The following is a 55,788-nucleotide window of genomic DNA, read 5'->3' as shown; positions in this document are numbered from 1 at the left end:
ACATTAGCGAGCTCTGTCCATCTCCTGTGTGCACAAGTGGACAGACTGGAGAACGGCGATGTGGTGGGTTTCGTTCCGGGAACCCTCCGATGCGCTGGGCGCAGGCATCGTGTCGCGGCAGTCCTGATCCGACAAAACCTCACGCAAAAGATGTGATCATGGCACCCGCATTCTCCGACGGCTCAGGCCTGCCCACTGACGTTCTGATCGTCGAGGACGACCCGATCATTGCAATCGATTTCGAGGATCGTCTCATCGGATTCGGTGTGAGATGCGTGCGGACCGTCGGCTCGGTGACGCAGGCGCTTGAGGCAATCGCAAAGTGCGCTCCCGATTTTGCGCTGCTCGATGTCGAGCTGATCCGCGAGACGAGCTTCGCGGTCGCCGCGCGGCTGGTCGCGCTGAAGATCCCGTTCGTCTTCGTCACCGGCTACGGCGCCGACGCGCGGATACCGCCCGAATTCACCAGCCAGCCGCGCTTGCAGAAGCCGTGCTCGAGCGATGCGCTGGAAGCGGCGCTTCAGGTAGGTGCTGTGGAATAGCGTCAGACCTGCCTGGGATCGAGCGTGGTCGACCACAGTGCGACATCGGCGCGGTCGCGCAAGGTCACCGTCATCTGGCCGGAGGCGCCGTCGATCTTGACATGACCGAAGAACTGCATGCCGGCCGACGGCGGCAGGTTCTGGCTGTCCTTGCCCGGCGCCTTCACGAAGCGCACCTCGGGCCCGAATGTGTTGTCGAGCGTGTTCGGACCGAACGTGCCGGCGTGCAGTGGCCCCGAGACGAATTCCCAGAACGGCTCGAACTCCTGGAATTGCGCCTTGTTCGGATCGTAATAATGCGCGGCGGCGTAATGCACGTCCGCGGTCAGCCACACCGTGTTGCTGACCGGCGCCATCTTGATGAAGCGGAGGATGTCGGCGATCTCGAACTCGCGGCCACGCACCGGGCCGTCGCCCTGCGCAATGGCTTCCGAGCCGCCCTTCGGCGTGTCCGAGACGATCAGGCTGATCGGCATGTCCGACGCGATCACCTTCCAAGTCGCGCGTGAATTGAGGAGGCCGCGCTTGAGCCAGGCGATCTGGTCGGGGCCGAGGAAGTAGCTGGCGGGGCCGTAAGCGGTTTCAAGATTGGCGCCGTTCGGGCCGCGATAGCTGCGCTCGTCGAGCACGAACACGTCGAGATGCGGGCCGTAGCTGATCTGGCGATAGACCCGGCCGGGCTCAACGATGCTTTCGCGCATCGGGTACATCTCGTGGAACGCACGGCCGGCGCGGGCCGCGAGCAGCGAGATGTCGCGCACCTTGTAGGCCGCCGGCAGCTCCTTCGAGAGCGACCAGTTGTTGGTCACCTCGTGGTCGTCCCACTGCACGAAGATCGGCACCTCGGCATTGAAGGCACGGAGATTGTCGTCGGTGAGATTGTATTTGTGCGCGGCGCGGTACTCGTCCAGCGTCTCGGCGACCTTGGCCTTCTCGGGAATCGTGACGTTCTTCCAGATCTTGCCGTCGGCGAGCTTCACCTCGGATGCGATGGGCCCGTCGGCGTAGATCGTGTCGCCGGAATGCAGGAAGAAATCCGGCCGGTGCTTGCGCATCGCCGAGAAGGTGAACATGCCGCCGTCGTCAGGGTTGATGCCCCAGCCCTGGCCTGCGACGTCGCCGCCCCAGACGAAGCTGACGTCGCGGCGGTCGGCCGGCGCGGTGCGGAAGCGGCCGGTTACCGGCTCTCCTTCGATCGCGCTATGCGAGAGGTCGCGGAAGCGGACGCGGTAGAAGATGTCCTGTCCGCCCGGCAGGTTCTCGATCAGCATCTTTGCGGTGAAGTCACTTTCGGGCAGCGCCGCGATCGGCGGCAGCGCGCGGGCGTCCTTGAAAGATTCGGTCGTCGCCACCTCGACCAGCATCTGCGCTGGACGGTCGGCGCGCGCCCACACCACGCCGCCGTCGACGGTGACGTCGCCCGACTGCACCCCGTGCGTGACCGCTGGCCGGTCGGCTGCGCGCGACAGATAGGGCATTGCGATGGCGCCGAGCGCGCCGGCGCCGGTGGTGAGGAAACGGCGGCGGGAGAATTTGACGTTCATGGCTGGCTCGCGGGCTGGCGCATCTTTCGCTGTCATTCCGGAGCGCGCAAAGCGCGAATCCGGAATCTCGAGATTCCCCGGTGCGCAATTGCGCACCTGTGGTCTGGTCCTTCGGACCATCCCGGAATGACGGCGGAAGCTATATTGAGACAATGTGACGCAGCAATAACGCGCGCAAGCTCTTAGGCGTTGCCGGCGGCCCTGAACTGCGCGCCCGCGCGTTGCAGGTTCTGCGGCAGGCTCATCAGCACTGCCTTGCGGTCGGCGACGGCGGCGTGGAACTGGTCGAGCGCGATGTTGAAGGCAGTGAGCCCGCCTTCCTCGATCGCGCCGTGATCGAAGCAGCGCAGCGTGTCGCGCAGGATCTCGTCGGCCTCGGCCTGCATCTGGTCGAGCTCTTCCGTCGTCTCGCTCTTGCGCGCGACGGCGATCATGTCGAGCAGGCGTTCGCGCAGATGGCTGTTGTTGTCGCGCTCGTCTTTCTTGAGGTAACCCGCGAACCAGGCACCGATCGAGCCCATGGCGGAGAGCGCCATCAGGCTCCACCAGATGTAATCACTGTATTTGTCGAGGAAGCTCTTCTCCTCGCCGTCGACGAAGGCGGCGGCGCCCGGATGCACGGGGATCACCGCGTCCTTGTCGGTATCGGGCGTTTCGATCTTGGCCGCCAGCGGGAATTCCGTCACCAGCTGCTGCCGCACGGCGAACAGCTGGCGCGTGAATGCCGCGATGGTGGTTTCGGACACGCCTTTGCGCGCCACGATGTGGTGCGAGAAGCTGATGGTCTTGACCTCGTCCTCGGGACGATCGGGCGAGCCGCCATAGGTGCCGGCGGGAATCTCGGAGGCTTCGTAGACCGGATGATTCTGCGCGATCGCGTCGGCGGAATCGATGGCAAGGAAGGTCGGCGTGCCGAAATCCTTGGTGGAGGCCGCAATGGCTTCAGCCGTGATCTTGCTGTTGACGGGACCGGCGGCGAGATAGACATCGGCCTTCTGGGCCTTGATCGCCTCGGCAGCTTCGTTGGCCGGAAACTGGATGATCTCGACCTTGGCGGGATCGACGCCATATTGCTGCAGGATCACCTTGAGCAGATTGACGTTGGCCTGGGTGCGGCCCACCACGCCGACGCGATGGCCGGCGAGTTGCGCGATCTTGGTGATCTTGGCGCCCTTCTTCTTGCCCTTGCCCTGGACCGACCACAGCACCACGACGTTCTTGCGCAGGGTCGCGACCGCCTGCGCGTTCTTCGGCACGTCGACGTCGCCGCGCACGATGGCAAGATCGACCTTGCCCTCCGCGAGCGCCTCGGCGCTGGCGGTGGCGCCGTCGGTCTGGACCGGGCGCAGCCGCACATAGCTCTTGTTCTGCGAGAACGCCTGCGTCAGCGTCTGCACGACCTTGACGTCGTCGCTGTTGGCGGGGCCCACCGCAACCTTCAGCGTCACCGGACGCATCGCGAAATAATAGCCGCCGACGAGCGTGCCGATGATGGCAAGCACCAGCGCGAGGGACACGAGCGCCGTCTTCCGCGCCGCCGATCGCGGCGAAGGCGGAGTGCGCGCTTCGGCCAGGTCCAGACCCCCGGTCATCGATCTCCCAAACAGGCGTTTCAGGCTCAGCTTCATCTCGGCCGGCGATTTAGGCGCGGAATTGTAGCAAATTTCTTGTCCGGCGGGGTTACATCTCCGTCATGGTTAGCGGATCGAGGAAATCCCCCCTGTGGACCCGAACCGTAAGCACGGTGTTAGGGTAAAGTTCCCCTGAAGCACGGAGGCGATCATGGCAGAACGGCTGGCGGCCCAAGCACGCAAGCAGGCACTGGGTGGTATCCCGGGCTGGAGCGAGGTCGGGGGACGCGACGCGATCGGGAAAACCTTCGTCTTCAAGGATTTCAACGAGGCCTTCGGCTTCATGACCCGCGCGGCGCTGGTCGCCGAGAAGATGGACCATCACCCCGAATGGCGCAACGTCTACAAGACCGTGGAGGTGGTGCTGTCGACCCATGATGCCGGCGGCGTCACGGCGCGCGACATCGAGCTCGCAAAGGCGATGAATGCCATCGCCAGGCTGACGGCTTAGCTGACACCAGGCTGACATCTTGCAGCGCCCGGCCGCATCCCCATCTTGTGATCAGCAGGACATGCGGCGATCCGCCGCTCCTGGCTGAACGGGGAGTTTTGGAGCATGGCTGCCGAGCACAGCGTCGGCTTCGAGCCGGCCGATCGGCTCGCGGAAGATCGTGAGAGCGTCCGCCGTCGCTTTTGGCGCAAGCTGAAGAGCGTCGCCGCGCAACTGCCGTTCGCCGAGGATCTCCTCGCGGCCTATTACTGTGCCTTCGACCGGCAGACGCCGCGCCATGTCCAGGCGTCCCTGCTGGGGGCGATCGCGTATTTCATCCTGCCGTTCGACTTCGTCCCCGATGTGATGCCCATGCTTGGCTTCACCGATGACGCCGCCGTGCTCGCCACCGCCATCCGCATGGTCGCCACCCATATCACGACCGAGCACCGCGAAGCCGCCCGCGCCGCGCTGAAGCGCGGCGTGGAGGAGGGCGAGGGGGCGCAGTAGGGGCGATTCAATCACACCCACCGCTGTCATTCCCCGCCTAGTGCGCAATTGCGCACGGGGGCGGGGAATCCAGTACGCTGCGGCCTCTCGATTCAATCACTGCCGTCTCGGAATACTGGATCGCCCGCCTTCGCGGGCGATGACACTGAGTGCATGGATGAGCGCTCGCTACTTCTTCTCCGCTCCCGCCCGCGCCTTCTCCGCGTCCCACGCCTGGAATTGCCTGAACAGCGTTTCCTTGTCCGCGTCGGACACGTTTGCAGCCGCAGGACTCTGCTTCAAAAACGCCTCGAAGCGCTGGCGTGTCACCGGCTCGACGCCGTGCTTGTCGAGCCATTGCTGCGCCACCGGCAGTCTGCTCCAGCCGGACAGCGGCGCCGCGAGCGAGACCTCCTTCCACTTGGGATGGAAGGGCGGGTTCTGCAGCGCGGGGAATTTCGTGAAGAACGCGTCCACGAACAGCTGGAGCTTGCGATAACGCTCGGTGTTGGGCGCCCAATTATAGGCCGCGAGCACCGCAGGCACCGCGATCGTGTCGACGCTCTCGCCCTCCTTGATCAGGTTCGGATAGTCCTTCGCGGTCAGCGTCGCCGGCAGATAGTCGCTCTGCAACGGCTTGGCGTAGTCCACCTTCGCGAGATGGAAGCGGCCGTCATTGCCGAAGGTCGAGACCGATTTGTACGGCTTGCCACCGACCACGATGACGGCGTCGATCTCGCCGGCCTTCAGCTTCTCCAGCGCGATGCGCTGCTCGACATAGACGAATTTCGCCTTGATCCCGAGCCGCTCGAACACGGTGAGGGCGGTGACGAAGGTGCCGCCGTTCGGCAGGTCGACGCTGACCGTCTTGCCTTCGAGGTCCTTCAGTGTCGCCACCGATTTCGGCGCGATCACCTGCATCTCTTCGTTGTAGAGCTTGGTCACATAGGTGAACTGCTTCTTGATGTCCTTGGCAAAGCCTTTGCGCTCGAGATAGTCGAGCGTGTCGGCGCGCACGACGCCGAGATCGACGCCTTGCAGGAACAGGATGTCGGCGACGCTCTGCACCGAGCCGCGTCCGACGATGGGCAGCACGCGGATCCTGTTGCCGTCGTCGAGCACCGAGGCGAGGTCGGCGCCGAACTGCACATAGGTGCCGCCGATCGTGCCCGTGATCAGCGTGACCGTGTTGGCGTTCAGCGCCTGCTTGGTCGAGCTCGAGCCGAACTGGAAGATGGCCTTCAGGCTGTCCGAGACCTTGGCCGGGTCGTATTCGGCCTGCTCGGCATGGGCCGTGAAGGCACAGATGGTCGTGATGGCGGCAAGCGCCATTTTCAGAACGTTACGCATGATGTCCCCTGAAGCGATCTAGTTCGAGAGCCGGGCGAGGCGCTGGCGCGCCTCCGCCGATCCGAGGCTGGCGGCGCGCTGGTACCAGTCGCGTGCGGCGACTGCGTCGGCAATGACGCTGCGCGCGTCGCTGGTGCCGAGCACCGCGGGATCGTAGGTCTGCGCCAGCAGCAGCGCGGCCGTTGCGTCCTTCGCATTGGCTGCGCGTTCGAGCAGCAGGCGCGCCGCTGCGATGTCGCCGACGCCGATCAGGCTTCTGGCGCGCGTCATCAGTCCCGCCAGCGTGTCGGCGTCGAGCGTCCTGGCAGGCTCGGGCGGTGCAAGCTGTGCCGCGACGGGCGCCGGCGCTGGCACTTGGACTTGGTTTGGGACTTGGCTTTGGACTTGGCTTTGGGCTTGCAGCGCAGTCTGGTAGGCGCTCGCAATCGCTTCGCGGCTTGGCGTCGAAGGCACCGGAAGCTCTTGCTTGTCGGCGCTCGCCAGCATCGTGTTGGTCACGCTGGCCGGATCCTTGAGCGGGACCTGGCGTACGGCCGGCAGATTGGCCTGTGCTGCGCCCGTTGCGCTGCCGGCATAGTCGGCGAGGAGGCTGCGCAGGTCGGACTGAAACAGCACGGCCGCAATCGCCGCGGCGGATATCGCAAGCCCGGCAGCGACAAGAGGCGCGACCCTGGTTTTGGGGCGCAGTGCCTGCGGCGCATATTCCCGTGGGTTCGGTGGTCCGAGCGGGTCGGACAGAAACAGTGGAATTGGATCGTCCTGCGCAAGCTCCGCGCGCCTGGCACGGGCGCGGATATAGGATGCGACGGGCGGATGTGATGCAGATCGATCGGAGTCGGGCGCGTGCGACTCCTTCGACGGACGGTAGGCCGTCGTCTCCATGGTGTGATGCTCCCCATTACTGACGCAACGCAGGGGCAGTCCCGGCTTCAGTCTTCTTGTTGTTGTCCAGAAGCGCCCCGCAAACTGGAACCGGTAAATCGCCGTCCGATTCAGCCCAAAAAACGACGGCGGTTTGCGCGAATCTGGAGATATTTGGGTTTGATTACGGCGGCGCGGCGGAATGCACCGCAATTTTGCTCGCGATGGTTGACGGGGATTTTACTAGGTGGCGGCGGGCACTTTGCTGGTCCCACACTCACTGTCATTCCCCGCGAAGGCGGGGAATCCAGTACGCCGCGGCCCATCGATTCAATCACTACCGTCGCGGAATACTGGATCGCCCGCCTTCGCGGGCGATGACAGTTGAGTGTGTGGCGATGGCGTCGCGACACCATCCGCCGTTACATCCTCACGGATGCAGGATCACCTTGCCCATGGCCTGGCGCCCCGCGAGCACCTTCAGCGCATCGGCGGTCTGCGCCAGCGGGAAGGTGCGATCGACATGCGATGAAATCTTTCCTTCCGCGGTCCACTTCACGAGCTTCTCGAGATTGGCGCGGTTCTTCGCGGGGTTGAGCCGGGTCCAGGCGCCCCAGAACACGCCGCGGATGTCGCAGCCTTTCAAGAGCGCGAGGTTCAGCGGCATTTTCGGAATGTCGCCGGCGGCAAAGCCGATCACGAGGAAGCGGCCCTCCCAGGCGATCGAGCGCAGCGCCTGCTCGGCATACGCACCGCCAACCGGATCGAAGATGATGTCGACGCCCTTGCCGTCCGTGAGCTTGCGCAGGCCTTCCTTCAGATCTTCCTTGCCGTAGTTCAGCGTCAGCTCGGCGCCATGCGCCTTCGCGAACGCGAGCTTCTCGTCCGACGAGGCGCAGGCGATCACCTTCAGGCCCATCAGCTTGCCGAGCTCGCAGGCGGCAAGGCCAGTGCCGCCGGCGGCGCCGAGCACCGCGAGCGTCTCGCCCGGCTTGGGGCTGGCGCGATCTTCCAGCGCATGCAGCGCGGTGCCGTAGATGATGATGATGCCGGCCGCGCGGTCGTAGTCGAGATTGTCGGGGATCTTGACGATCGAGGCCGCGGGCAGCGCGATCTTCTCGCGCGCGCCGTTGTGGCCGCAGGAGGCGACGACGCGGTCGCCGACCTTCAGGTCCGTCACGCCGGGGCCGATGCTCTCGATCACGCCGGCAACTTCCGCGGCGGGCGAGAACGGGAACGGCGGCTTGACCTGGTACTTGCCCTGAATCATCAGGATGTCGAAGAAGTTCAGCGCTGCGGCCTTGATCGCGATCACGGCTTCGCCGGGGCCCGCCACCGGATCCGGCACGTCGGCAAGCACGAGATCGTCGGGCTGGCAATATTGCGAGCAGAGGATGGCTTTCATGGCGGCACCTTGGGGCGTTTCGAGTGGATTTGGTTGGGTCGTTTCTGCCGGATTTAGGCAGTGGCGACAATCCGGATTCTTTGTCCAAAGCGATGCACAGACCTATCCTCACGTCATTGCGAGCGCAGCGAAGCAATCCAGACTATTTCCGCAGGACGGACTCCGGATTGCTTCGCTGCGCTCGCAATGACGCGGTGTGTGGAAACAGCGAGGATTCAAACGATGTTTGAAACGGGCCTGCTCAAGAACAAGCGCATCCTCGTCACCGGTGGCGGCTCGGGCCTTGGCGCGGCGATGGGGCGGCGCTTCCTCGCACTCGGCGCCGAGCTTGTGATCTGCGGCCGCAAGCTCGACCGGCTCGAGGCAACGGCGGGCGAGATGCGCGAAGAGACCGGCGGCAAGATCACGACCATCGCCTGCGATATCCGCGACGGTGCGGCCGTCGACAGCATGATGGATGCGATCTGGCGCGAGGCGCCGCTCGACGTCCTCGTCAACAATGCCGCCGCCACCTTCATCGCGCAGAGCGAGCAGCTCTCCTTCCGCGCCGCGGACGCGATCCTGGCGCCGACGCTGCATGGCGCGATGTATTGCACGCTCGCCGCTGGCAGGCGCTGGATCGAGGGCAGCCACGGGGGTGTCGTGCTCTCGATTCTCTCGACCTCGACCATCACCGGCCGCGCCTTCACTGTTCCCTCGGCGATGGCGAAGTCCGCAGTGCTGGCGATGACCAGGAGCCTTGCGGTCGAATGGGGTCCGAAGGGCATCCGCACCGTCGCGATCGCGCCGGGGCCGTTCCCGACCGCCGGCGCATCGGGGCAGCTCCGCCCGGAGGGCCGCGACGAAGGCTGGACCGCGCGCAACCCGCTTGGCCGCACCGGGGAACACGGCGAGCTCGCCGATCTCGCCAGCTTCCTCGTCTCCGACCGTGCCGCCTACATCAATGGCGAGATGGTGGTGATCGACGGCGGCGCGCATTTGCGCAGTTCCGGCGCCGAGGACCTGCTCGGCTGGACCGACGCGCAATGGGCCGCCCAGCGCACCGCGCGATCCGGAACCTGATCGTCGCCCTTCTGCTAACTGCCTTCCCAAATTGAACTTTCCCGGTTATCCCTGCTGCGGGGACAAAGCGCGGCCGAGCCATCTTCCAGTCACAATATTGAGGGAACCACTCCAGCATGTGGCGGGTGCTATTTTTGGCTTTGATGACGGGCGTGGCAGCGTGGGGAATCACCGATTCCGCGCGGGCACAGACAGCGCAACCGGCGCCGAAGAACGCACCGAAAGCGGCTGCGCCCGCGGCCAATACGACGGCAAAGACCGCGGCAAAGCCCGAGAGCAAACCGGTGGCCCCGGCCGCTGCGGTTGCGGGTGGTGCGGAGCCGACCCTGATCGGACAGTTCGGCACCTGGGGCGCCTATTCGGCGACGCCCAACGGCAAGAAGGTCTGTTTCGCGCTGGCAAAGCCGTCGTCGTCGAAGACCAACCCGCCGAATCGGCCGCGCGATCCCGCCTATGCCTTCGTCTCGACCCGGCCGGCGGAGAAGGTGAACAACGAAGTCTCGGTCATGATCGGCTACGCGCTGAAGCCGGGGGCGGAATCGTCGGTCGAAGTCGGCGGCGCCGCTTTCGCCATGTACACCCAGGGCGACGGCCTCTGGATCAAGAACGCGGCCGAGGAGGAGCGGATGGTCGAAGCCATGCGCAAATCCGCCGATCTCGTGGTCAAGGGCGTCTCGGCCAAGGGCACGGAGACGACCGACACGTTTTCGCTGAAAGGCCTCGCCCAGGCGCTCGACAAGATCGCGCAGGATTGTCGGCGTTAAGGCTGCGGGCGAGAAGGTCGCAATCGGCGGTTCCGGTTGCTATATAGGGCAGGTTCCAGATTTTCTTCCGTCATTCCGGGGCGATGCGCAGCATCGAACCCGGAATCTCGAGGTTCCGGGTTCAGCTCTTCGAGCTGCCCCGGAACGACCAAGCCATTAGGTCCATTCAATGCAAACCTCGACCGAGCCGCACAACGCAACATTGGTGGAGAAGACTCCACTCGAAACCTATGTGCCGCCGGCAAGACCGTCGCTGATCGGCCTGTCGCGCACCGAGCTTGCCGATCGCCTCGGCGACATCGGGGTCGCCCCGGCGCAGCGCAAGATGCGCGTGCAGCAGCTGTGGCACTGGCTCTATTTCCGTGGTGCCCAGAGCTTCGACGACATGACCTCGATCTCGAAAGGCATTCGCGCCGATCTCGCCCAGCATTTCACCGTCGACCGGCCGGAAGTCGTGGCCGAGCAGATCTCCAACGACGGCACCCGCAAATGGCTGCTGCGGCTGCCGAGCGGCGACAATGTGGAGAAGGCGCATGAGGTCGAGTGCGTCTATATCCCCGAGACCGATCGCGGCACGCTCTGCGTCTCCTCGCAGGTCGGCTGCACGCTGAACTGCTCGTTCTGTCACACCGGCACGCAGCGCCTGGTGCGCAACCTCACCGCCGGCGAGATCGTGGGACAGGTGATGGTCGCGCGCGATCGCCTGAACGATTGGGCCGATCGCGAGGACGGCACGCGCCGCGTCACCAACATCGTGATGATGGGCATGGGCGAGCCGCTCTACAATTTCGATGCGGTGCGCGATGCGCTGCTGATCGTCGGCGACAATGAAGGCATCGGCATCTCCCGCCGCCGCATCACGCTGTCGACCTCGGGCGTGGTGCCGAACATCGTGCGCGCGGGCGAGGAGATCGGCGTCATGCTCGCGATCTCGCTGCATGCGGTGCGCGACGAGCTGCGCAACGAGCTGGTGCCGCTCAACCGCAAATATCCGATCAAGGAGCTCTTGCAGGCCTGCCGCGACTATCCCGGCGCCTCGAACGCGCGCCGCATCACCTTCGAATATGTGATGCTCAAGGGCGTCAACGATTCGCTCGACGATGCCAAGCTGCTGGTGAAGATGCTCAAGGGCATCCCCGCAAAAATCAATCTCATCCCGTTCAATCCCTGGCCCGGCACCGCCTATGAATGCTCGGACTGGGACCAGATCGAGAAATTCTCCGAATACATTTTCAACGCCGGCTATTCCTCGCCGGTGCGCACCCCGCGCGGCCGCGACATCCTCGCCGCCTGCGGCCAGCTCAAGTCGGAGACCGAAAAGCTCTCGGCCAGGGAACGCCAGGCGCTGCGCGCCATGGCGATGACGGATTAGTTTCTCATGCCCACGCTCTCGCCTCCTCGTCATTGCGAGCGAAGCGAAGCAATCCAGAGTGTCGCCGCGGAAGCAGTCTGGATTGCTTCGTCGCAAGCGCTCCTCGCAATGACGGGAGAGGTGGTTTTGACGCCATGTCCCTGATCGGCCGACTCATCGTCATCTTCATCGGCTTTCTCGCCGCCTGCTTTGTCGGCGGCATGATCGTGGTCGTCGCGCTGCTGTTTCCGGAATTCGCCGATCTCGGCGCCGGTCCCGTCGATCAGGGTGCGATCGATATCCTGCTCGGCTTCGGCTTCATCTTCGTCTCGGGCTTCGCGCTGGTGCCGGCGGCGGTGATCGTCGCGATCACCGAAGCGCTCTACATCCGCAGCGCACTCGCTTACGCCGTCGGCGGCGGCCTTGTCGGGCTCGCCTGCTATCTCGGCCTCGTTCCCTTCCACTCCGACACGCTGCAGTTCGAGGGGATCGTGCGGCGTCACCTGGAAATCATGACCGGCGCCGGCATAGTCGCCGGCGTGGTCTACTGGCTGATCGCCGGCCGCAACGCCGGCGCCTGGCGCAACCCGCCGCCCCCGCGCCAGCCGCCTCCGCCATTGCCGGCGAATTCGCGGCCGGATGCGAGGTGATTGTCTTACCCTCCCCTGGAGGGGGAGGGTCGATCGCGCATAGCGCGAGCGGGGTGGGGTGACAGACTATCGGCGACGTCGGAGTGGGTGGCTTCACCCCACCTCGGTTCGCATTTCGCTTCGCTACATGCGAACCGATCCTCCCCCTCCAGGGGAGGATGGGCACCTTCCTTGGGGTTCCCATCTCCTTCCCACTCCGCTAAACCGCGCGCCATGAACCGGACTGGACTCTTCATCGCCCTGGCACTGTGGCTCGTGATCGGCGTCGTCTTCGGCCTCTATCCCGAGCTCGATCTCAAGCTGGCATCGCTGTTCTTCGATCCCGAGACCAAAACCTTTCCGCTCAAGCTGAACGACTGGGCCGGCTTCGCGCGCGACGCTGCGATGTGGATCGCCTGGGCGTTTGTGCTACCTTCGCTGGTGGCGCTTGTGGTCAAGATGATCCGGCCCGACCGGCCATTGATGGTATCGGGGCGCGCGATCGTGTTCCTGCTGGTGACGATCATCCTGTCGGCCGGCATTCTCACCAATCTCACCTTCAAGACCTATTGGGGCCGGCCGCGTCCGGTGGTGGTGACGGAGTTCGCCGGCGACCAGCAATTCGTGCCGTGGTGGGATCCGCGCGGTGGCTGCGCGCGCAACTGCTCGTTCTTCTCGGGCGAGGGCGCGACCGCGTTCTGGACGCTGGCCCCTGCCGCGCTGGCCCCGCCGGCCTGGCGGCCGCTCGCCTATGCCGGCGCGGTGGTGTTCGGCCTCGTGACGTCAGGGCTGCGCATGGCGTTCGGCGGGCACTTCTTTACCGATGTCTCGATCGCCGGCCTCGTCACCTTCGTCGTGATCTGGTTCGCCTACGCGCTGATCTACCGCTGGCCGCGGACCCGGTTTTCGGACGAGGCGGTGGACGCCGCCCTGACCCGGCTGAACATGCCCGCCTACCGGCTCCGCCAGCGCCTGTTCGGCCGCAAGACCGACCCCGCGCCGGTCGATTTGAGCCATTAAATGCGTGCCGAGCCCTGCGAAATTTGATATTCGCGCGGTCAACATCAGCCCCTTGAGACCCGATTGGAAGCCCCATGACCACGATCCTGAAAAGCCTGCCCAAGGGTGAGAAAGTCGGCATCGCTTTTTCGGGCGGTCTCGACACCAGCGCGGCGCTGCTCTGGATGAAGCAGAAGGGCGCGCGCTGCTACGCCTACACCGCCAATCTCGGCCAGCCGGATGAGGCCGACTACAACGAGATCCCGCGCAAGGCGATGGAGTTCGGCGCCGAGAAGGCGCGCCTCGTCGATTGCCGCACGCAGCTGGTCCATGAAGGCATCGCCGCGATCCAGTCCGGCGCCTTCCACATCTCCACCGGCGGCATCACCTATTTCAACACCACGCCGCTGGGGCGCGCCGTTACCGGCACGATGCTGGTCGCGGCCATGAAGGAGGACGGCGTCAACATCTGGGGCGACGGCTCGACCTTCAAGGGCAACGACATCGAGCGCTTCTACCGCTACGGCCTGCTCACCAATCCCGGTCTGAAGATCTACAAGCCCTGGCTCGACCAGCAGTTCATCGACGAGCTCGGCGGCCGCGCCGAGATGTCGGCGTTCATGACCGCGCAGGGCTTCGCCTACAAGATGAGCGCCGAGAAGGCGTATTCGACCGACAGCAATCTACTCGGAGCGACTCACGAGGCCAAGGATCTCGAAAGCCTCGACAGCGGCATCAAGATCGTCAACCCGATCATGGGCGTGCCGTTCTGGCGCGACGATTGCGCCGTCAGGGCCGAGAAGGTCGTGGTGCGGTTCGAGGAAGGCCAGCCGGTTGCGCTGAACGGCCAGACCTTCTCTGATCCGGTCGCGCTGTTCCTCGAAGCCAACGCGATCGGCGGCCGCCACGGCCTCGGCATGAGCGACCAGATCGAGAACCGCATCATCGAGGCCAAGAGCCGCGGCATCTACGAGGCGCCCGGCATGGCGCTGCTGCACATCGCCTATGAGCGCCTCGTCACCGGCATCCACAACGAGGATACCATCGAGCAGTACCGCATCAGCGGCATGCGGCTGGGACGCCTGCTCTATCAGGGCCGCTGGTTCGATTCGCAGGCCCTTATGCTGCGCGAGACCGCGCAGCGCTGGGTCGCGCGCGCCGTCACCGGCGAGGTCACGCTCGAGCTGCGCCGCGGCAACGACTATTCGCTCCTCAACACCGAGAGCCCCAACCTCACCTATGCGCCGGAACGGCTCAGCATGGAAAAGGTGGAAGACGCCGCCTTCACGCCGGCCGACCGCATCGGCCAGCTCACGATGCGCAACCTCGACATCGCGGATACGCGCACGAAGCTCGGTCTCTATTCGAAGACCGGTTTGCTGTCGGGTAGCGAGGGCTCGCAGATATTCAAGCTCGAGAGCGACAAGGGGTGAGGCTCTCGTAGCCCGGATGAGCGAAGCGATATCCGGGACTTTCTCGCCACATGGATAGACCCCGGATGTCGCTTCGCTCATCCGGGCTACAAGCGATAGCTTCGTTCGTCATTGCGAGCGAAGCGAAGCAATCCAGAATCTCTCCGCGGAGACAGTCTGGATTGCTTCGTCGCTTCGCTCCTCGCAATGACAAAGAAATGGCCGGGATCGCTCCCGGCCATTTGCGTTTGTGCTTCGCCTCAGCGCGGCGGCGCGGTGCCGGGCGGGGGCGGCGGCAGCGAGGCCTGCCCGCCGTTGAGCAGCGGCGTGATGCGGCGGATTGTGACGCGCCGGTTGATCAGGCTCGGTCCCTGCGTCTGCTCCTTCAGATACTGCTCGCCGTAGCCCTGTGACGTCAGGTTCTCCGCCGGCACATTGAACTGCTGCGTCAGCAATTCGGCCGCGGACTGCGCACGGCGGTCCGACAGCGACAGATTGTCGACCTCGTTGCCGACCGCGTCGGTGTGGCCCTCGATCAGGAACACCTCGCGCGGGTTGCGCTGGATCGCCTGGTTGAGGCCGTCGGCGATCACCTGCAGCCGGGCCGCCTGGTCCGGCGGGATGGTCCACGATCCCGTCTCGAAGTTGATCGTATTGACATCGATGCTCGGCATCTGCATGCGAACATTCGGGCTGTAGCGGATCTCGTCGAGCGAGTAGCGCCGATCGATCCGCTGCACCGGCGGGGCCTGCATGGTCGCATAGATCACGTCCGGCGACGCCTCCTCCGCGTCGACGATGTAGCGATCGTAGGGAATGTTCACGACCGGCGGCGGCACGTCGACATAGAAGCCGCCGACCGACCGCGGATCGCGGTAGCTGTTGTCGATGATGACGATCTCGCGCCCGCCGGGGTCCCTGCGGATTCGTCGCAGCAGCGAGCCGTCCGGACCGACCACGGTAATCACCTCGCTGCCATCGGGACGGATCACGACGGTGCGGGTTTCGCCGCCGATCGTGTCGGTGCGGATGTCGCGGGCGCCGTAGCGGAAGCGATAGAGATCGTTGCCGCGGACATAGGCCTGCCCGCCCGGATCGCGGATGATGATGCGGTCCGGCTCGTTGTAGATGGTGCGGCCGCCCTCGACGACCTCGCGCCGCTGGTTGTGGAGATCGGCAATGGTCGCGCCGATCACGGCACCGGCCACCACGCCCGCGCCGATCGCGAGCGGAGTCAGGTCACGCTGCGGCGGGCGGGGCGGAGGCGGCAAGGGTGCAGCGACCGTCGGCGCGGCCTGGAAGGCCGGCGCAACCGTCGGCGGACGGTATTGGGCCCGGTTGGGCGGTGGCGTAGCGGCCGCGGAGCCGGGGACGACCGTCGGGGCTGCAGCGCCAGCGGGCGCCGCGGGCCGGGGCGGCAGGGCGCCGGCCTGGGGCGGCGCAGCCGGAGTTCCGGCTGCGGGGGCGCCGGCCGGAGGCGTTCCGCCCTGTTGGCCGGGAGTTGGCGTCGCCGTCGGGGCTGGGGCCGTGCCGGGAGCCGGGGTCGCTGATCCCGGACGTCCGGCCGGCGGCGTCGCAGTGCCACTGGGGGCCGGCGTTGCCGTTGGAGCGGGGGTCGCGCCGGGAGCTGGCGTGGCCGATCCCGGACGTCCGGCCGGCGGCGTCGCAGTGCCACCAGGGGCCGGCGTTGCCGTTGGAGCAGGCGCAGCACCGGGGGCCGGCGCTCCCGCCGCCGGAGGCGAGCCGGGACGTGCGCCGGGCGGAGGTGCGCCGGGGCGACCGGCCGGCGGTGCGCCGGGCGTGCTGCCCGGAGCCGGCGTCGCCGTGGGCGCAGGTGTCGTGGTCGGCGTGGGTGTCGCCGTCGGAGCGGGAGTGGCTGCCGGCGCTGGCGAGCCCGGGCGGGCCGCAGGTGCACCGGCTGAAGGGGCCGTGGGCGTCGCCGTCGGCGCAGGCGTGGGCCGCACCGCGGGCGCCGCTGCAGGAGGCGGCGGAGGTGTTGGAGTTGGGTGCGCGGCAGCGGGAGGCTGTGCTGGCGGCGTCGGCCGTGCCGCAGGCGGGGCCGGAGGCGGCGGCGTCGGGGCATGCTGCTGCGGGGCCGCGGCCGGAGGCGGTGCTGTCGGTGTTGGAGCCGGCCGTGTCGCGGGCGGCGCCGGAGGCGGCGGTGTCGGAGCGTGCTGCTGCGGGGCCGCAGCCGGAGGCGGTGCAGCAGGTTTCGGTGCGGCAGGCGGCGGGGGTGGCGGCGGCGGAGCCGGGCGGGCCGCAGGGGGCGGCGGCGGAGGCGGCGCTGCAGGGCGCGGCGGTGCGGCTGCCGGCGGCGGCGCAGCGGGCGGGTGGGGCGGTGCAGCGGCGGGTGGTGGCGGTGCAGCCGGACGCGGGGGCGCAGCAGGCGGCGCGGCCGCGGGCGGGCCCTTCGGCGGCTGCTTCGGTTTTCCGTCAGGGCCGGTCTCTTGCGACTGAGCCGGCTGGGCCTGCGCGACCACGAGCGGCGAAGCGCTCTGCGCATGCGATGCGGTGTTGGCCAATTGCATCGCGGTGAGAGCCGTCGTCGCAAGCAGCACGAAACGAAGGTTGGTCATGGTGGTGAACTTCCCCGGAAGGTTCTTTGACGAAGTGGTTGGGATGAGCAGCTACGCGTTAGGCCGCATTGTGGCGGGCGAAGCGGTCGCGGCCCGATTTATTTCTGCACGCAAATCATCTCACTATGGCGACGTTCATTGCGCATTCAGACGCTCCTTGCAATCGCCTCACATGTGGTGCGTCGCCTCACATGTGCTGCCGCGGCGGTGTTGCGTCCGTCGCAGGATTGGGCGTGAGCGGACCGTTCGGCCCGCGCGATGGAATCTCTTCAGGCACGTGGCCCGGCAATTCGTCGGGTCGTGGTGATTCGCCGGGCTCGTGCACCGGCGGCGTGATGTCGGGCTGCGGATTGCCGGGCGGAATTCCCGGCGGCGGCTCCGTGGGAGTCCCCGGTGTTGCCGGTGGAATCTCGGGCGGTTCGATCGGCATCGGCATCATCGAGATCGTTGTCCAGAGAACGATAACGACGATGCCGTGCCGATGTTCCCTCTCGCATCGAGTCGAAGCGCCCTATTCGGGCAGATGGCAGACGGCCTCGATGTTGTGGCCATCGGGATCGAGCACGAAGGCGCCATAATAGTTCGGGTGATAATGCGGCCGGATGCCCGGCGGACCGTTGTCGCGGCCGCCCGCCGCGATCGCTGCCTTGTAGAATGCGTCGACCGTGGCGCGGTCCTTTGCCGCGATCGCGACATGCACCGGCTTGTTCATCGCGCCTTCGCCGCCGATCCAGAAGTCCGGCTTGCCGTCGGCGCCGAATCCGGCCGCCGCAGCGTGACCGGTCTGCTCCGCCGTGACCTCCATGATCAGGCCGTAGCCGAGCGGCGCCAGCGCGTTGGCGTAGAACTGTTTCGCGCGCTCATAGTCGGAGACAGAGAAACCGAGATGGTCGATCATCGTAACCTCCGTTGTTCGTCCGTCAGCGTGACAGGAATGTATTGCTTCGCGTCTTGCGCGCGACCGCAAAGCCGCGCGCGACCATGTCGGCAATACAGTCCTGCTGCCAGTCGTTTTGTGACAGATGCTCGATCACGACCGCGCGCGGCCACAGCGATTGCTGTGCGTCGCGGAAGAAGCCGATCAGCACGCGGTCCTCGAAACCCTCGACATCGATCTTGAGCGAATCGACCTGCGCGATGCCGGCCTCGTCGAGAATGCGCATCAAGCGCAGTGACGGCACCTTGATGGCGTCGGCGCTCGCCGCGCCGGTCACGACATGCGTGGCGCCGAGATTGCCGCCGCCGCTCTCGATCATCAGCTCGCCGTCGCTGTCGCCGGCCGCGGCCTGAACCAGGCGCACCTGCGTCGCTTTCGATGCGGCATGGTTGAAGGCGAGCCGTCCGAAGGTCAGAGGATGCGGCTCGATCGCGACCACCTTGCCTTGGGGGCCGACCTGCCGCGCCATCACCAGCGCAAACGTGCCGACATTGGCGCCGACGTCGACGAAGGTGCCGCCCACTGGGGTGTGCTGGCGCAGGAAGTCGAGCTCGTCGAGATTGTAGTCGGGATTGAACAGCGCGCCGCGCTCGGTCGCGCTGCCCTGATGATAGAAGCGGAACGAGGCGCCCTGATACTGCACATCGATCGGGCCGCCGCGCAGCAGATTGACCAGCCGCGACAGCCAGGGCCGGAACGCACCGCGCTTCAGCCCCGATCGCGTCGCAAGGCTGATAATCGCGGCCTGCGCCGCGTTCGGCGCAAACGCGCCGAACGGCGCGGTTGATGGAGCTTTGTCGGGCGTCAAGCAGCAGGTCCTCGTAGCAAGCGGCGCATGCATAGCCGGTTTTGCCGAGGGCCACAATTTCGGTGTCGTCCCGGATCTGCGCGCCTTGGGCGCGCTTGTCCGGGACGACGACCAAAAATTTCGCTCGCTTGCAAGCGCGACAGCGCCTCACGCCGCCTTCTTCGGCGCTTTCCGCTGCCTCAGGAATCGCCCGAGCAGCCTGCGTTTGCCCTTGCGCGGGATCAGGTCGACGTCGCTGACGAGCTTGGCGCCGCCCTTGCGGCGCTCCAGCACGATCTTGCGGCTGTGAAAGGCTTCCAGCTCGGCGCGATGCGCGACGCTGACGATGGTCGCCTTCGGCAGCTCGTCGGTGACCATCTTCATCATCTTGTCCTGGCTCTTCTCGTCGAGCGCCGAGGTCGCTTCATCGAGCACGACAATGTCGGGCTTGTGCAGCAGCAGCCGGGCGAAGGCGAGGCGCTGCTTCTCGCCGCCCGACAGCGTCTGGTCCCAGGGGCCTTCCTCCTCGATCTTCTCCTTGAGATGCTCGAGTCCGACCTTGTGCAGGGCTTCCCCGATCTCCTCGACGGTCCAATCCTCTGCGGCCCCGGGATAGGCGACGGCGCGGCGCAGCGATCCCGTGGGTACGTAGGGCCGCTGCGGCAGCATGAACAGCCGCCGGTCGGGATGGAAGTTGATGCTGCCGTCGCCCCATGGCCATAGCCCCGCAATGGCGCGCACCAGCGTGCTCTTGCCGGTGCCGGATTCGCCGGCGACGAGCAGCCGCTCGCCGGGCTCGATCACCACCTCGGTCTCGCCGACCACAGCGGTTCCGTCATCGAGCGTCACCGAGAGATCATGCAGCTCCAGCATCGCCTCGCTGCGCGTCTCGCCGCGCTGGATGCGGCCGAGGCCGTCGCCCTGCTCGGCGCGCTCGAGGCCGTCGAGCGACATCATCAGCGAGGCGATGCGGCGCGCGCAGGCGTTCCAGTCGGCGAGCCGCGGATAATTGTCGACCAGCCAGCCGAATGCGCTCTGCACGATGGTGAAGGCGGAGGCCGCCTGCATCACCTGCCCCAGCGTCATGCTGCCGTCGAGGAATTTCGGTGCGCAGAGCAGGAGCGGCACGACCGGTGCAACGAGGCTTGATCCTTGCGACACCAGCGTGGTGCGCATGTGTTGGCCGGCCAGCCGTGCCCATTGCCGCAGGACGCTGGCGAAGTTGCGGTCGAGGCCGTCGCGCTCCTCCTCTTCGCCACCGAGCAGCGCGATGCTTTCGCCGTTCTCGCGCACGCGTGTCAGGGTGTAGCGGAAATCGGCCTCGGCCTGGTTCTTGTCCTCCGAGACCTGCACGAAGCGCCGGCCGATCACCGTGATCGAGCCGGAGGCGATCGCGGCATAGAGAATCGCGGCGATCACCAGGAAGCCGGGAATGGTCACCGAGGAGCCGCCGAGCGTGACGGTGAGCGCGCCGCCGATGGTCCAGAGCACGACGATGAAGGTCGCGGCCGACAGCAGCGCCGAGGTGACGCCGGCGAGGAAATCGACCGGCGCGTCGGTCGCAATGCGTAAGTCTTCCGCGATCCGGTATTCCGGATTCTCGTGGTCGCCGCCGACGAGGTTGAGCTGGTAGTAGCGCCCGTTGGTGAGCCAGCGCGTCAGCACGCTGCCCGTGAGCCAGGCCCGCCAGCGCCGCTGGATGCTCATGCGCGCGAACACCTGCGCGACGCCGAGCACGATGCTGCCGATCGCGAGCGGGAAGAACAGTGCGGTGAGATGGAAGACGCTCGTCGCGTCGCGCTGCTCGATGGCATCGAAGATCGCGCGATTCCAGACATTGATGCCGTATTGGAAGCAGACGGTGAGGACGATCAGCACGCCGAGGCCGATCGAGAACGGCCAGGCGAGGCGGTCGCCGCTGCGGCCCCAGAAGCCGCGCGCGCTGATCCAGAACCGCGTCAGCAGATAGTCCTTGCGGGCCTGCTCGGCCTCTTCGGGCGAAAGCTCGGGATCGGGTTCGAGCACCTCGGGCGGCGGCGGAGCGACCTCGTCGCCGTTCTCGCCTTCGATCTCGACAATGGGTGGCGTCTTGCCCTGGTCGCGCTTCCCGGCTGGCTTTTGCATGGCCGGATAACGCGAGAAAAATCAGCCGGTTCCCATTAGTTCCCGAATGGCCTATTCGGCGGCGCCGTCGCGCACCCGCCGCGGCCGCGCAGCCCGGTGCAGCACGCGCGACAGCTCTTCGACCGAATAGGGCTTTTGCACGAGATCGAAGCCGAGGCTGCCTTCCTGGGACAGGGCCTGGCTGTAGCCGGTGGTCAGCACGACCGGCACCTTGATGCCGCGATCGCGGACAGCCCGCGCGAGATCGAGCCCGGTCATCCCGGGCATCACGATGTCGGAGAACACGACGTCGAAACGATCCACGTCCACGACAAGCTCGGCAAGCGCATCGGCGGCATTGTCGACCAGCGTGATGCTGTAGCCGAGCGCAGTGAGTCCGTCGGCGGCGAAATTGGCGAGCTCGATATTGTCCTCAACCAGCAGCACCGATATGCCGCTGCCGGCCACCGCAGGCGCTGTGTTCGGCGCCTGCTGCTGCGGCAAGAGGTCCGCGGGCACGCGCGGGAGATAGAGCGAGAAGGTGCTGCCCTGGCCGACTTCGCTCGTGACCGTCACCTCGCCGCCGGATTGCCGGGCGAAACCGAACACCTGGGACAGGCCAAGACCGGTGCCGTGGCCGACCTGCTTGGTGGTGAAGAACGGCTCGAAGATCCGCCCGAGCCGCGCGGCCGGAATGCCGACGCCGGTGTCGCTGACGGTCACGCCGACGAAGCCAAGGTTTCTCGGGATATGACTGCTCGCGACGTGCGCCAGCGTGTCAGGAATCGTGGTCGCTGCCTTGACCGTGAAGCTGATCCTGCCCCTGCCCTGCATGGCATCGCGCGCATTGGTCGCCATGTTGATCAGCGCGGTCTCGAACTGGCTGGCATCGGCATTGACGAGGCACGGCTCCGCCGGCAGCCGCATCGCGATCTCGATGGCCGGTCCGAGCAGCGTGGCGAGCATGTCGTGCAGCGACTGCAACCGCTCGCCGACGTCGAACACTTCCGGCTTCAGGGTCTGACGCCGCGCAAAGGCGAGCAGCTGCGAGGTCAGCCTGGCCGCGCGCGCCACCGCGTCCGCAATCGCCGTGATGTAGCGCTGCCGTCGCTCTTCGCTCAGCTGCGGGCGGTTCAACAGATCGACCGAGGCGCGGATCACGGTCAGGAGGTTGTTGAAGTCGTGGGCGACGCCGCCGGTGAGCTGGCCGAGCGCCTCCAGACGCTGGCTGTGCTTGAGGGCCTCCTCGGCTTCGCGCCGCTTTGCGGCTTCCATCTGCAGATGCTGGGTGCGCCGGAACGCGAATGCGAGCAGCAGAAACAGCAGCGCGGTGGCGGGAACGCCGAATACCAGATGCTGGCCCATGGTCGCGAACCAGCGCGCGCGGATCGCCGAGGTCTCGAACCCGGCGCTGACATAGATCGGATATTCGGCGACGCGCCTGTAGCCGATGCGGCGCTCGATCCCGTCCGACGGCCAGGCGATGGTCATGAGCCCGCGCGTGGGGTGCGCGGCGATCTCGCGGCCGACCGGTCCGCCCGGATCGAGGCGGAGGTCACGGTCGAGCCGCGGGAAATGCGCCAGCACCACGCCGTCGGTGCGACCCATCGCGAAGAAGCTGCCGGGATCCGACCCGATCCTGGCGTAGAAGCTCTCGAAATATTCCGGCAGCACGGAGGCCTGGATCACGCCGATGAAGCTGCCGTCGTCGGTATCGCGGCGGCGGCTCATGCCGAAAAAGCGCGCGCCCTGATAGGGCGGACGCGGCGTCAGCGGCATGCCGATGAACGTGCCGATGGTCTGGTCGACATGGGCGTAGAAATAGTCGCGGTCCGTAAAGCTCAGCTGCGGCGGCGGCGAAACCAGGCTGTTGACCAGTGCTTTTCCATCCGCGTCGAAGATCCAGGCCGATTTGAGCTGCGGCAGCGAATCGGTCAGCCGCTTCAGCCGGCGATGCAGCGCCGCCTCGCGCGCGCGGATGACGTCGTCGGGAAGGCCGCGCACGACCTCGTTGAGCTCGGACAGGCTGCGGTCGATGGTCTCGAACACCTTGAGCGCATGCTCATGCGCGACATCGAGTGTGCGCTCGATCTCGCGGTCGGCGATGTCCTTGGTCGAGGTGTAGGAGATCGTGGCGGCGATCGCGAACAGCGCAATCGGCAGCGCCAGGGATGCAACCATCATCCACTGCAAAAGCCTCAGCGAATTGCGTTGCGCTCCCTGCACGGCCGCTCCGGTCCCTGACCGGAGAGCTTACTTGAACTTCCCGCCGGGAAGGAAGCGGCTTGTCGCTATAATCTTTGGTTGTATTTCGCCGAATCGCCCGCCACGCGCGTTGCGGCAAATTCTACTCAAACTGACGTCGATCGTGGCATGCCCCGGCCGCGGTGGCCGGGGGCGATGGCATGAACGATGCTAGATCTGCCGCTCGACCATCTTGAGCTTGAGCTCGGCGATGGCCTCGGCCGGGTTGAGGCCCTTCGGGCACGCCTTGGCGCAGTTCATGATGGTGTGGCAGCGGTAGAGCCGGAACGGGTCCTCGAGATTGTCGAGACGCTCGCCGGTGGCCTCGTCGCGCGAATCGGAGACCCAGCGGTTGGCCTGGAGCAGCGCGGCGGGACCGAGATAGCGTTCGCTGTTCCACCAATAGCTCGGGCAGGAAGTCGAGCAGCAGGCGCACAGGATGCACTCGTAGAGGCCGTCGAGCTTCTCGCGGTCCTCGTGGCTCTGGCGCCATTCCTTCTGCGGCGTCGGCGAGGTCGTCTTCAGCCACGGCTCGACCGAGGCGTACTGGGCGTAGAAATTGGTCAGATCGGGGACGAGGTCCTTCACCACCGGCTGGTGCGGCAGCGGGTTGATCTTCACCGCGCCGTCCTTGACGTCGTGCATCGAGCGCGTGCAGGCCAGCGTGTTCTGGCCGTCGATGTTCATGGCGCAGGAGCCGCAGACGCCTTCGCGGCAGGAGCGACGGAAGGTCAGCGACGGATCGATGTGGTTCTTGATCCAGATCAGGCCGTCCAGCACCATCGGACCGCAATCATTGGTGTCGACGTAGTAAGTGTCGACGCTCGGATTCTTGCCGTCGTCCGGATTCCAGCGATAGACCTTGAACTCGCGGAGCTCGGTCGCGCCCGCGGGCTTCGGCCAGGTCTTGCCGCCGGTGATCTTGGAGTTCTTCGGAAGTGCGAATTCAACCATTGCTCTAACCTTTCGTCATTCCGGGGCGATGCGCAGCATCGAACCCGGAATCTCGAGATTCCGGGTCTGGTCCTTCGGACCATCCCGGAATGACGGCTAATGTTCGATCAGTACACGCGCGCCTTGGGCGGGATGTACTGCACGTCGTTGGTCATGGTGTAGCTGTGCACCGGGCGGTAGTCGATCGCGACCTTGCCGGCATCGTCCAGCCAGGCCAGCGTGTGCTTCATCCAGTTCTTGTCGTCGCGCTCGGCGTAGTCCTCGCGGGCATGGGCTCCGCGGCTCTCGGTGCGGTTGGCGGCCGAGTTCATCGTCACCACCGCCTGCGAGATCAGATTGTCGAACTCCAGCGTCTCGACGAGGTCCGAATTCCACACCAGCGAGCGGTCGGACACGGCGATGTCGGTGATGCCGGAGTGCACCTTCTGGATCAGGTTCTGACCTTCGCTCAGCACCTCGCCGGTGCGGAACACGGCGCAGTTGTTCTGCATCACATGCTGCATGCCTTCGCGCAGCTTCGCAGTCGGCGTGCCACCGGAGGCGTTGCGGTAATGGTCGAGGCGGCCGAGCGACATTTCCGCCGAGTTCGCCGGCAGCTCGGGCTGCTTGGCGTTGGGCGTGAGCTTCTCGGCGCAGCGCAGCGCAGCGGCGCGGCCGAACACCACGAGATCGATCAGCGAATTGGAGCCGAGACGGTTGGCCCCGTGCACGGAGACGCAGGCCGCCTCGCCCAGCGCCATCAGGCCGGGGACGACTGCGTTGTCGTCGCCGTCCTTCTTGGTCAGGACCTCGCCGTGATAGTTCGTCGGGATGCCGCCCATGTTGTAATGCGTGGTCGGCACGATCGGGATCGGCTCGCGCGTCACGTCGACATTGGCGAAGACCTTTGCCGATTCGGAGATGCCCGGCAGGCGCTCGGCGAGCACCGCGGGATCGAGATGGTCGAGATGCAGGAAGATGTGGTCCTTCTTCTTGCCGACGCCGCGGCCCTCACGGATCTCGATGGTCATCGCGCGCGAGACGACGTCACGCGAGGCGAGGTCCTTGGCCGAGGGTGCGTAGCGCTCCATGAAGCGCTCGCCTTCGGAGTTGACGAGATAGCCGCCTTCGCCGCGGGCGCCTTCGGTGACGAGACAGCCCGCGCCGTAGATGCCGGTCGGGTGGAACTGCACGAACTCCATGTCCTGGAGCGGCAGGCCGGCGCGCAGCACCATGCCGCCGCCGTCGCCGGTGCAGGTATGGGCCGAGGTGCAGGAGGCGTAGGCGCGGCCGTAGCCGCCGGTCGCCAGGATCGTGGTCTGGGCGCGGAAGCGATGCAGCGTGCCGTCGTCGAGCTTCAGTGCGATGACGCCGCGGCAGGCGCCCTGGTCGTCCATGATCAGGTCGATGGCGAAGAACTCGATGAAGAACTCCGCCGCATGGCGCAGCGACTGGCCGTACATTGTGTGCAGCATCGCATGGCCGGTGCGGTCGGCGGCGGCGCAGGTGCGCTGCGCCTGGCCCTTGCCGAAGTCCAGGGTCATGCCGCCGAACGGACGCTGGTAGATCTTGCCGTCCTCGGTGCGCGAGAACGGCACGCCCCAATGCTCGAGTTCGTAGACCGCGTCGGGCGCGTTGCGCACCATGTATTCGATCGCGTCCTGGTCGCCGAGCCAGTCCGACCCCTTCACGGTGTCGTACATGTGCCAGCGCCAGTCGTCCTGGTGCATGTTGCCGAGCGCGGCCGAGATGCCGCCCTGGGCTGCGACGGTGTGCGAGCGGGTCGGAAACACCTTGGTGATGCAGGCGGTGCGAAGACCGGCCTCGCTGCAGCCGACCACGGCGCGCAGGCCCGCGCCGCCGGCGCCGACCACGACGACGTCATAGGTGTGGTCTTCGATCGGATAGGCTTTGCCGTTGGTGGCGGGAGCGCCGTTGCCCTTGCCATTCGTCTCGTTGGCCATGGGTTACACTCCGGCTGACAGTTGGAGAATCGCGTAGATCGAGGCGAGCGCGACCGCGACCGAGAAGAAATTGTTGAGCATGATCGATACGAGCTTCAGCTTCTCGTTGTGGACGTAGTCCTCGATCACGACCTGCATGCCGATCTTCATGTGCCAGGCGCTGGCGACGATGAAGAGCACCATGATGATGGCGACCGGCAGCGAGCCGAGGATCTGCTTGGCGCCGGCCTGGTTGCGGCCGAGCGTCATCATGATGACGACGACCACCGGGATCATCAGCAGCGTCATCGCCACCGCCGTGAGGCGCTGGCGCCAGAAGTCGGATGTGCCGGAATGCGCGGCGCCGAGATTGCGGACGCGGCCGAGCGGGGTGCGCATGCTGCGCTTGGGCGTATCGGTCGCGCTCATCGTCCGCCTCCGGTCGCATAGGCAATGATCCAGATCAGCACCGTCAACGCGATGCCGCCGATCAGGGCGCCCCAGGTCAGCGCTTCGCGCTCATTGGCCTTGAAGCCGTAGCCGAGGTCCCAGACGAAATGCCGGATGCCGCTCAGCATATGGTGCATCAGCGCCCAGGTGTAGCCGAACACGATCAGCCGGCCGATGATGCTGCCGGTGAAGGCCTGGACGTGGGCATAGGCGGCGGGGCCGGAGGCCGCTGCAATCAGCCACCAGGCCAGCAGCAGGGTTCCGACGTAAAGGGCGATACCGGTGGCGCGATGGACGATGGACAGCGCCATCGTCAACGTCCAGCGGTAGACTTGCATGTGTGGTGAAAGCGGTCGTTCGATCCGTGCGGTCATGGGCTTTGATGTTGTATGGCGGCCCCTTGAGGGCGCGCGCGGGGATCGCGAAAGGTCGGCTCTATTTACGGAGTCGATTTCGCCTGCGCAATCACCAAATCGCCATAAATCGAACCAGGGTTCAGCTCTACAGCCTTGATGAAACAAGGCCAATCAGTGGCTTGGTATACCAGCGCGTCGGTCCGCCAGCAAACAGTTGACGATTGATTCATTCTTTCAGGAGGCGGCCGGGGCGCATTGAAATCACTATTGGAACGCCTCTAAACCATCGCGGCCTCGCCGAAGTTCGAACCAGTCAGTTCATGGCGCTCGAGGCCGCTCGCTTCGTCATCGGAACCCCTGCGAGCGCCATTTGCCGGATCAATTCCGCCGCGACGGTGGATATGCACGTCCTGCATTCCACCCCGCCACAGAGATCACCGGCTGAGCGGATCGCTTCCGCGCCACCGCGCGATCAGGAAATCGATGAAGGCGCGAATCTTCGTCGAGCCGAGCCGCGACGGCTGATACAGCGCGTGCAGCGGCGCCGGCGCCGGCTCATGCGCGCGCAGCAGACGTCGCAGGCGTCCTTCCGCCAGCTGCCGCTCCACCTGCCATGACGGCACGCGGACGATGCCAGCGCCGTTCTCCGCGGCCGCGGCGAGCGCATCGAGGCTGTTGACCCAGAGTCGTCCCGCGATGCGGATTCGCGTTCCGCCGTTCGCCTCGCGGCCGAACCTCCAGGTTGCTGCTCCCGGCGCGTCGGAAAACACCAGGCAATCATGCTGCGCCAGATCGGCAGGCGTATGCGGTTCGCCGCGGCGTGCGAGATAATCGGGCGAGGCGCAGTGAATCATCTGCACCTCCGCGAGCTTTCGCATCACCAGCTGCGAATCCGGCATGCGCCCGACCCGAAGCGCCAGGTGAACGTCCTCATCGATCAAATCGACGTTGCGATCGACCAGCAGCAGGTCCACGGAGAGCGATGGGTAGGCGCGCAGGAAATCGCCGAGCAGCGGCGCAATCAGCAGGCGTCCCATCAATGTCGGCGCGCTGACGCGCAGCCGCCCCGACGGCTCGCGGCGATTGCCCGCCAGCCCCTCTTCGATCTCCTTGAGCTCGCCCAGGATCGATTTGGCGCGCTCGTAGAGCATGCGCCCATCCTCCGTGAGCGCGAGCTGTCGTGTCGTCCGCATCAAGAGGCGCGTGCCGAAGTGGCGCTCGAGCGCGGAAATCTGCCGGCTCACTGATGTCAGCGAGCTCGGCAATGAGCGCGCCGCCGCCGACAGGCTGCCGGCGTCCACGGCCCGCACGAAGGTCGCCATCGCTGCAAGCTGGTCCATCGCCATCCTTCCGTAATTCGCAAGGGAGCATGCCGCTTGCAAGAGATAGCGCCGAAAAACGGAAGGGTCTACGTTGCGGTGGCTCCAAGCAGTCCGGGACTTACCATGCCCACCCATGTCAGCCTGACGTCCATCGCCCACCGGCGGACCGCGCGCGGCCTCCACGACGTCCTGTCGGGCGACCTGCTTCCGTTGCTGGTCTTCGCGCTGGTTGGCGTCACCATCGACGGCCTCGCGGCGCTTGGTGCCTATGGTCGGCAAGGCCTGGGCTTCGCGGGCCTGCTTCTGGTCATCGCCGCGCCCGTCCTCGCCGCTGCTGCAGCGTTATGCGTCGCGCATCCGCGAGAGCTGCCGACGGATCGCCGCGGATGAGCGGCCTCGAGGTCCTCGACGTCGTCGAGCTCGCGCTGCTGCTGATTGCAACCGGCGCGCTCTCGGGATTTCTGGCCGGCGTGTTCGGCATCGGCGGCGGCGCGATTCTCGTGCCGGTGTTCTACGAATGCTTCCGCATCGCCGGCGTGCCGCTGGAGGTGCGGATGCCGCTGTGCGTCGGCACCTCGCTCGCCGTGATCATCCCGACCTCGATCCGCTCGTTCCAGGCGCATTACAAGCGCGGCGCGGTCGATATGACCATCCTGCGCATCTGGTGGCTGCCGATCGTGATCGGCGTCGTCGCCGGCAGCGTGATCGCGCGCTTCGCGCCGGAGCGGCTGTTCAAGATCGTGTTCGTTTGCGTCGCCTGGTCGGCGGCGGTGCGGCTGATCTTCGCGCGCGAGACTTGGAAGTTCGGCGACGACCTGCCGAGGGGCGCGGTGATGATCGCCTATGGCTTCGTGGTCGGCATCCTCTCGACGCTGATGGGCATCGGCGGCGGCCTGTTCTCGAACCTGCTGATGACCTTCTATGGCCGCCCGATCCATCAGGCGGTCGCGACCTCGTCGGCGCTCGCGGTGCTGATCTCGATCCCCGGCGCGCTTGGCTACATCTATGCGGGATGGCCTGCGGCCGCAAACTATCCGTCGATCGCCGCGCTGCAAGCCCCATTCGCGCTCGGCTACGTCTCGCTGATCGGCGCCATGCTCGTGATGCCGATGAGTCTCGTCACCGCGCCGCTGGGTGTGAAGGCCGCGCATGCGATGTCGAAGCGGACTCTGGAGGCCGCGTTCGGGTGTTATCTGTTTATCGTCGGAAGCCGGTTTGTCCTGAGTCTGGTGGGCGGGCAGTGACAGGTTTGGGGCACGCGCGCCCTACACTCTCAGTGTCATTCCCCCTCAGTGTCATTCCCCGCGAAGGCGGGGAATCCAGTACGCCGCAGCCTCTCGGTTCTATCGCAAGCGTCTCTGGAATACTGGATGCCCCGCCTGCGCGGGGCATGACAGCGAGGGTGTGGCGAGGTTTTGCCTAAAGTCCGCCCCCTCACTTCTTCGCGTAAATATCCTTGTACATATCGCGCAAAATATTCTTCTGCACCTTGCCCATCGTATTCCGCGGCAGCTCGTCGACGACGAACACGCGCTTGGGCATCTTGAACTTGGCGAGCCGGCCGTCGAGCGCCTTCAGCACCGCAGCTTCAGTGACATCGGCGCCCTTGTTGCAGACCAGCACCGCCGTGACGCCCTCGCCGAAATCGGCATGTGGCACGCCGATCACGGCGGATTCGACCACGCCCGGCATGGCGTCGATCTCGCTCTCGATTTCCTTGGGGTACACATTGAAGCCGCCGGAGATCACGAGATCCTTGCCGCGGCCGAGAATGTGGACGTAGCCTTTGTCGTCGATCTTGCCGAGGTCGCCGGTGATGAAGAAGCCGTCGGGACGGAATTCGGACCTGGTCTTCTCCGGCATGCGCCAGTAGCCCTTGAAGACGTTCGGGCCCTTGACCTCGATCATGCCGATTTCTTCGCGCGGCAATTCCTTGCCGGTTTCGGGCTCGGTGACGCGAACCGAAACGCCGGGGAGGGGAAAGCCGACCGCGCCGGGCACGCGCTCGCCGTCGTAAGGATTCGACGTGTTCATGTTGGTTTCGGTCATGCCGTAGCGCTCGAGCACCGCATGGCCCGTGCGCGCCGACCATTCGCGATGGGTGTCGGCGAGCAGCGGCGCCGAGCCCGAGATGAACAGCCGCATGTGCTTTGTGGTCTCGTGCGACAGCGCCGGATTCTGCAGCAGGCGGGTGTAGAAGGTCGGCACGCCCATCAGCACCGTCGCGCGCGCCATCAGCTTGATGATCAGGTCCGGATCGAGCTTCGGCAGGAAGATCATCGACGCGCGGGCGAACAGCGTCACGTTGGTCGCCACGAACAGGCCGTGCGTATGGTAGATCGGCAGCGCGTGGATCAGCACGTCCTTGTCGGTGAAGCGCCAGTAGCCGACGAGCGAGAGCGAGTTCGACGCGAGATTGTCATGTGTGAGCATCGCGCCCTTGGAGCGGCCGGTGGTGCCCGAGGTGTAGAGGATCGCGGCGAGATCGTCGTTTGCGCGCGGTACGGTCGTGAACTCGCTGCTCGCCTTGTCGGCGGCGTCGGTCAGCGAGCCCTTGCCGTCGGGCCCGAGCGTCTCGACCTTGGCCTTCACCTTGGCGGCGATCGGGGCGAGCCCTTCCGCCTTGGAGGGATCGCAGACCACCAGCAACGGCTCGGCATCGCCGATGAAGTAGTCGAGCTCGTTCAGCGTATAGGCGGTGTTGAGCGGCAGATAGACCGCGCCGGCCCGCACTGTGCCGAGATACAGCACGATGTTGGCGACGGATTTCTCGACCTGCACCGCGACGCGGTCACCCGGCTTCACGCCGCGCGCGACCAGCACGTTCGCCATCTGCCCGGCCCGCGCGATCAGATCGCCATAGCTGATATGGGCGCCGTCCTGCGTTTCGATCGCGAGGCGCTTGGGATCGTCGAGGCCGTCGAACAGGCGGGAAAACAGGTTGGCGTTGGCTGCGTGGTTCATGCAAGATTTCCTCGACCGCAAAACTGACAAGGCCGGTCAAAACCGAGGGCTGGATTAGCAAAAACCGCCCCAATGAAGCAACGGAGACAGTTTGCATGTCAAAAAACGGGAAACGCGTGGCTTGGGTCACGGGCGGTGGCAGCGGGATCGGGGAGGCCGGCGCCGAGGCGCTTGCGGCTGACGGCTGGACAGTGGTGGTCTCAGGCCGTCGCAAGGATGCCCTGGATGCCGTGGTCGCCAGGATCACGGCGGCGGGCGGGACGGCCGAGGCCGTTGCACTGGACGTGTCTGACGCCACTGAAGCCCAGAAGGTGGCCGATCAGATCGTCGCAAAGCACGGCCGCATCGATCTCCTGGTCAACAATGCCGGCATCAATGTTCCCAAGCGGAGCTGGAAGGACATGGAGCAGGAGGGCTGGGACAGACTGGTCCAGGTCAATCTCAACGGCGTGCTCTATTGCATGCGCGCGGTGCTGCCGACAATGCGCAAGCAGCAGGACGGCTCGATCATCAACGTCTCCTCCTGGGCCGGCCGCCACGTCTCGAAGATGCCGGGCCCGGCTTACACCACCACCAAGCATGCGGTGCTGGCGCTGACCCATTCCTTCAACATGGACGAATGCGTCAACGGCCTGCGCGCCTGCTGCTTGATGCCGGGCGAGGTCGCAACTCCGATCCTGAAGCTGCGCCCGGTGGTGCCGAGCGAAGAGGAGCAGGCCAGGATGTTGCAGCCCGAAGACCTCGGCCGCACCATCGCCTTCATTGCATCCATGCCGCCCCGCGTCTGCATCAACGAGCTCTTGATCAGCCCGACGCATAATCGCGGGTTTATCCAGACGCCGAACAACAGGGATTGAGTTGCTCCGCTCGCGCAATATCCACCGGTGTCGTCCCGGCCTTCGCCGGGACGACAGCGGAGTTTGCAACTCTCCCCCACACGAACATCCCCCCGCATAGTTTCACCCATCACAAAGAATTTTTCCCGAAACCGCATCGCAAACCCTCCCGTAGTTCGGTCCAACGACGGCGCTGCTGCTTCACGCCAAAGGGTCGCAAGCGCCGTTGTTGCCCAACTCAAACACCGGCCATGCCGGTCACCATTCAATCGGGAGATTCTCCATGTCAAAGCGTATTGCCTATCTCGCTGCCGCCGCCTTCAGTGCCCTCGCCATCACCGCGACCGTCGTCGCGCCTGTGCGTGCCGAGGAAAAGACCGTCATGGTCGGCGGCGCCGCGATGTTCCCGTCCAAGAACATCGTCCAGAACGCCGTCAACTCGAAGGATCACACCACGCTGGTGGCGGCGGTGAAGGCCGCGGGCCTCGTGCCGACGCTGGAAAGCAAGGGCCCGTTCACGGTGTTCGCGCCGACCAACGCCGCCTTCGGCAAGCTGCCGGCCGGCACCGTCGACAATCTGGTCAAGCCCGAGAACAAAGCGACGCTGACCAAGATCCTCACCTACCATGTCGTGCCCGGCAAGCTCGAGGCCTCCGACCTCTCCGACGGCAAGAAGCTGAAGACCGCCGAAGGCGAGGAACTGACGGTGAAGAAGATGGACGGCAAGACCTGGATCATCGATGCCAAGGGCGGCACCTCGATGGTGACGATCACCAACGTCAACCAGTCGAACGGCGTCATCCATGTGGTCGACACCGTGCTGATGCCGGCGACGTAACACCGCGCGCCCCTGTTTCATCCCCCGAACAGGGTGCTTCGAGACGGCGAGCCGGGGGTGTCCGGCTCGCTTTTTTGTGACCACCATAGCCCGCGGGCATCGATTCGATGGCCAACGGGGCGTAACGAAACCGGAATGTCCCGCGTATAATTGCTGTCACACGATCGCAGGACGGAACCGCCATGGCGAGCCTCACAGTCACCGACGAGCAGGTCAGGGCCACCCCGGCCAAGGTCATCCAGCCAGCCTGGGTCCGCGTCATGCACTGGATCAACGCGCTCGCCATGATCCTGATGATCCTGTCGGGCTGGCAGATCTACAACGCCTCGCCGCTGTTCGGCTTCAGCTTCCCGCGCGAGTACACGCTCGGCGGCTGGCTCGGCGGCGGCCTGCTCTGGCACTTTGCGGCGATGTGGCTGTTGATGATCAACGGCCTCGCCTATCTCGTCACCGGCTTCGCCACCGGCCGCTTCCGCAAGAAGCTGCTGCCGATCACGCCGTCCGGCGTGCTCCACGATGTCAGGGCTGCCCTGACCTTCAAGCTCGGCCACGACGATCTCACCGTCTACAATTACGTGCAGCGCCTGCTCTATGCCGGCATCATCGTGGTCGGCGTGCTGATCGTGCTCTCCGGCCTCGGCATGTGGAAGCCCGTCCAGCTCTATTACCTCGTGATGCTGTTCGGCGACTACCCGACCGCGCGCTACGTGCACTTCTTCTGTATGGCCGCGATCTGCGCCTTCCTCGTCATTCACGTCCTGCTCGCGCTGCTGGTGCCGAAGAGCCTGCGCGCGATGATCATTGGCCGCTGATTAGGAGAATTATCATGGCCAAGCGTTCATTCCTGATCCCCGGCGTCGACAAGCGGCTGCTGATCAAGGACTCCATCAAGACGATGCCGGATGTCACCCGCCGCCGCTTCATCGCGGGCGGTGCCAGCCTCGGCGCGCTGACGCTGCTCACCGGCTGCGACGTGGTCGATTCGTCCTCGGCCGAGGAGATGCTGAAGAGCGTCTCGAAGTTCAACGACGCCGTGCAGTCCTTCATCTTCAATCCGGACGCGCTGGCGCCGACCTTCCCCGAGAGCGCGATCACGAAGCCGTTCCCGTTCAATGCCTATTACGATCTCGACGACGCGCCTGACGTCTCGGCTGCAGACTGGAAGCTCGAAGTGCGCGGCCTCGTCGACAACAAGAAGCCCTGGACGCTGGACGAGCTCTACAAGCTTCCGCAGGTCACGCAAGTGACGCGCCACATCTGCGTCGAAGGCTGGAGCGCGATCGGCAGCTGGACCGGCACGCCCTTGCGCGATTTCCTAAAACTGATCGGCGCCGACACGCGCGCGAAATATGTCTGGTTCCAGTGCGCCGACAAGGACGGCTACAACTCGCCGCTCGACATGCGCAGCGCGCTGCATCCGCAGACCCAGATGACGTTCAAATACGCGAACGAGATTTTGCCGCGCGCCTACGGTTTCCCGATGAAGATCCGCGTGCCGACAAAGCTCGGCTTCAAGAACCCGAAATACGTGGTCTCGATGGAAGTCACCAACGACTACAAGGGCGGCTACTGGGAAGACCAGGGGTATAATTCGTTTAGTGGGAGCTGATGGCTTCGTCATTCCGGGGCTCGCGAAGCGAGAACCCGGAATCCATCGAGCCGCGGCGTTGACGGATGAATGGATTCCGGGCTCGCGCTACGCGCGCCCCGGAATGACGCCTAGGCCGGCCCCACCTTCCGCTGGCACAACGCCGCAACCGCACCCAGCGCCAGCAGCGCCGCCGAGACATTGAGCGCGTAACTCAAGCTCCCCAGCGCATCCGTAATCGCGCCGACCACGATCGGCCCCAGCGTCTGGCCGACGCCGAACGAGATCGTCATCGCTGCGATCGCGGTCGGCCAAACTTCTGGCGGGTAGTTGAAGCGCACGAAGGCAGTGGTCGAGCCGACCACGGCGAAGAAGGCGACACCGAACACGATTGCTGACACGGCGAGCCATGCAGGCGAATGTCCGAGCATCGGCAGGGCCGCCCCTAGCGCGTTGGTGCCGAGGATGATGGCGGTGGCGAGCCCGCCGCGGTCCAGCGCCAGCACGCCGCGCCAGGCCCAAGGCGTGATGAAGGCGGACAGACCAATCAGGCTCCAGAACGCCGCTTGCGCCGCGGCGCCACCGCCGCCGTCGCGCACATAGGCGATCATGAAGGTCATGTAGGCGATGTAGCCCGCGCCGAACAGGAAATAGCCGGCCAGATAAATCAGCACCGGCAAAATCGCGAAAGCGGCGTGGCTGCCTTCCGAGAAGCGCGCCCGGCTCTCGATGCGGACCAGGAACAGCGGGATCGTCATGGCGACGGACAGCAGCGTCAGCGCCCACCACACCAGCCACCACGAACCCGGCCCGAAATATTGCAGCGTGAACGGGGCGATCAGCCCGGAGGCGAGAATGCCGATGCCGGGCCCGGCATAGAACAGGCTGAGCAGGAAATTGGCCCGCGTGGGCTGCGACTGCGCGATCGCCGCGGCCAGCGCGCCGCCGGCGACGAAGCCGGCCGCTGCACCCAGGCCCAGCACGAGGCGGGCAAGGCTCAGCGCGACGAAATTGCCTGTTAATGCGCAGGTGGCGAGCGCAGCGACGCAGGCGAGGGTTCCGCCGCGGATTGCGGCCGACCAGCCGACGCGCCGGATCAGCCGGGACGCCACCAGCGCGCCCACGAGGTAGCCGACGGCGTTGATGGTGTTCATGAAACCGGCCGCCGAGTAGGACCAGCCGAGGTCCTCCCGCATGTCGGGCAGCACCAGCGCATAGGCAAAGCGGCCGATGCCGAGCCCGACCGTCGCGGCCAGCGACAGGGTCAGGATCAGCCGCGCGGGATGTGCATCTGGCGGGGGGCGATCAGGGGCGTGCAAGGGGTACTCCGGCAGCCCGCACTGTGGCAGGCCCTGCCTGTCTTGCACAGCCGCGGCGCGGCAATGGTGTCTTGCCAAGCGCGCAACGCCGCTCTAGCACTCCGGCCGAACCGTCATTCCGGGGCGCGCGAAGCGCGAGCCCGGAATCCATTTTCCCGCTTGCGCTGTGGCCTGATGGATTCCGGGTTCGCTCGCCGTGCTCGCGCCCCGGAATGACGGACGTAGATTGAGAGGATCCGACCATGGCGACCCACAAATTGCTGCTGCTCCCCGGCGACGGTATCGGCCCCGAGGTGATGGGCGAGGTGAAGCGGCTGATCGATTGGCTGAATTCGGCCGGGATCGCCAAATTCGAGACCGACACTGGCCTCGTCGGCGGCTCGGCCTATGACGCCCACAAGGTGTCGATCTCCGAGGGCGACATGGCCAAGGCGCTTGCCGCCGACGCCATCATCTTCGGCGCGGTCGGTGGCCCGAAGTGGGATGCCGTTCCCTATGAGGTGCGCCCCGAGGCCGGCCTCTTGCGCCTGCGCAAGGATCTCGCTCTGTTCGCCAACCTCCGCCCGGCCGTGTGCTATCCGGCGCTGGCGGATGCCTCGAGCCTGAAGCGCGAGGCGGTCGAGGGCCTCGACATCGTCATCGTGCGCGAGCTCACCGGCGGCGTCTATTTCGGCGAGCCCAAGACCATCACCGATCTCGGCAACGGCCAGAAGCGCGCCATCGATACCCAGGTCTACGACACCTATGAGATCGAGCGCATCGCTCGCGTCGCCTTCGAGCTTGCCAGGAAGCGCAAGAACAAGGTGACGTCGATGGAGAAGCGCAACGTCATGAAGTCGGGCGTGCTCTGGAACGAGGTCGTGACGGCGGTCCACAAGCGCGAATATCCCGACGTCACGCTCGAGCATCAGCTCGCCGATTCCGGCGGCATGATGCTGGTGAAATGGCCGAAGCAGTTCGACGTCATCGTCACCGACAATCTGTTCGGCGACATGCTGTCCGACATCGCGGCGATGCTGACCGGCTCGCTCGGCATGCTGCCCTCGGCTTCGCTCGGCGAGGTCGACGTCAAGACCAGGAAGCGCAAGGCGCTGTACGAGCCCGTGCACGGCTCGGCCCCTGACATCGCCGGCAAGGGCCTCGCCAATCCGATCGCGATGATCTCGTCCTTCGGCATGGCGCTGCGCTACTCCTTCGACATGGGCGGTCTCGCCGACAAGCTCGATGCCGCGATCGCCGCGGTGCTCGCCAGCGGCCTGCGCACCGCCGACATCAAGTCGGAAGGCACCACGGCCGCTTCCACCACGCAGATGGGCGAAGCGATCCTGAAGGAATTGCAGAAGCTGCACGCGTAGCCACAAGCACAGAATCGTAGGGTGGGTTAGCGCAGCGTAACCCACCACTTCTGTTTCCGCGGAAGCTAAAGTGGTGGGTTACGCCGAGCGGACTGCGCTTCGCGCAGCCGCGCGGCTAACCCACCCTACAAAATCTCAGGAGCCATTTCATGGATACGCCCCGCCCCAAGATCGCGGAAACCATCATCCATGAAACGGTGCGCCAGCGCGAGGCGCAGATCGGGCGGCGCTGCGAGGTGCTCGCGGGCACGCGCATCGAATACGCTTCGCTCGGCGACTACTCCTATCTCGGCGAGAATTGCGACGTCGCCGATGCGGCCATCGGCAAGTTCACGGCGATCGCCAATTCGGTGCGGATCGGTGCACCCAATCATCCGATGGGCCGTCCGTCGCAGCATCGCTTCACCTATTGCCCCGAATATTACGAGGCGTCGGCGACGCGTGACCGCGACTTCTTCGCAGACCGCCGCGGCGACCGCGTCATCGTCGGCAATGATGTCTGGATCGGGCACGCCGCCATCCTGCTGCCGGGCGTGGGCGTCGGCGACGGCGCGGTGATTGCCGCCGGCGCAGTCGTCAGCCGCGATGTCGAGCCCTACACCATCGTCGGCGGCGTTCCCGCGCGTCCCATCCGCAAGCGCTTTTCTGATGCCGTCGCGGCAAGCCTGCGCCGCATCGCCTGGTGGGATTGGCCGGATGCACTCATCTTCGAGCGCATCAGTGATTTCCGCTCGGAAGCGATCGAGGAGTTTTGCCGGCGTTACGATCCGGCTGCGAACGCGTGAGGCGCACGCATCTCACCCAAGCAACGGGAATCGTAGGGTGGGCAAAGCGCAAGCGTGCCCACGCATTTTTCGTGATCGAGAGAGATCGTGGGCACGGCGCAAGGGCGCCTTTGCCCACCCTGCGGCATCCCCTAAAACAAAAAGGCCGGGCGTGAGCCCGGCCTTTTGATTCGGTCGTGACGTCCGCTCAGTACAGCGGGAAGTTCTGCGGATAGCCGCCGACATCGGCCGGCGTCGAGAGCGGCTGGCGATCGATCGGGCGGTTAAGGTTCTCGCGGGCGAAGGATGGATAGCCGAGCGCCGGCGGGAAGGCGTAGTCGGTGAACTTGCGGTCGCCCGGATTGACCTCGGTGCCGCCGTCGAGCCAGGAGCGCTTGCTCACATAGATGCGGGTGCGGCCCTGCTGATACACCGCGTTGGGGCCGCTCGGGCCATAATAGGGCCGGCCGCGATCGTCATAGCGCTTGGTCTTGGTGTCGGCCGAGGCCGGCGTCGCGAAGGCCATCGCAGCCACGGCGCCCGCCGCAAGCAATGTCGCCAGTTTGTTAGCGCCAGAGAAATTCGAGCTCATCACGTCCCCTTCAGGCGGCACGCCGCCAGTCGATTTCGCCCCATACTAGCCCGGCCGGGGTGGCCGCAACTAGGTCTATTGGGTCACACCAGGGCGGAATAATCGGGCGCACCGGCAAAAGTTGCATGATTACCAGCCACTTGAGCTTGATGCAGATCCTTGATGCAGGTCAAAGCGCCCCGCGCAATTGCGCGTTCGCGGCGCCGAGCAGCCAGTCCGACGTGCCCTGGGACGAGCCTTGGGGCTCGCAACCCCGGCGCTTGAGCTCGGCATGGGCGAACAATTCCGCCAGCTTCGGCTCGTTGCCGGAGGTGAGCAGCGTCAGCCGGTTCAGCGTGCAGGCGATTGCCGCGCGCCGGGCCGGCAGCGTATCGCCCTGGCAGGAGAAGCCGGAGATCTGCAGCGCCGGCTCCTCGCTGCGCTTGAGGTAACCGAGGCAGGCCGCCTTCGCCGTGCCGGTCGGCCGGAACAGGACGACGGGACCGAATTTGGTGTCGATCAGGCCGGCCTGCTCGAGCGGGGTGTCCGCATCCAGGCCCATCTGGACGGCGAGGTCGGCTGCTGCCGGGCGCGCCACGTCGAATTCGCCGCCCTCCCGGTAGATATCGAGCTGCGCCAGCGGCCTGTCTGCCTCGCTCGGCCAGCGCATGACGTCCTTGCGGCCCCCTTCGGGGTGCCGAAGGATCGTATAAGTGGCTGTTTTCTCGGATGAATCGAGCCGGCTGAGGGCGAAGGCCGGATGCGAGCGATCGGCCACGCTCCAGCCCGGTTTTGAGGCGGGCTCATCATCGCGCAGGTCGGGCAACTGGCCGAGGGCCGCGAGACCCAGGATGGCAAACAGGACCAGCGCCCCCACATAGGCGAACAGGCGCGCCAGCGTGCCGACCACCTCGTCGGCGAAGGCTGCGAGCGCCAGATAGATCTGGGTGGGAGTTTCGGCCGTCCTGGCCTCAGGCGACTGCATCCACGGCCTTCGGGCATGGTCCAACGTTGTCTTGAGGCCGGTTCTCGCATAGAAGCGCTGCTCTTCCTGTTTAAGCGTCAGCTTCAGGAACGGGCTTTTTCATCGGAGAGTGAACGATGGGTTACAAAGTCGCAGTCGTCGGCGCGACCGGCAATGTCGGACGGGAAATGCTCAACATCCTCGATGAGCGCAAATTCCCCGCTGACGAGGTCGTGGCCCTGGCGTCGCGCCGCAGCGTCGGCGTCGAGGTCTCCTATGGCGACCGCACCCTGAAGGTCAAAGCGCTCGAGCATTACGATTTCTCCGACGTCGACATCTGCCTGATGTCGGCGGGCGGCTCGGTGTCGAAGGAATGGTCGCCGCGGATCGGCGCCGCCGGTGCGGTCGTGATCGACAATTCCTCGGCCTGGCGCATGGACCCGGACGTGCCGCTGATCGTGCCGGAGGTGAACGCGGCCGCGACCGAAGGCTTCAAGAAGAAGAACATCATCGCAAACCCGAATTGCTCGACCGCGCAACTCGTGGTCGCGCTCAAGCCGCTGCACGACAAGGCGACGATCAAGCGCGTCGTGGTCTCGACCTATCAATCGGTGTCGGGCGCCGGCAAGGACGCGATGGACGAATTGTTCTCGCAGACCAAGGCCGTCTACACCAATGACGAGCTGGTCGCGAAGAAATTCCCCAAGCGCATCGCCTTCAACGTCATCCCCCACATCGACGTCTTCATGGAGGACGGCTACACCAAGGAAGAGTGGAAGATGATGGCGGAGACCAAGAAGATCCTTGATCCCAAGATCAAGCTCTCCGCGACCTGCGTGCGCGTGCCCGTGTTCGTCGGCCACTCCGAAGCCGTCAACATCGAGTTCGAGAATCCGATCAGCGCGGATGAAGCCCGCGAGATCCTGCGCAAGGCGCCCGGCTGCCTCGTCATCGACAAGCAGGAGCCCGGCGGCTACGCGACGCCCTATGAAGCCGCCGGCGAGGACGCGACTTATATCAGCCGCATCCGCGAGGACGCGACGGTGGAGAACGGTCTCGTGCTGTGGTGCGTGTCCGACAATCTGCGCAAGGGCGCAGCGCTCAACGCGATCCAGATCGCGGAAGTCCTGATCAACCGCAAGCTGATCACCGCGAAGAAGAAGGCGGCGTAAGACTTCCTTCGGCCGTCACATCCCTCTCGTCGTCCCGGACAAGCGCGCCCAAAACGCGCGCAGATCCGGGACCCATAGCCACAGGCTCGCGTCGTTGCGCGAGCTGGTAACCACGAGTCTTAGCCAAACAACTTCCTGTGGTGATGGGTCCCGGATCGGCGCTCTGCTCTGGACAACGCTGCGCGTTGCCAAGAGCTCCGCTTGTCCGGGACGACGATCGCATCTGAGGCGCAATTGCCCGCCTTCGAGCGATCCTACGCCTCGCCTCGCGCGTTCCTGAATTCCTTCGCGGCCTTGTCCAGCACGAACAGCGATCCCTCCGCGACGCCGAAATAGGCGCCGTGGGTCTGCATCTGGCCACTCTCCACGGCCTTGTGCACGAACGGGAACGTCATCAGGTTTTCCAGGCTGCGGAACACCGCCGCCTTCTCGATGCGCTCGACGAACTGCGCCATCGATTCGTGGTGGCGCTGCTCGACCACCTCGCCGGGCTTGATGAACATCTGCATCCATTTGCCGATGAAGTCGCCCGGCGTCAGCGGCTCGATCTTGTCGACGAAGGCGCGGATGCCGCCGCATTGCGCGTGGCCGAGCACCACGATGTGCTTCACCTTCAGCACCGTCACGGCATATTCCAGCGCCGCCGAGACGCCATGCGCATTGCCGTCGGGCTGATACACTGGCACCAGGTTCGCGATGTTGCGGACGACGAACAATTCGCCCGGGCCGACATCGAAGATCACCTCGGGCGAGACGCGGCTGTCGCAGCAGCCGATCACCATCACTTCCGGCGACTGCCCCTTCACCGACAGCTCGCGGTAGCGGGTCTGCTCGGTCGGCAGCCGCTGGGTGGCGAAGGCCCTGTAGCCTTCCAGCAAATGCTCTGGGAATGTCGTCATGGCCTATGCCTAACCATAGAGCCCGGGACCGAACAAGCCTTTCGAATGGGCAGGCCAGATGCTATCGGCATCCGTCAGAAGACAGACGAGGAAACAGGAAGGAACGATCGCATGACCCGCCCGCGCCGCAGCCATCTGTTCATGCCCGGCTCCAACCCCCGCGCGCTGGAAAAGGCGCAGAATCTGGCCGCCGACGGCCTGATCCTCGATCTGGAAGACTCCGTCGCCCCCGAGGCCAAGGCGGTGGCCCGCGACGGGATCGCCGCCGCGATCGCAGCCAAGGGGTTCGGCAAGCGCGAGGTCCTGATCCGCACTAACGGCCTCGATTCGCCCTGGTGGGCCGATGACGTCGCCATGGCGGCCAAGGCCTCGCCGGACGGCATCCTGGTTCCAAAAGTTTCAAGCATCGAAGATCTCGACGCCATCGGCCACCGCCTCGCCGAGCTCGGTGCCGCCCCGACCGTCAGGGTCTGGGCCATGATCGAGACCGCGCGCGCCGTGCTGCATGCCGAGGAGCTGGCCGCCGCCGGCCGCGATCCCAAGACGAGGCTGTCAGGCTTCGTGTTCGGCCCGAACGACATCTCGCGCGAGACGCGCATCCGGATGCTGCCGGGACGCGCGGCGATGATCCCGATGATCACCCATTGCATCCTGGCGACGCGCGCCCATGGCCTCGAGATCCTCGACGGCCCCTACAGCGACATCGCCAATTCCGACGGCTTTGCCACCGAATGCGCGCAGGGCCGCGACCTCGGCTTCGACGGCAAGACGCTGATCCATCCCTCGCAGATCGACGCCTGCAACGCGATCTTCACCCCGCCGGAAGAGGAAGTCGCGCGTGCGCGAAAAATCATCGCCGCGTTCGAACTGCCGGAGAACGCCTCACGCGGCGCGATCCGCCTGGATGGTGCGATGGTCGAGCGCCTGCACGCCGACATGGCGCGCCGCACGATCGAGATCGCGGATGCGATCGCTGCGATGGGGAAGGGCTAGAGCATGATCCGGAAAAGTGTGCAGAGGTTTTCCGAAAAGATCATGCTCAAACAATAACCTGAAGCGCGATGGCGATTCATCCTGATCCCATCGCGCTTTAAGGCGTCAACTCGGGAAAGCGATATCCGCACCCGCTCCGTCGGAGGCGACGATGGCGCTTTCCCGAAGCAGTGCATGGGTTGGCTGCGGCGCTGCCAATTCCTGGCAATACATCCGATTGATCTTGCGCTGCATGAGCCCATAGCAATCGCATGCGGCCCTCTCGAGCCGCGCCCGATGGATCTCGACAAACCCGCGCCGGTCGGACGGGACGGCGCCGGCCTCTCGTAGCTTGCTCATCGTCAGAGTCACTGTCGTCCGCCGCACCCCAACCAATTGCGCCAGCGTCTCGTGCGTCACCGGAAGCAGGTCGGCGGGAACGCGGTCGTGAAGCTGCAGCAGCCACCGCGCCATGCGGCCATCCACCCGGTGCAGCGCGTTGCAAGCGGCGACGTGCTGGAGCTGCAATAACACGGCGCGGGCGTGGACCTGCACGACATTCCTGATGGCCGCGCTTTGCGCATAGGCAGCGCGAAATCTGGCCGCGGAAATCAGCGATGCAGTGCCGGCTACGCGAGCAATCGCGGTCACGGATGAAGGCGATGGGCCGAGCACGGAGAACGAGGCCAAAGCGCCTTCTCGTCCCATCAAGGTGGTCGCGACCGTTTGCCCGTCCGGCATATCGAGCATGAAGGCGATTGCGCCGCTATGGGGAAAATAGACCGGGTCGAGCTCATCGCCCGATCGCACCAGGACGGCATCGGGCTCGAACGAGACCTTCTGGAGGTGGGGTGTGAGTAAAGCGAGATCCGCCGGCGGCAACGCTGCCAATAGCCGGTTCCCGATCTCCTTGCGATGGACGGTCACGATATCCTTTTGTGGACGAGCCCCCAATGAACGACGGGATCCATCTGTTTCATTTACCATGATTATCCGAAATACCAATTGCTGAACGGCAATGATCCAAACAGAGCCAATAGTCGAGATCAAGCACGGACAATTGCGGTGAGCTTTCAAGCCTCGTCGCCGCGCAAACGGGGTGTTGCATACATCATACTATTGACGCCCGTGACCGCCCGGCGGGGCCCACAAGGGTGGGTAGCTTTCTGCTGTACGCCGCCATCAGCGGTCCGGCAGATGGTCGCGCTATCTCCCGGCGACGGTAGCGCTGCCTGCCGTGTGATTGTGGAGCGGGATAGATCCGCCCCATATCGCGCAGCAACAGCAGCGGCCGCGCGTCCGAGTCCTTCCTCGCAGATGCCGAATTGCTGCTGCATCCTCGGCAGCTCGTCTGACGACGGCCGTTTCGCCGAAGTCCACGATCTCACCTTTCACCGGTTGCGGTGGTGAACAGGGATGCTACCGTCGATGCCGTTATTTGATCATTAGATCCGGGCAATCCATTGATGCGGTTTTTTGGGGCAGCTGCCTTTCTCGTCACGTCGCTTCTGTTCACTCAGCCGGCCCTTGCGCAAGCCCGAGTCGCGCTTGTCATCGGCAATGGCGCCTACGAGAAGGTGCCCGAGCTGCCGAATCCGACCCGCGATGCGGCCGACATCGGCCGCGCGCTGGAGCGGCTGGATTTCAAGGTCACCCAGGTCAAGAACGTAACCGCGCAAGAGATGAGAAAGGCTGTCGTCGAGTTCGGCCGGTCCGCCGAGGGGGCCGACCTCGCTGTCGTGTTTTACGCCGGGCACGGCATGGAGGTTGGCGGCGAGAACTGGCTGATTCCGATCAGCGCAGAGCTGCGCAGCGACACCGACATCGAGAGCGAGGCCATCAGCCTGCGTTCGGTGAGCCTTCAGGTATCGAAGGCACGCAAGTTGGGCCTCGTCATCCTCGACGCATGCCGCAACAATCCATTCGCTGCGAAGATGAAGCGGTCGATCAGCACAAGGGCCGTGGCTCGGGGACTCGCGCCGACCGAGCCGTCCGACAACGTTCTGATCGCGTACGCCGCCCGCGACGGGACCACGGCGAGCGACGGCGATGGCCGGAACAGTCCTTTTACCGCGTCGCTGCTTCGCCACATCGAAACACCGGGCCTCGAGATATCGTTTCTGTTTCGCCGGGTCCGCGACGACGTGATGGCGGCGACCAAACGCGAACAGCAGCCCTTCGTGTACGGCTCCCTGTCGAAGGAGGAGATCTACCTGAAGGCGCCTGCCGCGAGCGCTCAGGCGCCTGCCGCGTCCGCTCCGGCGCCTGCAAATCCCGCAGAAGACGAGAAGTTTTGGCTGGCGATCCAGACGTCGACAGTCGCAGGTCTCTATGAGGATTTTCTGGCCAGATACCCCCGCAGCAGTCATGTCGAGGAAGCGCGCCGGCGAATCAAGAATTTCAAGGCCAACGAAGTTGCGGCGCTCGCATCTCCGGCTGCCCCTTCGAAATCGGACGCAACCGGGCGCCAGGGATCTGACGTAAAAGGATCTGATGTAAAAGGGTCTGAAGCAAAAGGGGCTGACGTAAAGACCGTCGTCCGAAATCTATTTGCGCCGGAGGATAACCAGAAAGTCGTTGCCATCGCGGCAGCTCAAAAACTCGAATTGCCGAGTTTCACTATCTCCCCCGATCAGAACGATCCGCTCAACGCCGATTCCAAGTTTGTCGGCGTGTGGTCCAACAAGCATGGGTGGACCAATGGCAAGGGACGCTACGCCATGCTGATCATCACGGAGGTCTCCGCGACGGGCCTGGCCAAGGGATACTACCTCTGGGGGCCGCCCACGAAACAATCGTGGGCGAAGGATGTGGCGGGATACAAAGTGTTCGCCGAGTATATCGAGAACGATAAGTTCTCCATCAACGGAACGCCGGTTACAGTCAAGCTGGACAAGAACGTCTTGGCCCTGTCTTCCTTCAAAAAGGACAATCCGTCAGAGACCGCGAGTATCGAGCTTCGTCCAGTCTGGCAGCTTGTGCCGGCACCAGAGCAGGCCGAGCCTTCAACCAAACGTGAGAAAGTCTCGCAGCCTCGTGCCGCCAAAAAGGAAAGCGCGGCCGAACCGAGCCCGCCGAGCAACGTCAGTGGGACGAGCATGGAAGAGCGCTATCGCGCTTGCAGAAAGCTCGTGAAAGGATTTGCCCAGCGCGATGCTTGCGCGCGAAATGGCACGATCTAGAGCGTTTTCGAGCGAAGTGGGTGCCGGTTCGCGTGAAGAAAACGCGTCAAAACAAGAATCTAGAGCTTCGGTTCTGATTCAATCAGAACCGAAGCTCTAGAGCTGGATGACTTCCGTCGGCTGACGCCGCGTCACCGCGGCGCGAGGTCGGCGCGATCGAGCGATTCCAGGGTCGCGGCGTTGGCGCAATAGCCGTGATAGTTCTCCGCTGCGGTGCCCTCAGTGAGATCGCGGTCGCACTGTCCCTTGCTATTGCAGAGCGAGCAGGTCCGCTCCATGTCGCGCAGCAGCAGGGGCTGTGCCTGACCGAGCCGCTCCGCGCTGATGCCGAGCTGCTGCAGCATCTTCGGCAGCTCGTCGGCAGCGTGCCTGCCGTGACGGACCAACTCTTCGAGATCGTCAGGCGCGATCCTGAGGTCGTTCGCGATGCGGTCGAAATCGGCGCGGTCGAGTTGCCGCATCTCGTTCATCTCGCGGCGATGCTTCAGCCAGTTTGCAAAGGTCTCGATCAGATCCTGAACGATGGGATAAGGCCTGCTTGCCGTGCTCATGCCAGGCTCCTCTTGGGTCGTGGAATTGCAGCCAGATTAGGCACAATGGTGCAGGAGCGCGTTGCGCTGGATCAAATTGAGAAGGGGTCAAGGAGACTGGTCTCGTGCCCCAAAGGCGTGCGACAGTGTCGCGACAATCGCAGCCTTCGCCGGGACGACAGCAGAGAGCGCTCAGCTAAACCGCTCCGCCGCCCAGGCATACAGGCTGCCCGGAATTGGCTTCTCGCCGCCGCGGCCTTTTGGTGAGATGTGCAGGCCGATGATCTCGGGGTTGGTGACGAGGCCGAGATAGCTCGAGGGATCGAAGAACAATTTCGGCTCGGCATGCACGGCGTAGAACGACTGCTTCGGCAGTGCATTCTGCAATTCACCGGTGCGGCGCGCGAGCGCGGTGAGCGCCGCGGGCCCGTAGATCGCGACGCGAATATCCGAGAGCCTGTTCGAGCCGCCGCGCAGGCGGCGCATCATGAAGGTGACGCGATGGCGCAGCGACAGCCAGTTCGGCGTCAGCTCCTCCTGCTCCATCAGCTCCTCGAACGCGCGCACGATGCCATGCTCCGCCGGCAGATAGATCACGGAATTGCCGAGCTGGCGCGGCCGCTCCCAGGCGAAGTAGGGCTTTGCCGGATCGATCTCGACGGGCCGCAGGAGCAGCACGTCGGCATCGAGCCAGAGGCCGAGCCCCTTCGCCATCAGCTTCATGCGGAAGAAGTCGCTGAACTGCAGCGTGGTCCAGTCGCGCCAGCTGCCGTCCGGCTGCGGCGGTCGCAACCGCTCGGAGAACGCATGCGGCAGGATCGCCTCGGCCTCGGCATTCTCGACGCCTGCGGGTAAGCCGGGAATGGGGTCAAAGCTGTAGACCGTGACCTTGTGGCCGGCAGCGAGCTGCGAGCGCAGACAGGTCTGGCGCAGTGCGTCCATCGGTCCATGCCAGAAGGTGACGATCTCGGGCAGCATGCGCACAAGCCTAGAGCATGATCCGGAAAAGTGTGCAGCGGTTTTCCGACAAGATCACGCTCGAACAAAAGAGATAAGCCGGGCAAAGAAAAAGCCCCGGCGCTGACAGCACCGGGGCTTCAAACGGGATCAGAGATCAGGCCCAGGCGCGTTCGCGCTTGAGCTTGTCCTCATAGGTGTCGATCGAGGCCTTCTTCTCCATGGTGAGACCGATGTCGTCGAGGCCGTTGATCAGGCAGTGCTTGCGGAACGGATCGATCTCGAACTTGACCTTGCCACCGTCGGGGCCGCGGATCTCCTGGTTCGGCAGATCGATCGTCAGCGTCGCGTTGGCGCCGCGCTCGGCGTCGTCGAACAGCTTGTCGAGGTCTTCCTGCGAGACGCGGATCGGCAGAATGCCGTTCTTGAAGCAGTTGTTGTAGAAGATGTCGCCGAACGAGGTCGAGATCACGCAGCGAATGCCGAAGTCGAGCAGCGCCCAGGGCGCATGCTCGCGGCTCGAGCCGCAGCCGAAATTGTCGCCGGCGACCAGCACCTTCGCGTTGCGATAGGCGGGCTGGTTGAGGACGAAATCGGGGTTCTCGCTGCCGTCGTCCTTGTAGCGCTGCTCGGAGAAGAGCCCCTTGCCAAGGCCGGTGCGCTTGATGGTCTTGAGGTACTGCTTCGGAATGATCATGTCGGTGTCGACATTGATGATCTTCAGCGGCGCCGCGACGCCTTCCAGCGTGGTGAACTTGTCCATGGTTGCGCTTTCCCGCACGTGGTTCAGGGAACCGGCTATTTATCGCGATCGGGCCGGGAATCCTAGGCCGAAATCGGCAGATCTAGTCTGCCTTGGCCTCAATTGCCGCCATATCGTCGTCCGAGAGGCCGAAATGGTGGCCGATCTCGTGGATCAGGACGTGGCGGACGATGTGGCCGAGGCTCTCGTCGTGCTCGGCCCAGTAGTCCAGGATCGGCCGGCGGTAGAGCCAGACCATGTTGGGCAGCCGCGCCACGTCGCCAAAACTCTGCTGGGGCAGGCCGACGCCCTGGAACAGGCCGAGCAGGTCGAACTCGCTCTCGCATTCCATCTCGTCCAGGACCTCATCGGTCGGGAAGTCGTCGACACGGAGGATCACGCCCTCGCAGAGCCCGCGAAACTCCGCCGGCAGGCGCTCGAACACATCGTGAGCCATCGCTTCCATCTCGGCCAGCGAGGGCGCTTTCAATTCCGTCCACATGGGGCCTCTCTTAACGCGGGTTTCGCAGCGATGCATCCCGCTTTATAGGATGGGGCCCAGAGGAGCGTTGACGCCGCGCGCGAAAACGAGGAGCGTACGGCGCATCAAGGGGTTGGCTCTGGTCAGTGGTGATGTGATGCGGGCGGGAACAGCAGTACCGGTTCTACTGTGCATGGGGTTGTTTTCGACTTTTTTTGTCGGCGCCCAGGCCCAAGCCCAGGCGCAGATGGCTGCTCCCGAGATCCGGCTGGCCCAAGCGGTCTCGCCGGACGACGTCCCCCCGCCGCGCAGGCGGCCCCCGGCGCGCCTGCGGGTCACGCCCTATTACACCCCTGATGGCGTCTATCCGCGCTACAATCCGGGTCCCGACGCAGTCCGCGAGTGCAACGCCACCTATGTGCAAGAATACCGGCCGAGCGGCACGGTGATCGTGCCGCATATGCACTGCTACTGGCGCCGGGGCTGACGCCCGCGTCGGCGAGCATCGCGGTGGCCTCGTGAGGATCGTCATGGCGAGATGGATTGCACTAGCCATTGCCGTCGCGCTTGCCGCGGGCCTTCCTCGCGCTTCTGCAGCGTACAGGGTGACGATACCTGAGGCCTCGGCGGGGATCGCGGTTTTCGATGTGCGGCGACACGCGCGACCCCATGACATCGTGCGGCCTGCCGTGCGCCATGATCCGCGCTATTACGCGCGGCCTGTCACCTATCGTCCCTATCCCTACGGCGTGCCCGCACCCTTCGCGCTCGGCTACGGGCCGTGGTGGTGACGTCGTCACGCGACCTCAGCAATCTCGTTCATTCATAGCGCGTTCACGTCGCTGTCCGTAATTTAATCTCGGGAGCGACTGCAAATGAACAGCGACGGCGCGAGCCGCTGCGCCGCAATGCCGCTGTCCGCATTCAGGGAGAAGTCCATGCTGAGGAGTTTGGGTCTCAGAGCAAGCCCGATGCGCTTGCTCGGGATTGCGGCTACCGCGACGCTGTTGCTGACGGCCGGGACGGCGCGTCGCGCTGAGGCGCTCACCTTGATCAATCCGGCGACGTCACCCGCGGCGAAGGCTGCGGCCGACGATCTCGTCACGCATGTTCGCCATGGCGGCGGCGGACATGGTGGTGGCGGACATTTTCACGGCGGTGGCTTCCGCGGTGGCGGCGGACATTTCGGCGGCTTCCATGGCGGCGGCATTCGCTACGGTGGATTTCGTCATTACGGCGGCTACCACCACCACCACTGGGGCTACCGCCCCTATTACGGCTATCGCCACTTCCACCGGCGCTATTATTACGGCGGCTACTATCCCTATTACCACTATCCGCGCCGCTGCCGGATCATCTGGACCTATTACGGCCCGCGCCGTATCTGCCGCTGGCACTATCCGTACCGCTATTGGTAAGCACGATCGAAATGAAAAGGGCGCCTCTGCGGCGCCCTTCGTTCATTCGACGGCTTAAAGCCAATCCTTCAGCTTCCAAGACGAAGCCTTCCACCGCATCAAGTTCTCGATCTTCCACTGCTTGAACATGGCCGGCGGCCAGCGGCTGAGCCTCGAGGTCTCCTCGACCTCGGGCTTGGCGACGAAGCGCAAGGGCGCCGCGCGCCGGCGGCGCTGGCGCGTGGCGTCGCCGATCAGGTCGACATATTCCGGCTTGTTGGCCATAGCAAATGCACACTAGAACGAAATCTATGTGGCCCATGACTTTGCCGTTTGCATTCCAACGAGCCGTTGAGGCTAGGAAGAACAATTGACTTAACTTATCAATAGCCGATTAAGATGTGTTTGCACGCTTTGCGTGTGCGGTCGCCGCCCATTCTTAATAGCTAGGCCACGTGCATGAATGATCCAAGATTCGATGTTACTATATCCGAAATCGGAAAGGCGATGCGTTTTGCGAAGCGCGACGGGAAGGGGCGGCGGAACAACGTCGTCTTGATCGGTGCCGGCGCTTCCACTACTGCCGGAATCCCCGGAGCCGCGGATATTGGTCGCCGCCTTGTTAGTTTGGTTGCGGAGCGCTTCGACATTGTCTATGAGGCCGACGCCAAAGCGCATGAAATATATGCAATCCTAGAAGCGCAGAAGGTGTTGGAAGATTGCCGTATTCCGGCAACTAGTCGGTCCGCCTCACCTGAAGATAAAGATATTGATTGGTGGAAAGTCTATGATCAAATTTTTAAGCTGTACTACACGCAGCCAAATGACGTTCGAGATCTATTTGGCGCGCTCGTTGACGAAGCCAAGGGCGCAATAAATTGGGCTCATCTCGTGCTCGGTGAATTGGTCGCCCGCGGTCTCGTTTCGACTGTTCTCACCACGAACTTTGATCAGCTGGCGCTTACCGGCCTTGCGCGGGCTGGCATAATTCCGGTTGTTTGTGACGGCTTGGAATCGTTGAATAGAATTGCTGGTGCTCCACACCACCCGCAGCTCATAGAAATACACGGCTCCAGACACAGCTATTTGTTGCGCAATTCTCCGGCAGATGTCTCGTCGGTACGCGGTGCTTCCCCAGCAATAGCGGCTATTCGTTCTCTCCTCCAATTTGCGCACGCTCTGGTCGTTGTCGGATATGGCGGTCGGGAGGACGGTGTGATGGATTTGCTGGTCGAAGCCGCGGAGGCATATCCATTCAAGCACCTCTACTGGGTCTTGCATGGAGGTAAAATCGAAGCGCTTTCAGCGAAGGCCAGACGGTTCCTCTCTACAACCCACAACGGGGGAGTTTTGGTCGACTATGACGCTGATAGGTTCTTCTTAGAGCTGTCCAAGGAGCTCGGTGTTGGTGGCCCACGTTCAATAAATGACCCCCTTGCGGCCTTAGAGCAGTCGTTGAGTGAGGCACAGAAGGCGAGAATTTCACACGCTGACATACAGGCCCAGGTAGATGAGGCATCCCGAAGATTGATTGCGTTGAGAGGAGCCGAGGCGTCAATAAGCGCGAACGAGACTGAAGCTGCTTCCAGAGAGATCCGAAGGCGACGTCTTTCGGGAGATTTCAAGGGGGCATATGAGCTGGCGATGCGGGAGCTTCGCAAATGAAAGATTTGAAGAAGTTCGATAGGCAGCTTGTCGAGGAGGCTGCTTTGTCGGGGTATGAGTATGGCCTTCAGGTCGCTGATAAGCGGCTTATTGAAGAGGCTATAGAACGTTTTCTATTCCTTCGAGACAGTAGTACGGGTCGTTTTGATCGTGATCGATGGTCCATGATGCTTAGTTCTGCGTACGCGGAACTCGGAGCTCTAAATCCAGCAACAGAGAACATACAGCAGGAAGAGCTAGTGCTGGAGCGAGGTGCCGAGCACGACGCGTCGGCGCAACTTGACTTGACGGATGTGGAGAACATCAAGGAGCTTGACAAAGCATCTCTTGAGAAGGCGATCGCTGTCCATCGTGAAGCGCTATCCGGGATTGATCGGGAGCGCGCTCCGTTGGATTGGGCGAAGACGCAGTACAACCTAGGTGAAGCACTTCGGCGTTTGGGAGAGAAGAACATCGGAACGAGCCAGCTTGAGGAAGCAGTCCAAGCCTTCAGGCTAGCTCTAGAAGAACGTACTCGGGATAAGGTGCCTCTCGATTGGGCCGCGACGCAAGTACACCTCGGGAGGGCGCTTGCGTCGGCTGGGCGCCGTGCAAAGGACGATGCCAAAATCGAAGAAGCGATCAAGGCCTTTCGTAGCGCTCTCATGGAGTTTACACGCGAGCGTACTCCGACCGCGTGGGCAGGAGCTCAGAACAATCTCGGAAATTCACTTGCTTCGATTGCACGATATGAAGAGGGCTTAGCTGCGCATCGCGAGGCCCTGAAGGAATTTACGTTAGAACAATCACCAGCCAATTGGGCGATGGTCCAAAACAATATTGGCTTGTCGCTCCTGCGGTCTGGTCGGCGTCAAAATGATGCTTCGAAGCTAGAAGAGGCAGTTGATTCCCTTCGGAACGCACTTCAGGTCCGTACTCGCGAAAGGGGCCCGGAAAAATGGGCTCTGACTAAACTAAATCTCGGAACGGCTCTTGCGGCGCTGAGCGCCTACCGAAATGCTGAGGAAAACTTAGTCGAAGCAGCCGAGGCTTTTGAAGAAGTGTTCGCCGCATTGACACCAAACTTAAATCCCTACCTCTATCGGTGGGCAATGAACGCGGCCCTCATAGCGAAGCGACGGCTGACCGAGATGCGTGAGCGGCGAGAAAGCTCGCTCCCGGAAGCTAATAGCTGAATTCACAAAAGCTCTACTGCGCCCCAATTTTGGGGCACAGTAGAGAGGTATCTTACGCCGTTTGCCGCGATCGCTACAATTGCAGGAACTGGCTTAGCGCCAGTCCCGGACATCGACGAAGTGACCCGCGATCGCCGCGGCCGCGGCCATTGCCGGCGACACCAGATGCGTGCGGCCCTTGAATCCCTGGCGGCCCTCGAAGTTGCGGTTCGAGGTCGAGGCGCAGCGCTCTTCCGGCTTCAGCTTGTCCGGGTTCATGGCGAGGCACATCGAGCAGCCCGGCTCGCGCCATTCGAAGCCCGCCTTGATGAAGATCTTGTCGAGACCTTCAGCCTCGGCCTGCTCCTTCACGATGCCGGAGCCCGGCACCACCATGGCGTTGACGGTGCCTGCGACCTGCTTGCCTTCCGCGATCTTGGCGGCGGCGCGCAAGTCTTCGATGCGGCCGTTGGTGCAGGAGCCGATGAAGACGCGATCGAGCTTGATGTCGGTGATCTTCGTCCCCGCGGTCAGGCCCATGTATTTCAGCGCGCGGTGCTTGGAGATGCGCTTGGCCTCGTCCGCGATCTTGTCGGGGTCGGGCACGATGCCGGTGACCGAGATCACGTCTTCAGGCGAGGTGCCCCAGGTCACGATCGGCGGCAGCTTGGCCGCATCGAGGCGCAGCTCGTGGTCGAAATGCGCGCCTTCGTCGGAGCGCAGCTTCTCCCAGTAGCGCATCGCCGCATCCCAGGCCGCGCCCTTCGGCGACTTCGGACGGTCACGCAGGAAGTCGTAGGCCTTCTGGTCGGGCGCAACGAGGCCGGCGCGCGCGCCGCCTTCGATCGACATGTTGCAGACCGTCATGCGGCCTTCCATGCTGAGCGCGCGGATCGCATCGCCGGCATATTCCAGCACGTAGCCGGTGCCGCCCGCGGTGCCGATCTCGCCGATGATGGCCAAAATAATATCCTTGCCGGTCACGCCGTCCGGCAATTTGCCGTCGACGGTGACGCGCATGTTCTTGGCCTTCTTCTGGATCAGCGTCTGCGTCGCCAGCACGTGCTCGACTTCCGACGTGCCGATGCCGTGCGCGAGCGCGCCGAACGCGCCATGCGTCGAGGTGTGGCTGTCACCGCAGACGATGGTGGTGCCGGGCAGGGTGAAACCCTGCTCGGGGCCGATGACGTGGACGATGCCCTGGCGCTTGTCGAACTCGTTGTAATATTCGATGCCGAATTCCCTGGCGTTCTCGGCCAGCGCCTTGATCTGCTCGATGCTCTCAGGATCGGGATTCGGCTTGGTGCGGTCGGTGGTCGGCACGTTGTGATCGACGACCGCGAGCGTCTTCTCGGGCGCATGAACCTTGCGCCCCGTCGCGCGCAGGCCTTCGAACGCCTGCGGCGAGGTCACCTCGTGCACCAGGTGGCGGTCGATATAGAGCAGGCAGGTGCCGTCCTCGGCTTCGTGCACCAGATGGTCGTTCCAGATCTTGTCGTACAGGGTGGTCGGCTTGGACATGAGCTTGAGCTCCGGGAATGTTGTGTCAGCGGATTGCGCGCCTCGCGCGCGGGCAACAAAAATCGTCAGCGCAGCCTTTAGGCTGCGCGGCTAAGCTCTGACGTTGCCGAGGTCGCGAAGCGTCCGAAGAACCGGCCAGGCAGCCGCGAGCGATCGTCGATGACGATGCGCTGGACGGGGGCGAAGCTGGTCAGATCTGGAAACATTCTAGAAGCTATATAGCATGCAGCGGTAAAAGCGCGAGAGCTTCGAACTCGTCATTGCGAGCGCAGCGAAGCAATCCAGAAATGCATCTGCGGAGACAGTCTGGATTGCTTCGTCGCAAGGGCTCCTCGCAATGACGGCGGAGCCAAACAAAAAAGCGCGGAGCCGAGCCCCGCGCTTTTGAAAAGCTTGCCTCGTGGCGAAAGCTTACTCGCCGACGGCAGCCTGGCGGTCCTGCTTCTCGACGATGCGGGCCGACTTGCCGCGAAGGTTGCGCAGGTAATAGAGCTTGGCGCGACGCACCTTGCCGCGGCGCACCACCTTGATCGAGTCGATCATCGGCGACATCACCGGGAACACGCGCTCGACGCCCTCGCCGTAGGAGATCTTGCGGACGGTGAAGCTCTCGTTGAGGCCACCGCCGGAACGGCCAATGCAGACGCCTTCATAGGCCTGTACGCGGGTGCGGTCGCCTTCGACGACCTTCACGTTGACGATCACGGTGTCGCCGGGACCGAATTCCGGAATGTCCTTGCCGGCGGACAGCTTGTCGAATTGCTCTCGCTCGAGCTGCTTGATCAGGTTCATGGGTAAATCTCCATCGGCGCGCCCAGCCCTGGAAACGGGGGGCTGCGCAAAATTCGTCTATCCAGCCATTGCGGATTTGGCCGCTCCTATAAGGCAAGCCGGAGCGTTTGTCACCCGTCTGTCTTGTTTTTTGGCGTTTTTTGGCGACGGGGCCGATTCGGGGGCTTGGGTGGGATTTGGGCCCATAAATCCGGCCGTCGAGCCTCTGTCAGGGCCTCGGATTGCGCCCGCCGCCAAGCCGCAACCTTGGCGTGGTCGCCCGAGGTCAGGATGTCAGGGATCGGAGCCCCCTCGAACAGCTGCGGGCGGGTGTATTGGGGGTATTCCAAAAGGCCCTCGGAGAAGCTTTCCTCGGTTCCCGAAGCCTCCTTGCCCATCACCCCCGGCAGCAGCCGGACGCAGGCGTCGATCAGGGCTAAAGCCGCGATTTCGCCGCCGGACAGCACGTAATCGCCGATCGAGACCTCCTCCAGGCCCCGCCCGTCGATCACCCGCTGGTCGATCCCCTCGAACCGCCCGCAGACGATCAGCGGGCCGGGGCCCTGCGCAAGCTCGATCACGCGGGCCTGGGTCAATGGCCGACCCCGCGGGCTCATCAGCAGGCGCGGCCGCTCCGGGCCGGTCCCGGTGGCATCGATCGCCGCCGCCAGAACGTCCGCCCGCAACACCATGCCCGGGCCACCGCCGGCCGGCGTGTCGTCGACGCTGCGGTGGCGATCGGTAGCGGAGGCCCGAATGTCGCGCGCCTCGATTTCCCAGAGCCCGGCGGCCAGCGCCCGGCCGGCCAGGCTCACGCCGAGCGGTCCCGGAAACATCTCCGGAAACAGCGTCAGCACCGTCGCGCGCCAGGGTGAGGGATTGGTCATCAGATCTCAGTTGTTGTCGTCCCGGACAAGCGCGCCTCAAGCGCGCGCAGATCCGGGACCCATATGTGGACGGCCCCCGTGGCACAAGAGCATTTTGAGGTTTGATCGGATCGCTTGCATCCATATGTCCGGCCTGTCG

The 55,788-nt window shown here is 64.5% G+C and carries 55 protein-coding genes; 25 read left to right on the top strand and 30 right to left on the bottom strand.

The window, feature by feature from the left end:
* The first annotated feature begins 158 nt into the window (after positions 1–158).
* Positions 159–542 carry a response regulator gene (locus tag GGD63_RS36630; protein WP_183249671.1) on the top strand — a complete coding sequence of 128 codons (384 nt, stop codon included), beginning with the start codon at positions 159–161 and terminating at the stop codon, positions 540–542.
* 2 nt (positions 543–544) lie between these two features.
* Here the strand turns inward: GGD63_RS36630 and GGD63_RS36625 are convergent, their stop codons facing one another.
* Together GGD63_RS36625 and GGD63_RS36620 are read right to left on the bottom strand one after the other, a co-directional pair.
* Positions 545–2,086, bottom strand: a complete 1,542-nt coding sequence (locus GGD63_RS36625; protein WP_183249670.1) for an alkaline phosphatase — start codon at positions 2,084–2,086, stop codon at positions 545–547.
* Positions 2,087–2,268: 182 nt separating this feature from the next.
* Complete coding sequence (locus tag GGD63_RS36620; RefSeq protein ID WP_183249668.1) at positions 2,269–3,714, bottom strand: TAXI family TRAP transporter solute-binding subunit; 1,446 nt, start codon at positions 3,712–3,714, stop codon at positions 2,269–2,271.
* Positions 3,715–3,868: 154 nt separating this feature from the next.
* On the opposite strand from GGD63_RS36620, the gene GGD63_RS36615 reads away from it, so the two are divergent.
* The gene (locus GGD63_RS36615; RefSeq protein WP_183249666.1) at positions 3,869–4,168 is read left to right on the top strand and encodes a 4a-hydroxytetrahydrobiopterin dehydratase; all 300 of its coding nucleotides are present in this window, start codon (positions 3,869–3,871) and stop codon (positions 4,166–4,168) included.
* Between the two features lie 105 nt (positions 4,169–4,273).
* Entirely contained in the window at positions 4,274–4,657 is a 384-nt protein-coding gene (locus tag GGD63_RS36610) for a YkvA family protein (RefSeq protein ID WP_183249664.1), read from the top strand.
* A 168-nt stretch (positions 4,658–4,825) separates the two neighbouring features.
* Here GGD63_RS36610 and GGD63_RS36605 read toward each other — a convergent pair whose 3' ends face one another.
* The 3 genes from GGD63_RS36605 to GGD63_RS36595 all read right to left on the bottom strand — a co-directional run bounded on the left by GGD63_RS36605 (position 4,826) and on the right by GGD63_RS36595 (position 8,252).
* The gene (locus tag GGD63_RS36605) at positions 4,826–5,986 is read right to left on the bottom strand and encodes a TAXI family TRAP transporter solute-binding subunit (protein WP_183249662.1); all 1,161 of its coding nucleotides are present in this window, start codon (positions 5,984–5,986) and stop codon (positions 4,826–4,828) included.
* An 18-nt stretch (positions 5,987–6,004) separates the two neighbouring features.
* Positions 6,005–6,868: a hypothetical protein gene (locus tag GGD63_RS36600; RefSeq protein WP_183249660.1), complete on the bottom strand. Its 864-nt coding sequence runs from the start codon at positions 6,866–6,868 to the stop codon at positions 6,005–6,007.
* A 409-nt stretch (positions 6,869–7,277) separates the two neighbouring features.
* Complete coding sequence (locus GGD63_RS36595; protein WP_027523470.1) at positions 7,278–8,252, bottom strand: NADPH:quinone oxidoreductase family protein; 975 nt, start codon at positions 8,250–8,252, stop codon at positions 7,278–7,280.
* A gap of 222 nt (positions 8,253–8,474) precedes the next feature.
* On the opposite strand from GGD63_RS36595, the gene GGD63_RS36590 reads away from it, so the two are divergent.
* The 6 genes from GGD63_RS36590 to argG all read left to right on the top strand — a co-directional run bounded on the left by GGD63_RS36590 (position 8,475) and on the right by argG (position 14,490).
* A complete protein-coding gene (locus tag GGD63_RS36590; RefSeq protein ID WP_183249659.1) occupies positions 8,475–9,314 on the top strand; it encodes an SDR family oxidoreductase in 840 nt (279 codons plus the stop codon).
* A gap of 116 nt (positions 9,315–9,430) precedes the next feature.
* On the top strand, positions 9,431–10,078 hold the full coding sequence (locus GGD63_RS36585; RefSeq protein WP_183249656.1) for an invasion associated locus B family protein: 648 nt from the start codon (positions 9,431–9,433) through the stop codon (positions 10,076–10,078).
* 169 nt (positions 10,079–10,247) lie between these two features.
* Positions 10,248–11,450, top strand: a complete 1,203-nt coding sequence (gene rlmN / locus GGD63_RS36580; protein WP_183249654.1) for a 23S rRNA (adenine(2503)-C(2))-methyltransferase RlmN — start codon at positions 10,248–10,250, stop codon at positions 11,448–11,450.
* Positions 11,451–11,584: 134 nt separating this feature from the next.
* Entirely contained in the window at positions 11,585–12,079 is a 495-nt protein-coding gene (locus GGD63_RS36575; protein WP_183249653.1) for a hypothetical protein, read from the top strand.
* 213 nt (positions 12,080–12,292) lie between these two features.
* Entirely contained in the window at positions 12,293–13,078 is a 786-nt protein-coding gene (locus GGD63_RS36570) for a phosphatase PAP2 family protein (protein ID WP_183249651.1), read from the top strand.
* 74 nt (positions 13,079–13,152) lie between these two features.
* On the top strand, positions 13,153–14,490 hold the full coding sequence (gene argG / locus GGD63_RS36565; protein ID WP_183249649.1) for an argininosuccinate synthase: 1,338 nt from the start codon (positions 13,153–13,155) through the stop codon (positions 14,488–14,490).
* Between the two features lie 239 nt (positions 14,491–14,729).
* Here the strand turns inward: argG and GGD63_RS36560 are convergent, their stop codons facing one another.
* The 11 genes from GGD63_RS36560 to GGD63_RS36510 all read right to left on the bottom strand — a co-directional run bounded on the left by GGD63_RS36560 (position 14,730) and on the right by GGD63_RS36510 (position 28,138).
* The gene (locus GGD63_RS36560) at positions 14,730–17,045 is read right to left on the bottom strand and encodes an OmpA family protein (RefSeq protein ID WP_183249647.1); all 2,316 of its coding nucleotides are present in this window, start codon (positions 17,043–17,045) and stop codon (positions 14,730–14,732) included.
* A 187-nt stretch (positions 17,046–17,232) separates the two neighbouring features.
* Positions 17,233–17,475: a hypothetical protein gene (locus tag GGD63_RS36555; protein WP_183249645.1), complete on the bottom strand. Its 243-nt coding sequence runs from the start codon at positions 17,473–17,475 to the stop codon at positions 17,233–17,235.
* 81 nt (positions 17,476–17,556) lie between these two features.
* Positions 17,557–17,943: a VOC family protein gene (locus tag GGD63_RS36550; protein ID WP_183249643.1), complete on the bottom strand. Its 387-nt coding sequence runs from the start codon at positions 17,941–17,943 to the stop codon at positions 17,557–17,559.
* A gap of 22 nt (positions 17,944–17,965) precedes the next feature.
* A complete protein-coding gene (locus tag GGD63_RS36545; protein WP_183249641.1) occupies positions 17,966–18,790 on the bottom strand; it encodes an FkbM family methyltransferase in 825 nt (274 codons plus the stop codon).
* A 147-nt stretch (positions 18,791–18,937) separates the two neighbouring features.
* On the bottom strand, positions 18,938–20,893 hold the full coding sequence (locus tag GGD63_RS36540; protein WP_183249639.1) for an ABC transporter ATP-binding protein/permease: 1,956 nt from the start codon (positions 20,891–20,893) through the stop codon (positions 18,938–18,940).
* A 51-nt stretch (positions 20,894–20,944) separates the two neighbouring features.
* Positions 20,945–23,098 carry a hybrid sensor histidine kinase/response regulator gene (locus GGD63_RS36535; RefSeq protein WP_183249637.1) on the bottom strand — a complete coding sequence of 718 codons (2,154 nt, stop codon included), beginning with the start codon at positions 23,096–23,098 and terminating at the stop codon, positions 20,945–20,947.
* Between the two features lie 189 nt (positions 23,099–23,287).
* Complete coding sequence (locus GGD63_RS36530; protein WP_100236830.1) at positions 23,288–24,070, bottom strand: succinate dehydrogenase iron-sulfur subunit; 783 nt, start codon at positions 24,068–24,070, stop codon at positions 23,288–23,290.
* A 107-nt stretch (positions 24,071–24,177) separates the two neighbouring features.
* The gene (gene sdhA / locus GGD63_RS36525) at positions 24,178–26,013 is read right to left on the bottom strand and encodes a succinate dehydrogenase flavoprotein subunit (protein ID WP_183249635.1); all 1,836 of its coding nucleotides are present in this window, start codon (positions 26,011–26,013) and stop codon (positions 24,178–24,180) included.
* A 3-nt stretch (positions 26,014–26,016) separates the two neighbouring features.
* A complete protein-coding gene (gene sdhD, locus GGD63_RS36520) occupies positions 26,017–26,421 on the bottom strand; it encodes a succinate dehydrogenase, hydrophobic membrane anchor protein (protein WP_183249634.1) in 405 nt (134 codons plus the stop codon).
* On the bottom strand, positions 26,418–26,816 hold the full coding sequence (gene sdhC, locus GGD63_RS36515; RefSeq protein WP_183249632.1) for a succinate dehydrogenase, cytochrome b556 subunit: 399 nt from the start codon (positions 26,814–26,816) through the stop codon (positions 26,418–26,420). Before sdhC ends, sdhD begins: the two co-directional genes overlap by 4 nt.
* Positions 26,817–27,232: 416 nt before the next feature.
* The gene (locus tag GGD63_RS36510) at positions 27,233–28,138 is read right to left on the bottom strand and encodes a LysR family transcriptional regulator (RefSeq protein ID WP_183249630.1); all 906 of its coding nucleotides are present in this window, start codon (positions 28,136–28,138) and stop codon (positions 27,233–27,235) included.
* Between the two features lie 105 nt (positions 28,139–28,243).
* Between GGD63_RS36510 and GGD63_RS36505 the strand changes: the two genes are divergently transcribed.
* Together GGD63_RS36505 and GGD63_RS36500 are read left to right on the top strand one after the other, a co-directional pair.
* Positions 28,244–28,510, top strand: coding sequence for a hypothetical protein (locus tag GGD63_RS36505; RefSeq protein ID WP_183249628.1), 267 nt, complete (start codon positions 28,244–28,246; stop codon positions 28,508–28,510).
* Positions 28,507–29,364 (top strand): sulfite exporter TauE/SafE family protein, encoded by an 858-nt coding sequence (locus GGD63_RS36500; RefSeq protein ID WP_183249627.1) that lies wholly within the window; start codon positions 28,507–28,509, stop codon positions 29,362–29,364. Before GGD63_RS36505 ends, GGD63_RS36500 begins: the two co-directional genes overlap by 4 nt.
* Positions 29,365–29,554: 190 nt before the next feature.
* On the opposite strand, the gene GGD63_RS36495 is transcribed toward GGD63_RS36500, so the two are convergent.
* Positions 29,555–31,084 carry a malonyl-CoA synthase gene (locus GGD63_RS36495; RefSeq protein WP_183249625.1) on the bottom strand — a complete coding sequence of 510 codons (1,530 nt, stop codon included), beginning with the start codon at positions 31,082–31,084 and terminating at the stop codon, positions 29,555–29,557.
* A gap of 95 nt (positions 31,085–31,179) precedes the next feature.
* Between GGD63_RS36495 and GGD63_RS36490 the strand changes: the two genes are divergently transcribed.
* The 4 genes from GGD63_RS36490 to GGD63_RS36475 all read left to right on the top strand — a co-directional run bounded on the left by GGD63_RS36490 (position 31,180) and on the right by GGD63_RS36475 (position 34,367).
* Complete coding sequence (locus GGD63_RS36490; protein ID WP_183249623.1) at positions 31,180–31,941, top strand: SDR family oxidoreductase; 762 nt, start codon at positions 31,180–31,182, stop codon at positions 31,939–31,941.
* 262 nt (positions 31,942–32,203) lie between these two features.
* Positions 32,204–32,758 (top strand): fasciclin domain-containing protein, encoded by a 555-nt coding sequence (locus GGD63_RS36485; RefSeq protein ID WP_183249621.1) that lies wholly within the window; start codon positions 32,204–32,206, stop codon positions 32,756–32,758.
* 182 nt (positions 32,759–32,940) lie between these two features.
* Positions 32,941–33,570 (top strand): cytochrome b/b6 domain-containing protein, encoded by a 630-nt coding sequence (locus GGD63_RS36480; RefSeq protein WP_183249619.1) that lies wholly within the window; start codon positions 32,941–32,943, stop codon positions 33,568–33,570.
* Positions 33,571–33,584: 14 nt separating this feature from the next.
* Positions 33,585–34,367, top strand: a complete 783-nt coding sequence (locus GGD63_RS36475; protein WP_183249617.1) for a molybdopterin-binding protein — start codon at positions 33,585–33,587, stop codon at positions 34,365–34,367.
* A 110-nt stretch (positions 34,368–34,477) separates the two neighbouring features.
* On the opposite strand, the gene GGD63_RS36470 is transcribed toward GGD63_RS36475, so the two are convergent.
* Positions 34,478–35,665 carry a YbfB/YjiJ family MFS transporter gene (locus GGD63_RS36470; protein WP_183249615.1) on the bottom strand — a complete coding sequence of 396 codons (1,188 nt, stop codon included), beginning with the start codon at positions 35,663–35,665 and terminating at the stop codon, positions 34,478–34,480.
* A 242-nt stretch (positions 35,666–35,907) separates the two neighbouring features.
* On the opposite strand from GGD63_RS36470, the gene leuB reads away from it, so the two are divergent.
* The gene (gene leuB / locus GGD63_RS36465) at positions 35,908–37,020 is read left to right on the top strand and encodes a 3-isopropylmalate dehydrogenase (protein WP_183249613.1); all 1,113 of its coding nucleotides are present in this window, start codon (positions 35,908–35,910) and stop codon (positions 37,018–37,020) included.
* 149 nt (positions 37,021–37,169) lie between these two features.
* On the top strand, positions 37,170–37,805 hold the full coding sequence (locus GGD63_RS36460) for an acetyltransferase (RefSeq protein ID WP_183249611.1): 636 nt from the start codon (positions 37,170–37,172) through the stop codon (positions 37,803–37,805).
* A 187-nt stretch (positions 37,806–37,992) separates the two neighbouring features.
* On the opposite strand, the gene GGD63_RS36455 is transcribed toward GGD63_RS36460, so the two are convergent.
* Complete coding sequence (locus GGD63_RS36455; RefSeq protein ID WP_183249610.1) at positions 37,993–38,376, bottom strand: hypothetical protein; 384 nt, start codon at positions 38,374–38,376, stop codon at positions 37,993–37,995.
* A gap of 169 nt (positions 38,377–38,545) precedes the next feature.
* On the bottom strand, positions 38,546–39,340 hold the full coding sequence (locus GGD63_RS36450) for a hypothetical protein (protein ID WP_183249608.1): 795 nt from the start codon (positions 39,338–39,340) through the stop codon (positions 38,546–38,548).
* Between the two features lie 116 nt (positions 39,341–39,456).
* Here GGD63_RS36450 and GGD63_RS36445 point away from each other — a divergent pair, with 116 nt between their 5' ends.
* The gene (locus tag GGD63_RS36445) at positions 39,457–40,491 is read left to right on the top strand and encodes an aspartate-semialdehyde dehydrogenase (RefSeq protein WP_183249606.1); all 1,035 of its coding nucleotides are present in this window, start codon (positions 39,457–39,459) and stop codon (positions 40,489–40,491) included.
* Between the two features lie 254 nt (positions 40,492–40,745).
* Here GGD63_RS36445 and GGD63_RS36440 read toward each other — a convergent pair whose 3' ends face one another.
* Positions 40,746–41,390, bottom strand: coding sequence for a carbonic anhydrase (locus tag GGD63_RS36440; RefSeq protein ID WP_183249604.1), 645 nt, complete (start codon positions 41,388–41,390; stop codon positions 40,746–40,748).
* 111 nt (positions 41,391–41,501) lie between these two features.
* On the opposite strand from GGD63_RS36440, the gene GGD63_RS36435 reads away from it, so the two are divergent.
* Positions 41,502–42,383 carry a CoA ester lyase gene (locus tag GGD63_RS36435; protein WP_183249603.1) on the top strand — a complete coding sequence of 294 codons (882 nt, stop codon included), beginning with the start codon at positions 41,502–41,504 and terminating at the stop codon, positions 42,381–42,383.
* Between the two features lie 105 nt (positions 42,384–42,488).
* Here the strand turns inward: GGD63_RS36435 and GGD63_RS36430 are convergent, their stop codons facing one another.
* Positions 42,489–43,289 (bottom strand): Crp/Fnr family transcriptional regulator, encoded by an 801-nt coding sequence (locus GGD63_RS36430; protein WP_183249600.1) that lies wholly within the window; start codon positions 43,287–43,289, stop codon positions 42,489–42,491.
* 539 nt (positions 43,290–43,828) lie between these two features.
* Between GGD63_RS36430 and GGD63_RS36425 the strand changes: the two genes are divergently transcribed.
* Positions 43,829–45,544, top strand: a complete 1,716-nt coding sequence (locus GGD63_RS36425; protein WP_183249598.1) for a caspase family protein — start codon at positions 43,829–43,831, stop codon at positions 45,542–45,544.
* Between the two features lie 131 nt (positions 45,545–45,675).
* On the opposite strand, the gene GGD63_RS36420 is transcribed toward GGD63_RS36425, so the two are convergent.
* From GGD63_RS36420 to GGD63_RS36405, 4 genes are all read right to left on the bottom strand, one after another.
* Positions 45,676–46,095 carry a DUF6455 family protein gene (locus tag GGD63_RS36420; RefSeq protein ID WP_183249595.1) on the bottom strand — a complete coding sequence of 140 codons (420 nt, stop codon included), beginning with the start codon at positions 46,093–46,095 and terminating at the stop codon, positions 45,676–45,678.
* Between the two features lie 171 nt (positions 46,096–46,266).
* Positions 46,267–47,052, bottom strand: a complete 786-nt coding sequence (locus tag GGD63_RS36415) for a hypothetical protein (RefSeq protein WP_183249593.1) — start codon at positions 47,050–47,052, stop codon at positions 46,267–46,269.
* A 136-nt stretch (positions 47,053–47,188) separates the two neighbouring features.
* Complete coding sequence (gene leuD, locus GGD63_RS36410; protein ID WP_008539074.1) at positions 47,189–47,794, bottom strand: 3-isopropylmalate dehydratase small subunit; 606 nt, start codon at positions 47,792–47,794, stop codon at positions 47,189–47,191.
* A gap of 82 nt (positions 47,795–47,876) precedes the next feature.
* The gene (locus GGD63_RS36405; protein ID WP_183249591.1) at positions 47,877–48,275 is read right to left on the bottom strand and encodes a metallopeptidase family protein; all 399 of its coding nucleotides are present in this window, start codon (positions 48,273–48,275) and stop codon (positions 47,877–47,879) included.
* Between the two features lie 172 nt (positions 48,276–48,447).
* On the opposite strand from GGD63_RS36405, the gene GGD63_RS36400 reads away from it, so the two are divergent.
* The 3 genes from GGD63_RS36400 (at position 48,448) to GGD63_RS36390 (ending at position 49,672) form a co-directional block, all read left to right on the top strand.
* Positions 48,448–48,741: a hypothetical protein gene (locus tag GGD63_RS36400; protein WP_183249590.1), complete on the top strand. Its 294-nt coding sequence runs from the start codon at positions 48,448–48,450 to the stop codon at positions 48,739–48,741.
* Positions 48,742–48,859: 118 nt separating this feature from the next.
* A complete protein-coding gene (locus tag GGD63_RS36395) occupies positions 48,860–49,045 on the top strand; it encodes a hypothetical protein (RefSeq protein ID WP_312013486.1) in 186 nt (61 codons plus the stop codon).
* A 147-nt stretch (positions 49,046–49,192) separates the two neighbouring features.
* Positions 49,193–49,672, top strand: a complete 480-nt coding sequence (locus GGD63_RS36390; protein WP_183249586.1) for a hypothetical protein — start codon at positions 49,193–49,195, stop codon at positions 49,670–49,672.
* Between the two features lie 54 nt (positions 49,673–49,726).
* On the opposite strand, the gene GGD63_RS36385 is transcribed toward GGD63_RS36390, so the two are convergent.
* Complete coding sequence (locus tag GGD63_RS36385) at positions 49,727–49,936, bottom strand: hypothetical protein (protein WP_183249584.1); 210 nt, start codon at positions 49,934–49,936, stop codon at positions 49,727–49,729.
* A 222-nt stretch (positions 49,937–50,158) separates the two neighbouring features.
* Between GGD63_RS36385 and GGD63_RS36380 the strand changes: the two genes are divergently transcribed.
* Both GGD63_RS36380 and GGD63_RS36375 read left to right on the top strand, forming a co-directional pair.
* Positions 50,159–51,316, top strand: coding sequence for an SIR2 family protein (locus GGD63_RS36380; RefSeq protein WP_183249582.1), 1,158 nt, complete (start codon positions 50,159–50,161; stop codon positions 51,314–51,316).
* Complete coding sequence (locus GGD63_RS36375; RefSeq protein ID WP_183249580.1) at positions 51,313–52,491, top strand: tetratricopeptide repeat protein; 1,179 nt, start codon at positions 51,313–51,315, stop codon at positions 52,489–52,491. Before GGD63_RS36380 ends, GGD63_RS36375 begins: the two co-directional genes overlap by 4 nt.
* A 93-nt stretch (positions 52,492–52,584) precedes the next feature.
* Here GGD63_RS36375 and leuC read toward each other — a convergent pair whose 3' ends face one another.
* The 3 genes from leuC to trmD all read right to left on the bottom strand — a co-directional run bounded on the left by leuC (position 52,585) and on the right by trmD (position 55,649).
* Positions 52,585–53,991 (bottom strand): 3-isopropylmalate dehydratase large subunit, encoded by a 1,407-nt coding sequence (gene leuC, locus GGD63_RS36370; protein WP_183249578.1) that lies wholly within the window; start codon positions 53,989–53,991, stop codon positions 52,585–52,587.
* A 411-nt stretch (positions 53,992–54,402) separates the two neighbouring features.
* Positions 54,403–54,783 (bottom strand): 50S ribosomal protein L19, encoded by a 381-nt coding sequence (gene rplS / locus GGD63_RS36365; protein ID WP_183249576.1) that lies wholly within the window; start codon positions 54,781–54,783, stop codon positions 54,403–54,405.
* Between the two features lie 110 nt (positions 54,784–54,893).
* Positions 54,894–55,649 carry a tRNA (guanosine(37)-N1)-methyltransferase TrmD gene (gene trmD / locus GGD63_RS36360; RefSeq protein ID WP_183249574.1) on the bottom strand — a complete coding sequence of 252 codons (756 nt, stop codon included), beginning with the start codon at positions 55,647–55,649 and terminating at the stop codon, positions 54,894–54,896.
* Positions 55,650–55,788: the final 139 nt, after the last annotated feature.

It is taken from the genome of Bradyrhizobium sp. cir1, from assembly GCF_014198245.1.
In the GTDB taxonomy this organism is placed as follows: Bacteria; Pseudomonadota; Alphaproteobacteria; order Rhizobiales; family Xanthobacteraceae; genus Bradyrhizobium.
This window is presented reverse-complemented; position numbering and strand designations above follow the sequence as displayed.

Coding starts and splice junctions, on each gene's coding strand:
- leuB (WP_183249613.1), top strand. CDS start 35,908: ATGGCGACCCACAAATTGCTGCTGCTCCCCGGCGACGGTATCGGCCCC.
- GGD63_RS36575 (WP_183249653.1), top strand. CDS start 11,585: ATGTCCCTGATCGGCCGACTCATCGTCATCTTCATCGGCTTTCTCGCC.
- GGD63_RS36405 (WP_183249591.1), bottom strand. CDS start 48,275: ATGTGGACGGAATTGAAAGCGCCCTCGCTGGCCGAGATGGAAGCGATG.
- GGD63_RS36570 (WP_183249651.1), top strand. CDS start 12,293: ATGAACCGGACTGGACTCTTCATCGCCCTGGCACTGTGGCTCGTGATC.
- argG (WP_183249649.1), top strand. CDS start 13,153: ATGACCACGATCCTGAAAAGCCTGCCCAAGGGTGAGAAAGTCGGCATC.
- GGD63_RS36630 (WP_183249671.1), top strand. CDS start 159: ATGGCACCCGCATTCTCCGACGGCTCAGGCCTGCCCACTGACGTTCTG.
- GGD63_RS36450 (WP_183249608.1), bottom strand. CDS start 39,340: ATGCAGTCGCCTGAGGCCAGGACGGCCGAAACTCCCACCCAGATCTAT.
- sdhA (WP_183249635.1), bottom strand. CDS start 26,013: ATGGCCAACGAGACGAATGGCAAGGGCAACGGCGCTCCCGCCACCAAC.
- GGD63_RS36495 (WP_183249625.1), bottom strand. CDS start 31,084: ATGAACCACGCAGCCAACGCCAACCTGTTTTCCCGCCTGTTCGACGGC.
- GGD63_RS36540 (WP_183249639.1), bottom strand. CDS start 20,893: ATGCAAAAGCCAGCCGGGAAGCGCGACCAGGGCAAGACGCCACCCATT.
- GGD63_RS36500 (WP_183249627.1), top strand. CDS start 28,507: ATGAGCGGCCTCGAGGTCCTCGACGTCGTCGAGCTCGCGCTGCTGCTG.
- rlmN (WP_183249654.1), top strand. CDS start 10,248: ATGCAAACCTCGACCGAGCCGCACAACGCAACATTGGTGGAGAAGACT.
- GGD63_RS36615 (WP_183249666.1), top strand. CDS start 3,869: ATGGCAGAACGGCTGGCGGCCCAAGCACGCAAGCAGGCACTGGGTGGT.
- GGD63_RS36490 (WP_183249623.1), top strand. CDS start 31,180: ATGTCAAAAAACGGGAAACGCGTGGCTTGGGTCACGGGCGGTGGCAGC.
- GGD63_RS36485 (WP_183249621.1), top strand. CDS start 32,204: ATGTCAAAGCGTATTGCCTATCTCGCTGCCGCCGCCTTCAGTGCCCTC.
- GGD63_RS36460 (WP_183249611.1), top strand. CDS start 37,170: ATGGATACGCCCCGCCCCAAGATCGCGGAAACCATCATCCATGAAACG.
- GGD63_RS36415 (WP_183249593.1), bottom strand. CDS start 47,052: ATGCTGCCCGAGATCGTCACCTTCTGGCATGGACCGATGGACGCACTG.
- sdhD (WP_183249634.1), bottom strand. CDS start 26,421: ATGAGCGCGACCGATACGCCCAAGCGCAGCATGCGCACCCCGCTCGGC.
- GGD63_RS36375 (WP_183249580.1), top strand. CDS start 51,313: ATGAAAGATTTGAAGAAGTTCGATAGGCAGCTTGTCGAGGAGGCTGCT.
- GGD63_RS36620 (WP_183249668.1), bottom strand. CDS start 3,714: ATGAAGCTGAGCCTGAAACGCCTGTTTGGGAGATCGATGACCGGGGGT.
- GGD63_RS36390 (WP_183249586.1), top strand. CDS start 49,193: ATGCTGAGGAGTTTGGGTCTCAGAGCAAGCCCGATGCGCTTGCTCGGG.
- GGD63_RS36590 (WP_183249659.1), top strand. CDS start 8,475: ATGTTTGAAACGGGCCTGCTCAAGAACAAGCGCATCCTCGTCACCGGT.
- GGD63_RS36595 (WP_027523470.1), bottom strand. CDS start 8,252: ATGAAAGCCATCCTCTGCTCGCAATATTGCCAGCCCGACGATCTCGTG.
- GGD63_RS36435 (WP_183249603.1), top strand. CDS start 41,502: ATGACCCGCCCGCGCCGCAGCCATCTGTTCATGCCCGGCTCCAACCCC.
- sdhC (WP_183249632.1), bottom strand. CDS start 26,816: ATGACCGCACGGATCGAACGACCGCTTTCACCACACATGCAAGTCTAC.
- GGD63_RS36385 (WP_183249584.1), bottom strand. CDS start 49,936: ATGGCCAACAAGCCGGAATATGTCGACCTGATCGGCGACGCCACGCGC.
- GGD63_RS36400 (WP_183249590.1), top strand. CDS start 48,448: ATGGGGTTGTTTTCGACTTTTTTTGTCGGCGCCCAGGCCCAAGCCCAG.
- GGD63_RS36445 (WP_183249606.1), top strand. CDS start 39,457: ATGGGTTACAAAGTCGCAGTCGTCGGCGCGACCGGCAATGTCGGACGG.
- GGD63_RS36610 (WP_183249664.1), top strand. CDS start 4,274: ATGGCTGCCGAGCACAGCGTCGGCTTCGAGCCGGCCGATCGGCTCGCG.
- GGD63_RS36560 (WP_183249647.1), bottom strand. CDS start 17,045: ATGACCAACCTTCGTTTCGTGCTGCTTGCGACGACGGCTCTCACCGCG.
- GGD63_RS36510 (WP_183249630.1), bottom strand. CDS start 28,138: ATGGACCAGCTTGCAGCGATGGCGACCTTCGTGCGGGCCGTGGACGCC.
- rplS (WP_183249576.1), bottom strand. CDS start 54,783: ATGAACCTGATCAAGCAGCTCGAGCGAGAGCAATTCGACAAGCTGTCC.
- GGD63_RS36555 (WP_183249645.1), bottom strand. CDS start 17,475: ATGCCGATCGAACCGCCCGAGATTCCACCGGCAACACCGGGGACTCCC.
- GGD63_RS36600 (WP_183249660.1), bottom strand. CDS start 6,868: ATGGAGACGACGGCCTACCGTCCGTCGAAGGAGTCGCACGCGCCCGAC.
- trmD (WP_183249574.1), bottom strand. CDS start 55,649: ATGACCAATCCCTCACCCTGGCGCGCGACGGTGCTGACGCTGTTTCCG.
- GGD63_RS36380 (WP_183249582.1), top strand. CDS start 50,159: ATGCGTTTTGCGAAGCGCGACGGGAAGGGGCGGCGGAACAACGTCGTC.
- leuC (WP_183249578.1), bottom strand. CDS start 53,991: ATGTCCAAGCCGACCACCCTGTACGACAAGATCTGGAACGACCATCTG.
- GGD63_RS36605 (WP_183249662.1), bottom strand. CDS start 5,986: ATGCGTAACGTTCTGAAAATGGCGCTTGCCGCCATCACGACCATCTGT.
- GGD63_RS36475 (WP_183249617.1), top strand. CDS start 33,585: ATGGCCAAGCGTTCATTCCTGATCCCCGGCGTCGACAAGCGGCTGCTG.
- GGD63_RS36585 (WP_183249656.1), top strand. CDS start 9,431: ATGTGGCGGGTGCTATTTTTGGCTTTGATGACGGGCGTGGCAGCGTGG.
- GGD63_RS36550 (WP_183249643.1), bottom strand. CDS start 17,943: ATGATCGACCATCTCGGTTTCTCTGTCTCCGACTATGAGCGCGCGAAA.
- GGD63_RS36440 (WP_183249604.1), bottom strand. CDS start 41,390: ATGACGACATTCCCAGAGCATTTGCTGGAAGGCTACAGGGCCTTCGCC.
- GGD63_RS36425 (WP_183249598.1), top strand. CDS start 43,829: ATGCGGTTTTTTGGGGCAGCTGCCTTTCTCGTCACGTCGCTTCTGTTC.
- GGD63_RS36480 (WP_183249619.1), top strand. CDS start 32,941: ATGGCGAGCCTCACAGTCACCGACGAGCAGGTCAGGGCCACCCCGGCC.
- GGD63_RS36625 (WP_183249670.1), bottom strand. CDS start 2,086: ATGAACGTCAAATTCTCCCGCCGCCGTTTCCTCACCACCGGCGCCGGC.
- GGD63_RS36505 (WP_183249628.1), top strand. CDS start 28,244: ATGCCCACCCATGTCAGCCTGACGTCCATCGCCCACCGGCGGACCGCG.
- GGD63_RS36455 (WP_183249610.1), bottom strand. CDS start 38,376: ATGAGCTCGAATTTCTCTGGCGCTAACAAACTGGCGACATTGCTTGCG.
- GGD63_RS36420 (WP_183249595.1), bottom strand. CDS start 46,095: ATGAGCACGGCAAGCAGGCCTTATCCCATCGTTCAGGATCTGATCGAG.
- GGD63_RS36530 (WP_100236830.1), bottom strand. CDS start 24,070: ATGGTTGAATTCGCACTTCCGAAGAACTCCAAGATCACCGGCGGCAAG.
- leuD (WP_008539074.1), bottom strand. CDS start 47,794: ATGGACAAGTTCACCACGCTGGAAGGCGTCGCGGCGCCGCTGAAGATC.